Below are 57671 nucleotides of genomic sequence, written 5' to 3'. Positions count from 1 at the left end.
CAGGTGTAATCGTCCGCTCTATCTCGGACCATGCCGGGATCAGAGGCAAGAATCTGGCTTCATAGACGCCCTTTACTATCTTTTGATTAGTTACACGCGAGAGCCACGGATTGCCATTACTTAAATATCCTTCAGAAGCCGTCACAGATAATCGCTGAGGAACTCCTGCTTGTTGAGCGGCCTCGAACCTTATATTCCACCCATCTACGCCAAGGGCCCAGTTGATGAAAGTCCAGGCTGCCTCGGGATGTTTAGATGAAGAGGAAACACAGAGGGCGTTGGCGTTGAGCACGGGGACCCTGCCAGCCTTACCCTTAGGCAAAAGCTCCATACCCCACTCAAACCTCACATCCTTTAACCGGTACCAGAAGGAGCGCACAGTAACAAGGGTAGCGAGCCTGCCCATCATAAACATCTCAATGGGATTCTGTTCAGTTAGAGCCTCAACCGGAGGCGCCACCTTTTCCTTATGGATCAGGTCGGCGAGCCACTGGAGAGCTTCTACCGCAGGCGCCTGATCGAGAACGCATTCTTTATTATCATGGCTAAGAATGTCGCCCCCATTTGACCATACCCACTCAGCCCAATGTCCCCACTGGAACCCATATTGGGTAACGCGCCCGGAGGCATCACGTTTTGTGAGCTTTCTCGCGGCATTCAGAAGATCAGTCCAGGTCCAGCTATCTGTAGGAGGTTTCAAGCCGGCTGCCTTAAAGAGATCTTTGTTGAATGCAAGGAGACTTGGACCACCCTCTCTGGGAATCCCATAGATATCACCTTTATATTTGAATCCGGCGAGAGAATTGGGGAAGAAATCTCCCTCATCGAATCCTTTTGTCTTGTCCGCATATGGTTGAAGGTTTGAGAGACCTCCTTTTCTTACCAGACCTGCAAAGTACCAAGGATCTATCTGAAATATATCTGGAGCAGAACCACCGGCTATCATAGTCTGTAGCTTTGGCATATAATCTGCCCCTACAGTGACATGCTGGTAGTTCACCCTAATATCCGGGAAGCGCTTATTAAATTCATCCACAATCTTCTGGTGGGCCTTTTGCACAGTGAAGTCACCCGGACATAGCCAGGTTATCTGGGCCTTTGGCGCGGCTTCAGCTGTATAAAAACCTATAATGCCCAAGATCGTTGTCGCAAGTAGACAGGTGATGGCCAATACACGTATTCTCGTAAACCCATTGAAAATTCTTGAATTCTTCATATATTACTTCCCTCCACTCTCAGAAATCCTTAGCATTATCAGTTAAATATGCCAGACACGATAGGTATTAGCGGCAAGTTTGTACCCCGATCTATCCTATAGCCTAATCCTCTCGGCCGCAATCAATCCCCCCTTCCTCCTCCCGGAAAATACCATCCAAAGAGGCTCCAAAGCGAAATACTATAGAAGCTCTCTTAAGAGCCCCACGGCCCTGCGCACATCGCCGACAGGATCCGGCCCTGTTTCACGTTCTATGGTGAGGTATCCATCATAACCAATGGCACGTAGCTCCTTTATGTACCTTGGAAGATCCAGTGCTCCGGTGCCGAGAGCGACTTCAGAATACTTTCCACCAGGACTATAAACTGCATCCTTCATATGGGTATGAACCACGAACTCCCGCAGCGTCCGGAGGCCCTCTATCGGATCAAGGCCTGCCATTATTACATTCCCAGGATCATAATTGACCTTGAGATTGGGGCTTTTAACTCCTTCGGCAAGTTTCAGGAATTTATCTGGGGTATCGATCAAGCAACCCGGGCCGAGTTCTACTGCAAAGTAAGTCCCCGTCTTTTGCGCGTGGAGCGCGATCTCTCGTATTCCCCGCATAAAAAGATCCCAGGCCTCATCGATTGATACATTGGCAGGGGGCGATTTGCTTTCTGTCGTCACTATCCCGCTTCCAATATCCCGGCTCAGATCAAGGAATTCCTTAAAACGCTCTATATTTTCTCTATGCTTGTCGGGGACCATTAGGTTCAATCCCCCTCCAAGAGCGCATATCTCCATCTGATGGCCCTCTATCTTTGCTCTGAGAGATTTACGCGCATCTAAATCCAAGCCCTCTGGTGCAAGCTCCTTCACTGGCCAAACTTGAAGCCCCCGAATACCTAATCCTGGGCACTCAACCAAAGCCTGTTCAAGTGGTAGACCAAGACTCGGTAAACATACCCCTATTTTCAAGAAAATCTCTCCTCTCTGAGATGGCTGCGTCCAGCGCAATATTCTTCAGTAATCTTCTATGAAATCATGAGATCCTTTTGGCGACCTTTTCTTCAGAAGAAGCGAGGACGGCATCCAGAACCTTCTGGCATATGAGCCCGTCATAGAAATCGGGTTTAACCTGGACGCCTTCCCTTACCCCGTCGACGAAACACTTGATCTCGTTGAAGAACATTTCGGGCGAGTAACCCAACCTGTCCAGAAACGACTTCGGCACCTCCACTGGCCTAAATTCTTTGAAGTAATCACCAAAAGACTCTTCAAGCTTCACCAAAACCGTATTGGGCCTGGACGAGTCATAGATTAGAGACCCCTTGCTACCATCAATTTCAATATGGACCCGGCCTGGTGAAAATCTACTTACTTCAAATACCCCCATAACTCCCTTCTCATAGGAGGCAATGAAGGCAGCAGCATCATCGGCAGTCACTTCGCCCAACCCGGAGCCATCGAGCCTCTTGCGCTGCTTAATGAAAATGGTCGTCACACCCGAAACCTCCATAATGGGTCCAGAATAATTCCCCATCAAGAAGGTGGATAGATCTACCATATGAGACGCTAGATCACCCAAGGCGCCGCTGCCAGTTTGCTCGCGAATCAGCCGCCACTCCAGCCCGACCTCAGGGTTCATTATGCGTTCTACTGAGCAGAGCACTCTGAAATGATATAGCCTACCGAGTCTGCCTTCTTCTATGACCTCTCTTACAAAAGCCATCGTTGGGTTGAAGCGATGGGTGAAACTCACCATATTGACTACTCCTGTTCTTCTCGCCTCTTCCAACATGGCCTCAGCCTCTCCGGCATTCATGGCCATAGGCTTTTCGCATAGGACATGCTTCCTCTTTCTAAGCGCAGCCATCACTATGTCTTTATGGTAGACATTGGGCGTACAAACGCTTACTGCGTCTACGCCGCCTTTGTCAAGGAGATCTTGCGGCCTGGTAAAGATATTACTTACACCATATTGCCCTGCGACAGCGCTCAAAGCTCTTTCATCTGTATCGCACAGAGCGGCAATTTCCACCCCCTCCAGTCGCGCATAATTCGGAAGGTGCGCTCCTCTGGCGATTCTCCCGCATCCTATAACCCCAACTCTAACAGCCACCGCCTAGCCCTCCAATCAAAGAAAAATGATCGTTCGCCGCACAAATTAATACACTCAAAAACAAACATCTTTACATCATTGAAGTAAATAACTATTTAATTAAGTCGACGTATGAATTCATTTCTACATAACTTCAAAATCCCCTTCTTGATTTTGAGATTTTCTCGGGCGCAAATAAAAAAATGTTAAAACTCCTGCCATGCCTTTCTCAGTTAGAAGGATTCTGACGGGTTATGGAGAATAAATTCATATATCAAACTAATTAACCATTAAAACTTGATTTCACGGAGGGATTCCACTAATGAACCGAATTTATGAATTGCGCTGCAATGGCAAACACTGGCTCGGCACTGTACCTCTCTTCAATCCTAAAACAGGCATGCCAATCGCAGATCCTCCCGGCCAGGGAAATGGCTACTGGATCGGCGCTCCGAGCGCCATCTACGATGATGAGACGCGGAGATTCTATATCTACTGCAGACTGAGAAAACCCCGTGGTGAGGGACGGGGTTATGAGTGCCGCATTTACGAGAGTGAAGATGGAATTACGCTTAATCAGATCTGGAAAGCCACCAAACAAGACCTTAATACGGAATCTATGGAACGGGCTGCGTTGGTCAAGACTCCGGGAGGAATTTACCGGCTTTACATGAGCTACGTAGATCCCGCAGACGGCAGATGGCGAATTGATCTCTTGGAAGCCGAAAGCCCCTCAAAATTCGATATCCACAAACGCACCAAGATCCTCTGCGCGGCAGATATAGGAGTGGAAGGAGTCAAAGATCCATATATTCTGATTGTTGGCGGGAAGTACTACATGTTTTTGAGCTATGCTCCGCCAGCGCCAAACGCCGACCATGAGACCAGGAAAGCGATGCATGCGACATTTGATGTTTACAATACAGGTATAACCAAGTCATGCACCGGCCTCGCGGTAAGCCTGGATGGCGTGAATTTCTCATGGATTGGGGATGTGCTGTCCCCTGGAGACTCTGGATGGGACAAATACGCAACGCGCATATCGTCAATCGTCTACGCGCCACCGGTATTCACTGCGTTCTATGATGGAATACCCGATGTAAAAGATAATTATGAGGAGAAGACCGGCCTTGCCATAAGCTTTGACCTCGTCCATTTCGAAAGGCTGACGCCGGGTGGTCCCATACTCACTTCCCCCAACAGCCCCGGCACCCTCCGCTACATAGAGGTCGTGCCGCATGAGGACAAATTCTACTATTTCTATGAGTTCGCGCGACCAGACGGGTCACATGATCTCAGGGTGAGCATTGTCTAGATGCCTTGCGGGTTGCGGCTCTGTGAAAATGGAGCGGCAACCCGCAAACTGCGCTCGATATGATGTCACAGGGCCAGCAAATCATTGCTGTCGCGCCCGACGAATCCTGACGATCAGGAGGGCTCCCACTATCAAAAGCGCCGCCAGTATCGCTGGCAATAATAGCGGAGGAAAACCGCCCATGGCTCCGGGCCCTACAGGGTAAATGGTCGCGAAAGCGCCAGTCTTGGGATTGTAAGACCTCAGCATCTCTCCTTGAGAACGCGGACCCTCTGCAACGGCCAGGAGATCTATCACATTTGGGTCTGCATCAGAATCTCGCCCGCCGCCGAAAAACCAGCTATCAGCCTGTTCCATAACAGGGCGATAATCATCGTTTCCAAAGGCATCCTGGGAGCCCACCAGAACATAGTATCTCCACATCCGATCGGGCTTCCCGAGCAGAGTTATTGGCACGACCGCTCGTATGGTCTTTTTATCCGGCAGCAGGTGAACCCTCAGTCCGCTTCTTATCCCGTCGCTGTCTTTCTCATCCTTCGAAGAATAGAGACGGGTTCCTCCCCAGCCGATGATCTTGATTCTATAATCCCAGGCGTTCCGGCGGGAGAATGCCACATTTGGACCAGGACGAAGAGGTAGCGCAAGCCCCTCTCCCGGGATATTGTCAATGTAGAGGTCTACTAATTGGTGGCTAAAACCCTCAGGAGCGTTCCAGGGATTGACGATCTCTTTGAAAGTGAAATCAAAATAGATATTCTGAATGTCATAAGAGACGACGAATTTGAGAAGGTCAAAAAGCCCAGGATGCGCGAAAGCTTTATGTGTAGGATATGTATATGTGCCCGGTCCATAGTCGTCGCCGGCCGGGTCCTCCATCTCAAAGATCACTTCCGGACCTCTTTCAGGATTCGCCGTTTGGCTCACCTTGCTGCCTGATACTATCAGTAGGTGTGAAATGATCAAGCAGAAAACACAGAAAATCGCAAAAGCCCTAATACGGCTGGATAGGACCACCTGGCAGCCCTCCCGGTCGAAAATATCCCGGCCCGAGCGGGCCGGGCGTTCATCGGGATTTACCCGCGTTATAAGGATATTCGCGAGTCTTGCGCATATGCAGCCATTAGCGATTTAGCGCTGAATCGATGGCCAGAGCTGCGGCGCCTACCAGTCCAACATCCTGCCCAAGTGCCGAGGGCACTATGCGCACTACATCCACGGCGGCCTTTATAGCTCGCTTTGATACCACCTCTTGCACCTTGCCGAAAAGCCTGGCGCCGATTTGCGAGACACCGCCGCCTATGACGATCACCTCAGGATTTAGCAGATTGAGCAAGGTCACAATGCCCAGCCCCAAATAGGTAAATGCCTCATTCAATATAGAAATAGCCTCTTCGTCACCCTGGTCAGCAGCCTGGGCCACAATCTTGGCTGAAATCTTGTCGGGGTCTCCGCCCGCAAGGGAGAGTATCTTCTCTGCCATTCCCTCTTGGGCATGTTCTCTGGCGACTCGCGCAATAGCGGTCCCTGAAGCAACGGCCTCCAGGCAGCCATAATTGCCGCAACCGCACCTGGGCCCATCTGGCACGATAACTATATGGCCGACCTCGCCGGCTATGAAGCTTGTCCCCTCAAATACCTCGCCATTGATGATCAAACCGCCCCCGATACCAGTGCTCACAGTTATGTAGATCATATTACTGGAGCCCTTGCCTGCCCCGAATCGCATCTCCCCCAATGCTGCGAGATTGGCGTCGTTTCCCACCCAGACAGGTAGCTTTGTCGACGCCTCTATCATCGCCTTCAAGGGGACATTCTTCCACTTGAGGTTAGGGGCAAAGATCACGATGCCGGATCTTGGGTCAAGAGGTCCAGGGCTCCCAACTCCAATTCCCACGATCTTGTCGCGAGGCACCCCGGCCCGGCTTATAGCATCTTCTACGCTCCGACATATATTGCCGATTACATGTTCCGCGCCGTATTCCGGCTCAGTGGGGGCTATGATCCTTTGGATCACACGGCCCTCAAGATCGGTCACTCCGGTGGCTATCTTTGTTCCACCAAGATCAACCCCTACTGCAAATAGATCTCTGGACAAAAGGTCTCCCCTCCCACCATAATCCATATACCATGGCTCTTTCAGTTGATGTGCCCCGATAACGATTCATCTACGACCATCCTTTAGAAAGAAGCAAAGATGGCTTTGATTCACAAAATCTGGCGCAGGATGCCTCCCAATAATGTAGCATCCTCGTCGCCTTGTCCATCGGCTCAGATGCTGAGGCGGGTCAACCGTGAGACTGCGCCTAGATTTTACCGCAAGCCTCGGACTTCAGTCCGGGGGGTTGACGCCGGTTCTCATTTGGCAAGTTCGGATTTTAGAAATTCTATCACTTTGACTGGAGTCGGATCAACTCCATACAGAAGAGCCAGATAGAAACTAGCGAAGTCTCCGACATAGATCAAAGAAAGGAGCCTCGCCAGCTCTGAACGCCCAAGACTGTGGACATCATTGATGGAAGACGCGCCCTTAACTATGGACTTCGTGATTTCGAACCTTTTGGCTATACGAGGGTGCTCGCCCTTGTCTCTCAAGAAAATCACACACAAGGCCTTTTGAATCTCATCGGGGGCGCTCCAGCCGACAGTTTCATTGTGATTCATCTCCGGAATCTCGTTCCAGAATGCGTGGGTCTTGGAGTTTTCGTTGATTTGGCATTTCCATCTCAGCGCCGCGGCAGCAGGAAATCCTACGGCCGCATAGATCACCGGGATGCGCCCGAACATATGCATGGCTAGGCGCTTGCTCTGGTTGACCTCAGCGGGTGAGGATGGCCCCAAAACGCCTACCAATTGTTCGAGAACATCACATGCCTCCTCCACGTCTTCTGATTTATCCGTCACCAACCCCGCTTTTTGCACAATCGACAGGGCAGTAAGGAAGAGATAACCGAGAGCGGCGCGAGGCTGAAGACCTGATGGCACCAATACAAGAGGAACCCCGTCCTTGCGGGCCAATTCAGCAAGCCTTCCCCCGGACGTGATTGCGACGATCTTGGCTCCCCTCTTATTACATGACTCATAGGCTGTGAGAGTTTCCTCAGTATTTCCTGAATAGCTTGACAATATGGCCAGGGTCTTGTCACTCACGAAACCTGGAATATCATAGCCACGAATAACTGTCATAGGCTGATTCATTTCAGATGCAGTAAGGGTTCGAACTAGATCCCCGCCTATCGCAGAGCCGCCCATTCCTATGCTGATTACATTCTCGCGATTCCTATATTCAGCGGGAATCGTTACCGTAGAAGCAATCTCCCAGGCCTCCCTGCATTGCGAAGGTAATCCGGAAATGGCTGACAACATGCCTCCTGCATCCATAGAAGCAATGGAATCGGGGTTGTCCAGGTCAATCGGCAGTTCGCCAGTTTTGGCCTTAAAATCATGCTGCATAAAAATCGCCGCGAGTATACCGCCTGAGACGCAGGGGAAAAGACCGCGGCTTCGCTCCTTTCCTATGACTCTCTATGAATATGAATCGACTTCCTGCGCGATAAGGGGATAGTCAGAAATATCATTCCCGACTATCCCCTGCTTAATGTCCGAAACGAGTTGAGATATAAGATATATGGAACCTGGGACTACCTTATAGCGCGCTCAGTCTTGGGATCAAAGAGATGGCATCTGTCGGTATTCATAACAACCTGATGGGTCATGCCATCCCGGGCCCTCGTATGGGGATCTACTCTGGCGACAAATGAATTGTCCCCGCTTGACAGATAGAGATATACTTCAGATCCCATAGGCTCCATAACGTCGACTGATGCTGTTACGACCCGGTCCTCAGGGGGATTGGGGACCAGTTCTCTGTCGTCTATATCCTCGGGACGAATGCCGAAAATGACCTCTTTCCCCACATATGCACCTATATTCTCAAACCGGGTAGGTGGAACCTTGACCTTGAAACTCTTGGCATCCACATAGTAATCATCGCCCTCTTTGACAATTACAGCGTCTATGAAGTTCATTGCCGGGCTGCCGATAAACCCTGCGACGAATACATTATCTGGATGCTCATAGATTTCCATGGGGGCGCCGACCTGCTGTATGAATCCATCTCTCATGACGACGATTCTATCACCCATCGTCATAGCCTCGGTCTGATCGTGGGTTACATATATGATGGTGGTCTGGAGACGATTGTGAAGCTTGCTGAGCTCGGATCTCATTTGTACCCGCAACTTGGCGTCGAGGTTTGATAACGGCTCATCCATCAGGAAGACTTTCGGTTCACGCACAATGGCTCGTCCGAGTGCAACCCTTTGGCGCTGGCCGCCGGAGAGCTCCTTAGGTTTACGGTTCAGAAGGTTCTCGATGCCCAGCGTCCTTGCCGCTTCTTTGACCCTGCGGTCTATCTCCGCCCTTGGGAACCTCCTGAGCTTCAATCCGAATGCCATGTTGTTGTATACATCCATATGGGGATAGAGGGCGTAATTCTGGAAGACCATTGCGATATCGCGGTCTTTCGGCGGAACATCATTCACCAAGGTATCACCGATATAAATATTACCTGATGTTACTTCTTCAAGGCCCGCCACCATTCGGAGAGTGGTGGATTTGCCACAACCCGAAGGTCCTACAAGTACCAAAAACTCTTTATCCTTGATCTCCAGGGTGGCGTCATTGACTGCAATGACATTACCAAAGGCCTTGACTACATGCTCAAGATATACCCTTGCCATCCTCTTGCCTCCCCTAGTAATTTACGAGGTTCTGTAAAATCTGTAAAATATGAAACTAATGATATGAACACGCAAATCCATCTCAAATGATATCGATATTCTACCTGTTCACCCCCTAGATAGTGAACCCTCTAGATCTCTGGTGATCTGTGCGCAGGAGGATTTCAACATTTGAAAATCCGCTTGCGCACTGGGCAAGCCACCAGATCTTGCCCATAACCATTACGCCGTATCGGCTTGATAATTACGCCCATGAGAAGCCTTGTCCCCCGTCTGGCATTCTCATTGTAAACTATTCAACACAATCCGTCTATATCCTCCTTTTTCCCACCTCAAAAGGCATCTAAACAGCAAAATTTGTTGCAAAAGGCCCCGGGGAGGACCCGGGGCCTATTCTGCAAGGAAGGGATCTCCTTGCTAGAAGGGAGGAGGTTTCGTTGCTCTATTTTTGTAATGTAGTGATTGCTTCGAATCAGGTTATGATAGTTGCTATAGACCATGTTGCGTATTCTGCTTCGACTATCTCGCCCGACCACGTCGAGCGGCATGGCCGAAAGCGGTTATTGCCAGTCTCTCGTAAGCTACCTCGTCTATTGAGTCAACACATGCTCCGAATTATTGGCAGATATTCCGCTACTTTCCCTGCTTCATTCTCTGCTACTACTCTGCTGCATCTCATGCTGCGTCATTTGCCGCTTCTGCCCCCGGCCATGCATCTTCATCGGCAAAGCGCCCGAAGGCGCCTCGCCTACCACGTTCAGTCAGGTTTAGAACTCAACCTTGAGATCAGCACTCGCCGACAGACCTGCTTCATAGCTGTCGTCCCCGACTTCGTAGCCATTGCTGTAGTTGACAGCGAACTTTATTCCATTGGGAGCGACATAGCCTGCGCCAGCCACGTAGCTGAGTTGTTCACCATTGAGTCTAGCCTTGCCGCTTACCTCGACTGCGTTCAGCACGGGCACCGGCAACACTGTAGATGCCTGGACATCATGGATGGCAGGCTCGTTGCTGTTGAGGGTGAGTCCGTATTTAGCGTCGATAGCCAGCATGCCGACCGGGAATGTCCTTTCGGCGCCGAGCTCGATAGTGGTGACTTCAGGAGCTTCGGCTTTCTGGCCCTCTTCAAGCCCTCCATAATTCTGGGCATTATCGCCATTGGTCCATATCACGTTAGAAGTGGTAAGCTTATATGCGCCAGAGAGTTTAAAGCCCCGAAGCTCGGTATCAGCTCCGACTGTGAATATGCGTCTTTGACCGATGACATTCGCATCCTCTCTTTGCTCATGCTGATCGATCGAACCAGTCAGGTTGACGCCATGAAGAGCCGTGGAGACCTCGGCGTTGAATCCACGCTGACCTCTATTCTGGTCGACAACGTTAGTCCAATTGCCATCGTCATCCTCCGATCGGTCACGATACTTCGGATCGAATGCCCAATCGAAGTCCCTGTATCCAGCCTTCACGGTGACGCCAGACAGGACCGGAAGACCAGTGATGGTGCCTTCCACCTTGCGGGCGGCTGCGGAATGAGCCTCATCAGCGGCGTATGTGCCAGTTATGGTCATATTCTGCATCGGTGAGAAGGCTGCCTGGCCCACATAGGAGAGATTCTCTCCCGCCTTGACCATGCTACCAGAGAGGTCGACTCCCTGGATAGATGCGCCAGCGGAAGCCCCACGGACGACGATGGTATTGCTGACTGGATCATCAGGATTATCCGGGGCCCAGCCATAGAACCCGCTTATGGTCACAGGTCCTATGGGCATACCGGTCATCTGAGCGCCTTCAATTACCCCGTCTGTCGCGCTCTTAGCGGCAACATATGGCGAATAATCTACGGCAAGGTCACCGAGTCTGGTGACAACCTGCGGGCCACCTGGCCAGTAGGCGCCGGCCGTCTCGAGGTAAGCCTTGTCGATGGTCAGCCCGTTCTCAGGGCCGAGGATCTGGGCCGGCGTCAGTTTGCCGAGAGTACCCGGGTTTACGGTAACATCTGAGCCCAACGGCTTATCGTTGTTGAGCATCTGATTATTCTCGTCCGTGATCGCTCCAAGTGGAGCCCACTTGATTGGAGCGAACTCGATGACGGCCTTGATGGCGTCACCCGCTCCGAGTCCTATTCCAAGATTGAGCCTCAGGTCGCTCTCCCCAAACACTTTGCTTTCACCATTCACATTGGGATCCAATTTGATGCTGGTATCAAGCGATCCAGTTACATCAACCTTGGGTGCTGCAACTGCTGGAAGGGCTATTGCGCATGTCAGCAGTGCTACTAGTGCTACAGTTAGTTTCCGCATGTTCTGAAATCCCCCTTGGTTCATTGAACTGCTTTATCATCTGCTGCGATTGTTGGTGCGATGGGGGTGTTTAATGAGTCTCCATGTTTCCTCACCAATTCCCCCGGCTGCGTAATCTGCTGCGTATCTATCAACCTCCCGCTTCTCCGGTAACCAGGGGTTCACCTCCTTTCCTCCGGCCTGAACGGGAAGATGATATTCCATATTAAGTGCCCGATATCGCATGAGAAACAAGCTGTAATGATACTGCGATGATCAGTGCTGCGAAAATTGATTCAACGATTCTTCCAGCAAGATTCCAAACTATTTTGTTGTCAAGGTTCGTTTTCAGGTTTCTGTCATACTTATTCTCCGTGTACCTAACGATTCCTTCATGTTTCTCGTTCGCTCGCCCCTGAAACTAGTGGAACCACGGCACATTTCTACCAACAATGGTAAAATTCCCGGCGATACCTTACTAACCAGACTACCTTTTAACGGCCTGGCATAATCCATTAAAGAGCCGAAATCCCGCGTATTTCAACAATTTCGAAGAAGCGCGCCAATTTGGCAGCAACATCATTGAACCATGCCCTCTCATATGGACATTTATCCGAAAACGATGGATCAAGGGTCGGCCCTGGCTTGTATTGCTGAAGCACATACTTCCTGGCGCCTTCTATCCATCTAGCTATCTCGAGCAAATCCTCTTCTCCGATGAGGCCAGGAACGACTGTTGTCCTGAATTCATAATCTATGCCGCCTTCTCTTATCAGGCGAATCGCTTCACCAATGCCAGCCAGATCCAAACGAGAACGCGTAATCTCCGCATAGCGATCTCTAGGCCCTTTTATATCCATGGCAATATAATCCAATGCGCCCTGCTTTATCAGCTCGCCGAGAACCGCAGGGTTGGAGCCATTGGTGTCTAATTTTATCTTCAGTCCTAAGGCCCTTATGCGGTCTATGAATAGGGCAAGCTCGCTCTGCGAAGTCGGCTCGCCGCCGGTGATGCATATACCATCAAGGAGACCTTTTCGTTTCCGCAATATAGCTAATACCTCATCCTCCGAGATGGTGGGAAGTCCGTCGGTCTCCAGCACCAGATCCCTGTTGTGACAATAGGGACACCGCATATTACAGCCGCTTACGAATATCGTTGCTGCGACATTCCCAGGAAAATCTATTAGACTCGTCTTCTGAATGCCTCTTATTAGCGTATGGCATACCACCTTGCATCGTTGTGTCGGAAAGCACTTACGCTGGCCCAACATAACCTTCCCAGCCAGTGCATTTCATACTTCTGCCATATTACCCTATCGTATATTCCTTCCGATCGGCGAACTCGCTCTGTTTGCCCTTATTCCAGTTCTGAACCGGCCTGTAAAATCCCACCACCCTGCTCCATACCTCGGATTCACGCCCGCATGTGAGACAGGTTGAATGTTCGCCCGCCATATAACCATGTTCAGGGCAGATGCTGAAAGTGGGCGTTATGGTGAAATATGGCACCCTGTAATTGGACATTACTCTGTAGAGGAGTTTTTTCATCACGCCGATGTCATCGATTCGTTCCCCGATGAAACCATGAAACACCGTGCCCCCTGTATACTTTATTTGAAGCTCTTCCTGCAGGTCCAGAGCCTCAAAGATATCGTCGGTGAAGTCGACTGGAAGCTGGGTGGAATTCGTATAGTATGGCTCGCTTTCGCCCGCGGTGACGATATCGGGGTAAGCCTGCCGGTCCAGCCGGGCCAGCCTGTATGCTGTGCCTTCGGCTGGGGTAGCTTCAAGGTTGAACATCTGCCCGCTTTCTTCCTGGTATGCAACTAACACTTGCCGCATGAAATCTAGAACTTCTATAGCAAACTGGTGCCCTTCCGGGGTGGTGATATCTCGTCCCATGAAGTTGAGGAGCGCTTCATTCATCCCAACCAGGCCGATGGTGTTAAAATGATTATGCCAGTATTTGCCGAAGCGTTTCTTCACGGAATCCAAATAATGGCGCGAATATGGATAGAGACCCGTTTCCGTCATCCGCTCAAGGACTTCCCTCTTGATCAGCAGGCTTTGCTTCGCAAGATCCATAAGCTCTTTTACCCGGTTCAGGAAATCATCCTTTGACCGAGAGAGATAGCCAATTCGCGGCATATTCAACGTCACAACGCCAATGGATCCTGTGAGAGGGTTCGCCCCGAACAGCCCGCCGCCGCGTCTTCGGAGCTCGCGATTATCAATGCGGAGGCGACAGCACATACTCCGCACATCTTCCGGTGACAGGTCCGAATTGATGAAATTGGCGAAATAAGGGATTCCATATTTCGCTGTCATTTCCATGACCTTTGCGATCACCGGACTATCCCAATCGAATTCCGGAGATATATTGTAGGTCGGGATTGGAAAACTGAATATCCTTCCTCTAGCGTCTCCATCCATCATCACTTCACAAAAGGCCGTATTGAGCATGTCCATCTCGCGCTGGAATTCCCTATACTGCGCGCTTTGCGTCTTGCCGCCGATTATGACAGGCTCACCAGCCAGTATCCCGGGAACCACAACATCCATAGTTATATTGACGAATGGAGTTTGAAACCCGACACGGGTCGGCACGTTGAGATTGAAGATGAACTCTTGGATTGCTTGCTTGACTTCCTTGTAGTTCAGGCCATCGTAGGCGATAAAAGGCGCAAGGTAAGTGTCGAAATTGGCGAAAGCCTGAGCGCCGGCAGATTCTCCCTGGAGTGTATAAAAGAAATTGACTACCTGGCCGAGCGCCGTGCGAAAATGCCTGGCAGGAGCACTTTCGATCTTTTGGGCTACGCCGCCGAACCCCTGCAGCAGCAGGTCTGCCAGATTCCATCCGCAACAATATGGCGCAAGAAGGCTCAGGTCATGAATATGAATGCTTCCATCTTTATGGGCTTCTCGTATCTCTTCAGGGTAGACCTTTTCCAGCCAGTATCTTGATGTGAGAGCGGAAATTAGGTGATTATTCAAGCCCTGCAGCGAGTAATTCATGTTGCTATTTTCGTTTACTTGCCAGTCCCGGCCGCCTACGTAGTCTTCGACCATCTTTTCGGCATTGACGAGGAGATTATGGAAGTCTCGTAGTTCCTGGTGCTGCTTACGATAGAGAATGTACGCCTTGGCCGTCTTGACCTGACCATGTTCGATCAATACTCTCTCGACGACATCCTGAACATCTTCAACAGCGGGTATCTTGTCGGCGAATTCGCGCAGAAGGATATCGACAACCTCATTGGAGAGCTCGTAGGCGAGCCGCCGGTCATCAAAGCCGACCGCTTTTCCTGCCTTGAAGATGGCGTTGATTATCCTCTCCTGGTCAAAATCTACCACTCTCCCATCCCGTTTGATTATCTTCTTCAACATTGGACTTCATCTCCTTGCCTCTTCCCGCGAAGGCTTCGGAACACAACGGACAGGCAGGTCTCCTGACTTCCGGATCCAAGCGTCCTTCCCGCCTTCCCCACATGAGTGGCATTCAGGGAAGTTGCTCCCCGGTCACAGTGGCGCGTCCGTCCAGGCTTCGCACCTGGTTCCCTATTCTCCCCTTTCCGTAAAGGTAAAGGGGCACCTATCCGCATCGATGTGGACTTTCAGCTTAATGGCTCAAGCCAGGGCCTCGCAGGTGATTTTCTAAGAGATAGTTCGTCACTGTCGGGCCAATTCCTTCAAATCGTAATCCAATTCTTGCCATATACTCTTCATAGCCCTCGAGACCGGGCCTTGCCCATACTCAATCACAGACATGCCATTCATTATAGCCTTGACTGCATCCTCATCAAAGGGTATCTTACCTGCAACCTTTACCCCTTCATCCTGGCAGTACCGCTCGATTTCTGCCGCTTTTTCCACGTCAAGGTCATATTTGTTGATACATACCCTGGCCTCCACGCCGAAGTGCCTCGCCAACTCCAGAACCCTCTCTAGATCGTGTTTCCCTGAGACTGTTGGCTCGGTAACCGCAAGGATCAGGTCTACTCCTGAAATGGAGGATATAACAGGGCAGCCTATCCCTGGCGGCCCGTCGATGATGATATAGTTCGACCCCTGTTCTTCAGCCACGGCTCTGGCTGCCTGCCTCACTTGAGAGACCAGCTTGCCGGAATTCTCCTCAGCAATTCCGAGCCTGGCGTGAACCATAGGTCCATAGGGAGTGTCAGATATAAACCAGTGTCCGGAGACGCGTTCTTCCATTGTTATTGCATCCCGCGGACAGGCATGATAACAGACCTCACAGCCTTCACAATAGACTGGGTCAACCTTGTATAGGATCGTGCCGGGACCCGCCGCCCCAGCATGATCGTTGCCACGGGCGCTACTCTTATTCCTGGAATGATCGGTCTGCTGCATGTCGGTCCGAGACGTAGTTCGCCCATTCGTTGGGCCGGTGATGGCCTGAAAACGGCAGAGCTCGGCGCACCTGCCGCACCCAACGCATTTTTCCTGATCTATCACAGCTTTCTTGGAACCACGAAATTCGTGGGTCTCCCGTATTATAGGTTTCAATAGAAGATGGAGGTCAGCGGCATCCACATCGCAATCGGCAAGCACCTTATCCCTAGCCAGGACAGCAAACGCCCCTACAATTGAGGTCTTGCCCGTGCCGCCTTTGCCGCTAATAACGAGAAGCTCCTTTATCTCTTTCATCTTCGACTATCTCTCCAATCTTCAGCCAGAGCCCTTCAAATGCTTCCCTGAGCTCGGGGAATTCTTCCGCCAGGAGTCCTCCCCGCGCATAACAACCAGCATATTCTCGGCTAAATGGGATCTCCAGCAAGATTGGTATATCCTCCTGTTCGCAATATGACCTGATTATCCGAGATTCACCCAATCCTACGCGATTAACCACGACACCAAAGGGCACCTGAAGTTCTCTTACCATACCCACCGCCAGGGTAAGATCATTTAGTCCAAAAGGTGTAGGCTCGGTGACAAGCAGACAAAAATCGGCGCCTGCCACGGAATTCACCACAGGACATGAGGTGCCCGGCGGGGAATCGATTATGGTAACAGTATCTCCTTCCGGCCCCATCTCGCCGCATGTGCCGCCAATCGTGACATTCTGCTCTGCACCCTTGACAATCGCCATCTTTTGCTCTGAAGCCTTGGAAATCGCGGCCCTCTGCTTCGCAGCATTCCGTTTCACGGCCTTAATCACCGGCGGAGCGAGAGCCGAGCCTATCCGAAGTCGTCCCCGGACGAAATTGATCTCGCCGGCTTTCCCGCTTTCCACGACACCTATTGGGACGGGCATCTCCGAGATTGCGCCCGACGGGCAGAATAGACTGCACCCACCACATCCGTGGCAAAGCTCTGGAAAGGTGACGACTCTGCCTCCTAACACAAGAATGGCATGAAAAGCGCAGATTTCTGAGCACCTTCCGCACCCGTCACAGCGGGATTCGTCAATATCCGGGACGGAGATGGTCACAGCCTCTTCCCCATTCAAAACAGGCCGGAGAAAGAGGTGACAATCAGGCTCTTCCACATCGCAATCCAGGAGTTGAACGGGGAACATCTTTTCGAGAGTGATCGCCAGATTGACGGCAACAGTGGTCTTGCCTGTGCCACCCTTTCCGCTGGCTACCGCTAAAATCATTTTGTACCACCGCATCTCATTGCGCACTATCATGTATTCACATACTAGCGCGCTACTCACCCTTGTGGTGCCGGCCACATGAATGATGGCCGTCGCCATGAGGCTCATTGCCATGATCACATAGGCTTTCCCCACTCTCGAGATTTCCCGCCAGATAAGCCTTGATGACCTCATTTACGGGCCCCGATACACCTACTACTGTCTTGATACCCTTTTCACGGAAGAGCCCTTCTGCCCTCGGCCCCATGCCGCCTGCTATAATGCACGAAACCCCCAATTTAGCGAGATAGCCGGGCAAAAACCCCGGCTCGTGCCCGGGGTTAGGTATGACCACTGAGCTCTCGATATTATCACCATCTGTACTAACTATGGTATACTCAGGACAACGCCCGAAGTGGCCGGCGACCATTTCGCCATCTGTCGCTATAGCAATCTTCATCATGCTAATGATCCTCCTCGCTAATTCCTACCCAGGCCAGAATGTGACCCCACAGTCGCCTCTGAAAGTGGAGCAAGTTTGCCTTTTTTGTAACTTTCCAGCGCATCACGAACCGTTCCCGAAGCTGCCAAGTATACCTTAATTCCTGCTGCCTGGAGCGCCCGCATGGCATTCGGGCCCACATTCCCTGTGATCACAGCCCCCACATTGTTGTCGGCCAGGAATTGAGCGCCCTGGGGTCCTGCTCCACCTGACTCGGTGACAGCCTGGTTAGCGAGGGCTTTAGACTCGCCAGATTCGAGATCCACAAGAATGAAATATCTGCATCGTCCAAAACGAGGAACCAGAGAAGAATCGAGATCCGTCCCCTGAGCAGTTATGGCTAGAATCATATACTCTGCCTCCTAAGGTTATTCTTATTTGAGTCAACAGAATTTAGATATACCCTAGGCAACCGAGTAGGAGGGGGCGACTAGCCCCCGTCCTACTCGGTTGCAGCGGGCAGAGATTACTTTATTTACCATCTTCCGATTTGTCCTTCCCATGACTTCCAAGATCCTTCAGGCGCTCCTCGATTTCCTTGAGCGATTCACGAAGGTATTCCGCCTGTTCTTTAAGGATTTCCGTTTCCTGCTCAACGGCTGGTTGGGCTGTCTGACCCGCATATGGCGCTCCAGCGGCTGGAATCCTATAGGCGCCAGGATAACTTGGGGCGACCCAGCCCGGATGCCAGGACCAGGCAGGATATCCAAACCTTACCCACCCCGGCAGGCCGGTCGCGTAATACATATGCCTCCAACCCCGGGCCCTGCCAAGGCCTAAACCGCGTCCAAATCCCAACCAACGACCTCCCACTGGGTTCATGAACCCCGGAACAGGATAGCCTGCGCAGTATCCCGCCGCTCTTCCCGTCATAAGACCAAATCCCATTGGTCCAGTACCGTCACCTCTTGGCATAACCTACTCCTCCTTTTCCGTCTGTGTTGGTGCCAGGTCGAAAGTTACGACCCGGTCAACGATATTATCTATCAGTGAGCTGTTATATTTCTCAATTTTTCCTTTATCGCACAATTCCACCAGATTGACATCAATGGGCAAGGCCCCCAAAAATGGTATTCCTGCGGCCTTCGCAACTTCTTCCCCTTTGCTCGGACCGAAAATTCTTAGTATTTCATTGCATTTTGGGCATATAACATAACTCATATTTTCGATAAGACCGAGCACAGGCACTTTCATCATGGAGGCCATGTTGATAGCCTTTTTCACTACCATGATTGCAAGTTCTTGTGGTGAAGATACTATCAGCAATCCATCCAGTGGCAGGGATTGCATCACGGTAAGCGGGGCGTCACCCGTGCCTGGCGGGAGATCTAAAAGCAGGTAGTCCAGGTCGCCCCAGACGACATCTGTCCAGAATTGCTTGACTGCGCCAGCAATTAGAGGACCACGCCAGATGACAGGATCGTCCTCATGCTCCAGCAGAAGGTTCAAAGACATAACTTCTATTCCGAGCTTGGTCTTTGCAGGAAGTATTCCAAACTCAAAGCTTTCGGCACGTGAATGAATACCGAATAACTTGGGTATGCTCGGACCAGTTATATCGGCATCAAGGACGCCAACCTTATATCCCTTCCTCGCGAGGCTCGTGGCTAGAAGGGCTGTCACCGAAGATTTACCGACACCGCCCTTGCCACTCATTACCGCAACGACGTGCGCAATGTTACTCAGCTCGTTCTGTTTTTCCTTGGCCAACTCATTCTTTTCATCCATTTGATAGCCCCCAGGATTCCTGATGATTTGATATTGATCCTATGCTCGTTTATAGTATAACCTAATTTTGAGCATATGTCAATAATCGAGATAAAAATAACCCTGTATAAATGACAAATGGATGGGGTTTTATCTTCAAATTACCTACCTGTTGTTTCTCGAAAATAGGTAGCCCCAGTCGCAGTTCTCACAGACTCAATGAGCTTCTTCTCCGATAGTATTCCCAGGTATTTTGAAGCCTCATTGATGTTGAAGCCAAGGGCGTCCGCGACGTCCCTGGCCGTGCAGGGGCGCCGTCTCAAGAGTTCAAGAACCGCCTTTCGCCTCTCTTGCAGTAATATAGATTGGTCCGTTGTTAGGGTCTCCGAACCGCCATAGCTGTATCGCCCATCCATCACATGCCTGTCCACAAATGTCGTAATTATCTCCACGCGCTCATCAAAATAACTTTTCGCCCTTTCCATCTCATTCTCGGAAAGCGGCCTGGCAAATGATTCAGCAGGAGGTCTCTCCACAGTATTGAGCTGGATTTTTTCTGCTTTTATATTCGATAATGCTGAACCGATCGCTCCCAGCTCGTCCTTGGAATCATTCACGCCTCTGACCAGCATCACTTCTATCCACAGCCTTCCATGGAAGCCTTCAGAGAATGCCCTTAACCCATCGAGAATGACATCCATCTTTAGCCCTTGAAAAGGTCGATTTATTTTTTCAAACACTTCCTGTGTCGCCGCATCCACAGATGGTATTACCAAGTCAGCTCTCGACAGCGCTTCCTGAACAGAGGGATCGCCAAGCAGCGAACCATTGGTGAGAACTGCGACTGGTATTGAGCTCGACTCCTTGGCTTCCTTTATGAATAGACCAAGGTCAGAATTGAGTGTCGGCTCACCGGATCCTGAAAATGTGATATAGTTTGCCGTCACTCCGGGCAATGCCTTTTTCAGTTCTGAAATGACCTCGTATGTATCCACGAGCGAACCACGATGGATCGTCTTTTGCGTAGTCCTACCAAGTTGGCAATATATGCAATCAAATGAACAGACCTTAAATGGGATAATATCAATCCCGAGGGACAAGCCTAATCGCCTTGAGGGTACAGGGCCGAAAATATGTTTCAAAAATTGTCACCCCCGATTTATCCGAGGTGCTAGAGACCTAGAGGCGGAATCAGGAAAATCCCGCCTCTAGCTCATGGCATACGAAATGCCATCGACATTACGCAATTATACAGAAGGATCCATGGAGAAATTCGGTCTAAAGATATCAGGGTGCGCGATCACCGGTAGGTCGTGCTTCCCGATGTCTGCCGGCAATGACGCCAGACCCGTTGTGTGGTCATAATGGCAATGGGTCAACACGATCATATCTATATCTTCCGGGGTCAACCCCCAAAAAATCCATATTATACCTTAAGGCAATATGGTTTTGCCCCACATCCACAACTATTCGCTTTGAAATGTCACCGATCCGCGCCTCAATGAGGAATGAAATTCCGTGTTGCCCCAAAAGACCTCGCTCGTAACCAACAGTATCCTCTGCTAATACCAATATCCTCAAATGGTCTAGCTGTTTACCAGGCATTCTTTCGCTCCTTCACTTTCTCAATTTAAGATTTCATCCGCATAATAGCTACTTCTGCCGCGTTGACCAGTTGATATGCAATTGGCGAGGCTGTAAGGGCGGGATGAGTTCCTGTCTGGAAAGTGGCCATATCATCTGCGGTCATTTTCTGGTGTATGCATGCACTGATGGCATTGATGAGTTCTCCACCACTTTCGGCGCCTGAAACCTGACCTCCGAGAAGAATACCGGTTCCTCTCTCAAATACTAATTTGACTCTTAGGTTGGAAGCTCCCGGCATATATCCGGTTATAATCCCCATAGGGGGTATGTCAATATTACAGAACATGATGCGAGTCCGGGGACAGATTATATGATAATATGATGATTGACAGATGTATCCAGATAAAATATACTTTAGATATCTGTAATAGACATAGACAATTGATGTAATTTAACTCGGTTCTCAGCAAATGCTTCGATAGAGATGCTATACGCGGCATATCCCGCTAATACATAGGACAAGGGAACCTAGGGGAGGATGTAGGCCATATGCCCTATGGTGAATTAAACCTGGCCCGCATAAGGCAAAAAGTAGCCGACATCAAAGAGGCTCTAGTGATACTCCAAGATTACGCCTCATGGGATGACAAGGCATTTCTCACAAATGGTGAGGCTATTAGATCAGCTCGTTATGCATTTATCGTACTTATTGAGGCCGCTTCCAACATCGCAAATCATCTTTGTGCCAAGCTGCTTGCGAAGGCACCGACCAGCTACGCGGATGCCTTTATCCTTCTTTCCGAAAAAGGTATACTTGATAAGGGGCTTACAAGGCAGCTAGCTGCAATGACTGGCTTCCGAAATCTGCTAGTTCATCGCTATGGAGAGATTGATGACAGGCGCATGCTTGACATAATGAGAAAGGACCTTGGGGACCTAGACCGTTACCTTAGCGCTGTCGAAAAAGTAATTAGATCACATAACAAAGGAAAGGAGAAGGGGATTAGTGGATAACGCGGACAGATTCGCCAGGATATCCAACGAGGCCAACCGGCTCGAGGAGTCAATTCATTCGGTCTCCTCTGAAGGCAAGATACGCATAATATCGCAGATCCGCAATCACCTAGGATCATATCCCGAGATTGTCTTTGCTTACATACACGGTTCTTTCATAGAAGAGTCAGCGTTTCGGGACGTTGATATCGCCATCTATTTCACGGATTCCATATCCCCCCGTGATCAGCTTCAGCTATGCCTCACACTGGCCGCTGAGATAAGCCATCTGGTGGGGGTGCAGGCCGACGTTCATTCACTAAATACCGCGCCAGTAGAGTTTCGATACCATGCCACCCGTGGGCTTATCCTCTACTCTCGAGATGAAGAGACACGTTGCGATTTTCTCGAAGACACGTGGATGAGGTACTTCGACTTTCAGACATCTCTGGAGGAAAGCCTGGCGGATCTCCTTTCTTGATCTGGCTCTACCCTGCGTCCTTCGTGCTGCGACTAGCATTGGGCCATCTTTTTTCCCAAACCTGCCATAGCTGCTCGGCGGCTTCCACCAGCACTGCGTCAAACTGAACGCCCTTGTATGCGATAACTTCGTCCCAACACTCTCGCCAGCTAAGTGCTTTTCGGTAAGGACGCTCAGAGGTCATCGCGTCTATTGCGTCACATAGGGCAATAATCCGAGAACCCAAGGGAATTGCCTCTCCCTTTAATCCGGAGGGATATCCTTTGCCGTCCCAGCGTTCGTGGTGGTGTAATACCACCAGTGCCATTTGTTCTAGATGTCGGCATTTATGCAAGATATTGTACCCTATCTCCGGATGACGCTGGATGGCCGCCCATTCATGGGGGAACAGAGGGCCCTGTTTATGTAATACTTGATCCGGAACCCCAATCTTACCAATATCATGTATATGGGCGGCAATATGTATGACCTCTAAAGCTGAGCCCTTCAATCCAACCCTGCGGGCCAAATCTAAACTCATATCCGCCACCCGACGGGAATGGCCCCGGGTATATGGATCTTTCGCTTCCAGGGCGGTCACCAAACAATCAATGACGTCATGATATGTTCCGTGTAGTCTACGAAAATCTACCCAGGGCCACATGCTATTTTCTCTCCTATGGTACGCCTGTCACTCTCCATTTCCCGAGGCCAGCGCCTGGAATTGTGATCAGGGTACTGCTGAATTCATATCGACCCCAACTCACCAAGCCCCATCGGAAGTGTGTCAAGGTCCTTTCAGCTTGGCGGCTGGAAACCGGGGCTCAACCCAACCCCAGAAGCCGTCCTCCTTGGTATACTAGAGTTGCCATCATCCATCCCAGAATAAGACTGTAGCCGACAGCGAAGGCTGTCCAACCCCAGGAATTAGTTTCGCGCCGAATTGCGCCGATAGTGGCAACGCAGGGTATGTATATCAGGGTCATCACCATAAATGCATAAGCCGAAAGCGGTGTCCAGTGTCGTCTTATCGCATCGCCGAGCCCTGCTTCTTCCACCCCGTAAAGCACACCCAGCGTGCCCACTACAACTTCCTTAGCGAGAATCCCAAAGAATAGGGAAGCCGCGGCCTCCCAAGTGCCGAATCCAGCGGGCTTGAATATAGGAGCGACTAGGGTCCCGAGCCGCCCGATCAGGCTTTCCTTGCTTGCATATTCGACTCCAGGCGGGAGAATCGAAAGCGCCCATACTAAGATGACCACTACGAAAATCACGCTACCAGCCTTACGGATGAAGGCGCTGCCTCGTTCCCACATGTGAATGAAAATTCCCTTTAGCGTCGGTACCCGGTAAGGTGGGAGTTCCATGACAAATGCAGACGATTCCCCCTTGAATACAAAGGTTTTTAAAAGTTTGCCCACTATTATCGCGAGAACTATCCCCAGAACATAGAGGGAGAATATCACGAGCCCCTGCCTTGCAGAGAAGAATGCACCTGCAAAAAGCACATACACGGGAAGCCGCGCTGTGCATGACATGAGGGGCGTGATCAGGATCGTGATCAATCTGTCCCTCTTATTCTCCAGTGTCCGCGTGGCCATGATCCCGGGCACGCTACACCCGAAGCCTATGAGAAGGGGAATAAAGGATTTTCCATGGAGCCCCAGAGTATGCATCAAACGGTCCATCACATAAGCTGCGCGGGCCATATAGCCGCTATCCTCCAATATGGATATGGCGAAGAATAAGAGGAAAATCGGCGGGATGAATACCAAGACAGATCCCAGGCCTCCAATGATTCCATCGGATATGAACGATATGAGGAATCCCGGCATGCCCATTGCATCGAGGGCTCCGGTGAGAGTTCCCCCAATCCATTCGAAGATAGCCTCCACCCATCCGATCATGGGGTCACCCAGCTTAAAGGTGAATTGAAACATTGCCCACATAGCAGCTAGGAATATGGGGATGCCGAGGTAACGATTGGTAACCACCTTATCAATCTTATCGGATATAGTGAGCCGTTCTTCGAGAGTTTGACGCCTTTTGACGGTTTCCTTGGCAAGACCTGCAATGAACCCATAGCGCCTATCCGCGATAATAGATTCAGCATCTTCTCCGATGACTTCTATGAGGTGCTTTACGCTCTTGTCAGCCTGGGACAGGAGTTCCTCTATATCTGAATGTTTCTGATCCTCTAGAATGCGTGCATCATGCTCCAGGAGTTTGGTCGCAAGCCATCTGGATGAATAGCGTTTCGATAGACCCGGATGTGACGCCACGATTTTCTCAAGCCTCTCAAGTTCTTCTTCCACCTCACTGCCATAATCAACCCTTATGACCTTCTTGCTTGGGTTCCTTGCCGCGGCCAGGGCCTCAGCGAGAAGTTCTTTGACTCCCTGATTCCTGGTAGCGACAGTTGGAATCACGGGTACACCCAGGAGTTCTGATAGCTTCTCGACGTGAATCTCCATGTTTCGTGCACGGGCTTCATCGAACATATTGAGGGCCACTACCACATTTGCACCCATTTCCAATAACTGTATCGTCAAATAGAGATTTCTCTCTAGGTTTGTAGCATCGACGACATTAATTACCACATCGGATTCACCGCCGAGAATAAAGTTTCGGGCAATAACTTCATCCTCAGAATAAGCGCCCAGGCTGTAAGTGCCTGGCAAGTCTACCACCCGAATGGTTGCTCCATCATGGACTATTCTGCCTTCCTTCTTTTCAACGGTCACGCCGGGCCAATTGCCAACGTGTTGTCTTGCTCCTGTGAGATCGTTGAATAGGCTTGTCTTACCTGAATTAGGGTTGCCGGCCAGCGCGATAACTATTTCCCTTTCAGCCTTTGCGGCATATGAAGCTTCCATGAACAGCCTCTCCCTCCCATTCTTCTGTTAGGCCAACTTAACTTTTAGACCGAGAATAATAACTATCTACCATTGGACCGGGCATCATGCCCTATGGCAATTCCTCCACCATAACCTTCTGGGCCATCCCATAGCCGAGAGCCACGCGAGAATCTCCCAGGGCGACGATCAGGGGGCCTCTGTCATTTTGTATGACACGGACAACTGCGCCCCTGGCAAAACCCAGGTCCGCCAGCCTTCTACGCAATCCCGGACCGCCTGTTATTTCCTTTACTACGCCCTCACGACCAATAGGGAGAAACCCTAAAGGCAACATTCCATTCCCTCCATTACTTCCCATGGCACATCATTCTGTCTCCACGAATATATCATTGGCCTCGCTCTTTCGGAGGCTCAGGTGGTAACCCCGCACGGTGATCTCCATCGGGTCACCCAGAGGAGCCACCCCATTCACCCGGACCTCGGCGCCCGGGACTAGACCCATATCGAGTATCCGGCGGCGAAGCTCCCCCTGGGAGGCAACTCTGATTACTCTGCCGCTCATTCCCGGAGAGAGCTCACTCAGAGTTCTGGTTTTTGTTGAAGTCATATGCTCGCCCTCCTTTATATCGTTCTCCTGTCGCGGTGGTTTAGCAGGATCTCTGGTTCCAACTTTTGACTCGAGGAACTCAGTTAATCGCTCCATGGTAACAGCGCTTACTACATGTTCCAGCAGGCAGGCGTCTTTTTCAGCGACCTTAGGGGGCACGTTTAAGACCTCAATTAAAAACGCCTTCACGACCCGGTGTCGCTTGCGGACTCTCTCAGCATGTTCCCTGCCCAATTTGGTAAGTTCAACGGGTCCATAACGCTGCTGTCGGATCAGATTTAGGCCTGCAAGCGTGTTCATGGCCTGACTGACGCTGGCCTTGGCCACCTTAAGCTTGGCCGCCAGGTCCGTGACTCTGACCGTCCCTTCTTGTTCAGAAAGGTTTAGTATACACTCAAGGTAATCCTGTAAGGCTGGCGAAAGGGTGAGCGCTTCAGACATCGGGATTCCCCCCCCTTTGAATCATGCTCATTAAAGTTAGGGAATCCTAACTTTCCATATAAATAATACCATAAAGACTAGCGCGGGGCAAGGCCAAATTTCGCAAGTCCTTGCGAGTAATTCTTGACCGGTCCCTTTTTTATTGGTAGAATTAGGATATCAATAAATGTGTGAAATCGCATGATCGAGGTGATCTCCGTGAAGGACCGGGATGCGATGAAGAGCCCCCACGTGTCAAAGTCTCCGGATATGGTGAAGGAAACGGCAGTTCAATATTATACGGCTGATCTTCGTCTTACATACGAAGATTATTGCCGAATGCCGTCCGGTGAAAGATATGAGCTCGTGGAGGGGGATCTGAGGAAGATGACGCCGGCTCCATCTGTTTTTCACCAAAAAGTCTCCGGGAGGATTGAAAAGGCGCTGTGGCGCTGGGTTGAGGATCGCGATCTTGGAGAAGTGTATCATGCTCCCATTGACGTAGTATTGAGTGAACATAACGTATTCCAGCCTGATGTTTTGTATATTTCGCGGGAACGCCTTGGGATAATCAAGGAAGCCTATATTGGAGGCGCGCCGGACCTGGTGGTCGAAATCCTTTCACCCTCTACCGCGGAGTTGGATAGGGTGACTAAACGTCAGATTTACAGCCGCTATGGAGTTCGCGAATTCTGGATAGTGGATCCCGACGGTCGCAGCATTGAGGTTGCCGCTCATAATGGCAGGGAACTCGCCACGGTGCAGGTTTATCCGCTTGGCACGATACTGGAAAGCCCCCTGTTGAATGGCTTTAGATTGAAGATAGATGAGGTTTTCGAGCGCACAAAGTAGGCACGAAGCAAGACAATTCAAAAATTGCAGGTCTTCTTTTGTCGGCTTCGAGCAGAGTTGATGGATGAGGTGTTTTAAGAATTAACTCTCTAGCGACATCGACCAGATAAGCGACATTGTCATTGAGATACCTTGTCTTCAAACATCAAAATGGATACTCTCATAAAGGCTTGTCACCTCAAGGCTTATATCGACCGCGGGGGCCGAATGGGTAATGGCTCCAACGGAAATGAAATTCACCCCTGCCTCGGCCACCTGCCGGATATTTGTCTCGTTTATCCCGCCGCTGGCCTCCACCAAAGCGCGACCACCGATGAGTTTCACCATCTCCTTGATTTGGTGGGGTTCCATGTTATCCAGCATGATTATATCCACGCCTGAGGCCAGGGCTTCCTTAACCTCATTTTCGTTTTCGGCTTCAACCTCTATCTTTACCGTATGTCCGAGTTTTTGGCGCACCCTGGCCACTGCCGCCCCTACGCTTACCTGCAGCAACGATATGATTATCTTTTATCAAAACAGCATCGCTCAGATTGAAGCGATGATTATATCCCCCTCCGATTGATACTGCATATTTCTCAAGCAGACGCAACCCCGGCGTTGTCTTGCGCGTATCGGTAACTTTCGCTCCTGTCCCTTTAATCTCCTTCACGAGCCTGGCTGTGGCAGTCGCGATTCCCGACATCATCTGAAGAAAATTCAACGCAACCCTCTCGCCGGAGAGAATCGGTCTCACAGGGCCTCGAATCTCCCCTATGCGAGTGCCGGCCTCGATCCATTCACCTTCCCGTTCAAGCCAGGTTATCTGAATTTCGTCATTCAGTAACGCATAGGTCAAACTTACAACCGCCTGACCTGCAATGACCACCTTTTCGCGGGAAATGAAAACTCCTTCGGCCCAGGCATCTTTGTCAATAATGCTGCTGGTCGTGATATCTCCATATCCCAGGTCTTCCTCCAGCGCCCGTCGCACGATGGGCTCAATCAGAAACCTTTCAAGATGCAAATATGACACCACCTTTTCGCCCACCCGAACTTACATTGGCCTATTCTTATTTGTTTGCAAGTCTTTATTGACGCATCCCGAAAAATGCGCACCGCGGTTTTCATCATTCTGATGGTGCTGCCGCGGCAGAATGGAGGTCTACTTTGATCGCTGTATCTTCAATATTCCATTTAAGATGTTTCAACCACTTCCCGTCATCAGGCAGGGGGAAGTCCTCTCTAAAATGAGCGCCCCGGCTCTCAGTCCTTGCAAGGGCTGCGCTAACGATAATATCGGCTAATGTCATCATGTTCTGGAGCTCTAACCCGGATGTATCCCTGAACTCGAGATGATGTAAGGGTGCCAGCGCCTTAAGAAATCTTTGAAGAGCTGATAGCCCCTCTCCGGAACGCGCTATTCCGGCCCCACGCGTCATAGCTCGCCTCAGCAGGTCAACAAAAAACTCTACATCCGGCTTGCACCCTTCGAACGAGTCGAGGACTGAACTAATCATTTCATTGCAAGCATCACCACGAAGATTCCGAAGGTCGTCCATAACTTTGGCCATGAGGTTAGCTCTCCGCAATGGATCAGGGGACAATGAATCATATAGTGAGCAATAAATGCGATCCACGAAATTCATGAGGGCAGAAGTGTCAGCAAAAGGCTTACAAGAAGCGGTTTTCTCAACATACTCGGCGGCCTTTAACGCCGCACGTCTTCCAAACACAACACCCTCGAGGAGGGAATTACTCGCCAATCTATTTGCCCCGTGAGCTCCAGTGCAGGCAGCCTCTCCACAAGCGAAAAGGCCGGGCACGCGGGTGTGTCCCCATAGATCAGTATGTATGCCACCCATGCAATAGTGTGCAGCGGGAGAAACCGGAATAGGTTCACGTGGAATATCCAGACCGTATTCGAGGCAGGTATGATAAATATGCGGGAAGCGCTCTTTTATCAAGTGCTCGCCCAGAGGTCTCATGTCCAGGAAAAACTCCAGTCCACCCATCTTCCGCATCTCCGTTACCATGGCCCGCACAACCACATCCCGCGGAGCTAATTCCCCAAGGGGATGGTAGCGATGTACAAACCGCTCCCCGTGGCTATCAAGCAAAACCGCACCTTCCCCGCGGACGGCCTCTGATATGAGAAATCTCGGCGCCCCTTGAAGATCAAGGACGGTCGGATGGAATTGAATGAATTCCATATCGATGAGATCAGCGCCTGCCCGAAAGGCCATTGCCATGCCATCTCCCGTTGCCCCTTCGGGATTGGTGGTGTATTCAAAAAGCCTGCCCAATCCCCCTGTGGCAAGGATAACTGCGCAGCCGTAATAGATAATCAGACTGCCGCCAGGTTGCAAGGCGAGCACACCACAAGCGCGGCCTTCTATAGTCAGGACGTCAATTACGAAAGTATCTTCAACCCAGCTTATGTTCCCTTGGCGCCTTACCTGGCATTCAAGCACCTCAATGATTTCCCGCCCTGTCGCATCACCATCTGCATGAACGATCCGACTGCGGGAATGGGCACCCTCCCGGGTTAGAGCCAGCCTCCCCTCGTCTTGATCAAATTTCACGCCTAAAGCTATGAGCTCTCGGATCATCTCTGGCCCTTCCTCAACCATGACCCTGACCGCCTCAGGATCACACAGGCCGGCCCCTGCGGATATCGTGTCCTGAAAATGGAGTTCAGGAGAATCAAAATCGTCCAGAGCCGCGGCTATACCTCCCTGAGCATGATAAGTATTGCTATCGAAATCCCTGCCCTTTGTGAGAAGAATAACTCTATAACCACTCGTGGCCAGGGTTAGGGCAGCAAATAATCCGGCGATGCCGCCTCCGACGACTATAATCTCTGTTTCAGTGTGATCAAGCTCTGTCGCTCGGAAATTCACCAAATATCTGTAATTCATCTGCAATATCTCTGTCTTCTCTGTCTTCAGTATCCCCGTCATACCAGACTTGCACATGAATACACGGCTCGCATACATGCCTACCCCACAGCCAGCATTCTATCAAGGGCCCTCTTTGCCTTGATCCGTATCTCATCAGGCACGGTTATCCTGGGTTCGAGAGTAATAAGGGCATCCAGGACATGGCGCAGGCTGGTCCGCTTCATATTTGGACAGATGAGGCCCTGCGAGAGAAGATAAAATTTCTTCTCGGGATTATCCTTTTGGAGCTTGTAAATAAGTCCCATTTCCGTCCCAACCAAAAATTTATGAGCGGGTGACTCACGAGCATAGCGAGCCATCTGCTCCGTGCTGCACACAATGTCGGCAAGGTCCACAACCTCTGGTCGGCATTCAGGGTGTACCATCACAACCGCATCAGGATGGGCTGCTTTGGCTCTCTGGACCTCCTCCGGAGTCACTCGCTGGTGGGTCAAGCAATAACCTTCCCACAGGATCACCTTTTTATCAACCTGTTTCGCCACCCAACTACCCAAATTTCTATCAGGCACAAATAACACGGTATCTTCGGAGAGCGATTTCACGATTCGCACGGCATTTGATGAGGTGCAGCATATATCGCTTTCTGCCTTAACCTCAGCCGAAGAGTTTATATAGCAGACAACCGGCACACCCGGCAGATCCTTTTTCTTTTCCAGTAACGATTCGCGGGTGACCATGTCTGCCATTGGACATCCAGCGTCTATTGAAGGTAATATTACCACCTTATCAGGAGCCAATATTGCGGCACTCTCGGCCATGAAGCGGACTCCACAGAGGACAATAACCCCGGCATCCGTCTTTGCAGCTATCTGGCTCAATTTGAGGGAATCACCCACAAAATCCGCTACATCCTGGACCTCCCCGATTTGATAATTGTGCGCGAGAATGATGGCATTTCGTTCTTTCTTTAAGCGATGCACCTTCTCCATGAGACTCGCCGTTTCCTCTTCATGTGATATCTCTACGTTGCAAGGCAATCCTGCCTCGCCCCCTTAAACCATTTTCTTACTGACATGATACCTGACTTGACACCGGCTGTCAAGGAGATTCAGAGCGCTAGTATGTGTCAAGAAGACTAGGGCAGTCTTCTTGACACATACCCTTATCAGACGGGCATTGCAGACACCACAAGTATATGCTATGATAAAATAGAATTGAATATGGGGTCAAGCCTTCAGGGCAGGGTGAAATTCCCGATCGGCGGTATGACACGGTATGAATAACGCATGTGTCGAGCCCGCGAGCCGCGCAAGCGGTTGATTTGGTGGGAAGCCAAAGCCGACAGTAAAGTCTGGATGGAAGAGGGCGAAAAGCTGCATGCCGTTTTGAACGGCCGTTTTTCGGATAGACATTGATAAGCCCTGAGGGAGCCTCAGGGCTTTGACTTTTTGGCGGGCGGATTCTCTGCTGGACGAGTCTTCCCCGAGTCCCCCGGGGCGGGATTCTCATTGAGCCCGGCTGAGGCGAAGCCCCGATAAACGAATGGATTAAAGGCAGGAGGTAAACACCTCGATGAATCCAGGAGAGTTAGACGAGCATTATATGAGAATAGCCCTTAAGCTCGCGCGTCGCGGAATAGGCGCAACGTCCCCCAATCCCATGGTGGGGGCTTTGATTGTAAGAAACGACCAGATCGTGGGCCGGGGCTATCACCCGATGGCCGGAGAACCACACGCGGAGGTGTTCGCCTTGAGGCGCGCAGGGGAGCTTGCCAGGGGGGCTACGCTCTATGTTACGCTTGAACCCTGCTGTCACTATGGCAGAACGCCTCCCTGTACGGACGCTATCATCAAGGCAGGGATCGCCAGGGTAGTATGCTCTATGGAGGATCCGAACCCTCTCGTCTGCGGGAAGGGCTTTCAACGCTTGAGGGAAGCCGGGATCGAAGTTACCCTCGGCGTCCTGGAGGAGGACGCGAGGAAGCTAAACGAGGTATTCATCAAATACGTGAGAACCCGACTCCCTTTCGTCACCATCAAAGCCGCCATGAGCATCGACGGCAAGATCGCCACTTACACCGGAGATTCTCGCTGGATTACGGGGGAGAAGGCCCGACGCTACGCCCATATTCTTAGGGCGCATCACGACGCCATAATGGTGGGCATCGGGACCGTCCTGGCCGACAACCCTCGGCTCACCGTGAGACTCCAGCCGGGGCAGATGCGGGCGCCCCGGAATCCAGTGAGGGTTATTGTGGATACCCACGCCAGAATCCCCCTTGATGCCAATCTACTTGTGGAAAATCCTGGCGACACCATCATCGCTACGACCTCGTTCGCCCCTTCGGAGAAGCTTGAAAGCCTGAAAGATCTGGGAGCAAAGGTCATAGTAACAGATCCGAAGGAAGGGCGCGTGGACATCAAGGAGGTCTTAATTGAACTGGGGAGACAGGGGATAACCTCGGTCCTCGTTGAAGGGGGCGGGAGCCTCAACGCCTCCCTCCTCGGGGAGGGGCTGGTAGATAAAGTGCTGGTCTTCATAGCTCCCAAAATCATCGGCGGGAAGGATGCCATAACCTGGGTCGAAGGCACGGGGGCTCGTACGATAGGCGGGTGTGCTACATTGAGTATCTCCAGGGTAAGACGATTTCGCGGGGACATATTGCTCGAAGCCTATGTAAATACTGATGGCCGCGGATACTGATGGTCACGGATAGGAGGTGATTCTTGATGTTTACCGGGATCATTGAAGCCACTGGCACGGTCGAAGGTATCATCCGGAGGGGCGAAGCCTTAGAACTCCAGATAGCGATTATGGGTGACCCCGGGGGTTCTGACTTCGCAGAGCTAACGATAGGGGAGAGCATCGCTGTGAATGGTGTCTGCCTCACCGTAGCTCGGCTGACTAGAAACAGGAGCTTTCTTGCATATGCGATGCCCGAGACTTTGAGGAGAACTGCTCTCGCGGGGCTTGCACCGGGGGATAAAGTAAACCTCGAGCGCTCCCTCAGGGTGGGCGGACGTCTCGGCGGTCACCTGGTCACAGGGCACGTGGACGGGGTCGGATATCTCGAGAAGCGCGAGGAAGTAGAGGAGGGCTTCCTTTTCACTATAAAGGCTCCTCCCAACGTGATGCGCTACATTGTAGAAAAGGGTTCCATCGCCGTAGACGGGGTGAGCCTTACCGTCGCAAGCTGCAACGCAGAGGGGTTTACCGTTTCCATAATACCTCACACCGCAAGCGTTACCGCGTTGGGATCCAAACGCGTCGGCGAACCATGCAATCTCGAAGCCGACATAATAGGCAAATATGTGGAAAAACTCCTTGAGCCGTATCTCAATCTCAAGGAGCCGTATCTCAAGCAGCAGGTAGGCGCGTCTTCATCCCTTACGCTGGACCTCTTGCACGAACTTGGTTACTGAGTAGGAAGGTGATCCAATGATTTTCGATAGTATCCATGAAGCCCTAAGGGACATCCGCGATGGCAAGATGGTGATAGTGTGCGATGATAAAAACAGGGAGAATGAGGGCGACCTTGTAATGGCTGCCGAATGCGTCACCCCGACGGCCATCAATTTCATGGCCAAGTATGGCCGCGGACTCATCTGCGTCGCGATGATCCGGGAGCGGCTTCAAGAGCTCCGTATCCCGCCCATGGTCACGGAGACCTCCGAGAGAATGGGCACGGCCTTCATGGTCTCGGTGGATGCCAGGGAGGTCACTACTGGGATTTCAGCTCCTGAACGGGCCATGACAGTCAAGGCCCTCGTTGACCCCAAAACGCGGCCCGAAGATCTCACAAGACCCGGCCATATTTTCCCCCTGGAGGCGAGGGAGGGCGGAGTCCTCACAAGGCCCGGCCATACGGAGGCGGCCGTGGACCTGGCCCGGCTTGCAGGCCTTCCCCCCGCCGGCGTTATCTGCGAGATAATGAACGAGGACGGGACCATGGCCAGGCTTCCGGAGCTTGTTGCCTTTGCCGATCTTCACGGCCTGAGAATCATAACTATCGCGAGCCTGGTGAGATACCGAAAGATGCACGAAAAGCTTGTGAGGAAAGTAGCTGTAAGCTCGCTTCCCACGAGATTCGGGGATTTCAGGGTGATGGCTTATGAATCTCTACTGGACAGGGAATGCCATCTCGCCATTGTAAGAGGGGACGTCGAGGGCAAGAAGGGAGTCCTCGTGAGGATACATTCAGAGTGCCTTACGGGAGATGCCCTTGGCTCCTTGCGATGCGACTGCGGAGAACAGCTGGCGAGGGCTCTGGAACTAATCGAAAGGGAAGGCCTCGGCGTCCTGCTCTACCTCCGGCAGGAAGGCAGGGGAATCGGCCTCCTGAATAAACTGCGCGCCTACGAGCTCCAGGACCGGGGGAGAGATACCGTTGAGGCCAACGAGGAGCTGGGATTTGCTGCGGACGAGCGGTCGTACGAGACGGCCGCACAAATACTGAAGGATCTGGGCCTATCCGTTATTCGTCTTTTGACCAATAACCCCGATAAAATCAATGACCTTGAGGATTATGGGATCGGGGTAATCAAAAGGGTGCCGATCGAGATCCCGCCGAACGGGGTCAACACAGGCTATCTTGGGACGAAACGGGAGAAACTCGGCCATCTGATCGATTCAACTATTTTGGGAGGGAAGACCAGTGTTCAGAATCTATGAAGGGAAACTCATCGGCGAAGGGTTACGCATAGGGGTCGTCGCAAGCAGGTTCAACGAATTAGTAGTAAAAAAGCTCGTGGAAGGGGCCAGGGATGCTCTCACAAGACACGGCGTTGCAGACGAGGACATAGAACTTGCCTGGGTACCTGGGGCCTTCGAAATCCCCCTTGTGGCCCAAAGAATGGCCGAATCCAAGAAATATGACGCGGTCATTTGTCTCGGCGCCGTCATAAGGGGGGCCACCCCTCATTTCGAATATGTAGCGGCCGAGGCGGCAAAGGGGATAGCGCAGGTCGCGCTCAAGACCGGCATACCCGTCACCTTTGGGGTTCTGACCACCGATAATTTGGAGCAATCCCTAGAACGGGCAGGGACAAAGGCCGGCAACAAGGGATGGGATGCGGCCCTCTCGGCGATAGAGATGGCAAACCTCCTGCGGGAGCTGGGGTAGGAGGAGGGTGGAGCATGTTCGGTTGAGGCGGTGGAATGAAACCGGGGAAGGTCATATTCAAAGGAATTCCTACCTTGACGTCGAATAGAACTAACTAGAATTGAACAAGGTGAAGGAAAGAAGAGGGTCACGAAGATCTTCTAAGAGCCGTGTAGGCTTGAGGTTGGTTCTCCGCGGCCCTTTTGTTTTACAGGGTCCGGTTCGGAGGGCTAAACAAACGACACGCGGTGATTGGGGGGATAAATATGCACATACCAGATGGATTTCTGGATACAAAAACATGGCTTGGCGCGGCGGCTTTGAGTGCCGGAGTGATTGCATATAGCATAAGGATGCTTAGAAAAGGACCAGATGCCGAAGAGCATCTTGAATCCTCTGCTCCCATGATGGGGGTGATGGCCGCTTTCATATTTGCGGCCCAGATGCTTAATTTCCCCGTAGCGGGGGGAACATCAGGTCATCTAATAGGTGCGGTATTGGCAATGATTCTCCTCGGGCCCCATAGGGCACTCATTGTTATGACCTCGATCTTGATAGTGCAGAGCCTCATTTTCCAGGATGGGGGCATAACTGCCCTGGGCGCCAATGTGCTGAATATGGGGGTAGCGGCCACATTTTTGGGCTATGCTATAATCCGCTTTTCCTTGAAAACATTTGGTGAAAGGCGTGGATTGCTTTACGGGACTTTTGCGGCTTCATGGTGCTCTGCGGTAGCTGCCGCGGCGCTGGCAGCATTGGAATTGGCCTTCTCAAACACAGCGCCTCTGGGCATCGTATTTCCTGCCATGGTAGGTTGGCATGCGCTTATAGGAATTGGTGAAGGCTTGATCACCCTTGCCGTGGTTTCTTATGTGGCCGCAGTGAGGCCCGACCTCCTGCGGGGATTTCTCTTTGAGAGGATGAGAAGCTATGAAGCGTGACTATTTGATAGGCTTGCTTGTTGCGATATTCTTGGCCTGCGTCCTTTCGCCCCTGGCATCATCTTTCCCAGACGGACTCGAGCGGGTAGCGGAAGACCATGGATTCCTTGCAAAAACCGAGGGAGCAGCAACATTTCCTTCTCCGATCCCCGATTATTCTTTCCCTGGAGTGGGAAGCAGTGCGCTTGCTACTTCCATGGCGGGACTCTTGGGCACCATTGTGGTTTATCTTCTTGTTCATCTTGTTGGGCGGCTTACAGATATGAGAGGTAAACATAATGAGGGGACCAGGTCTTCAACTTGACCCGCGAGTGAAGCTCTTGAGCGCCGTAGGCTTCATTGTGGCTGTGGCAACAATGCCACAGGTTGCGCCATGGAGATTCGGACTCTTTCTGGTTCCCGTCGGATCGGCCCTATTCCTTTTCAAGGTCCCTCCAGGCAGAGTTCTGAGAAAGTCACTTGTGGTGATCCCCTTCATACTGACTGTGTCCTGCTCTATCTTTGTATCGACGCTGCTAGATCACTGGGGATACCGCGGAGGTTGGGGATCAGATGGGTTCCTGGTCACATGGAATGCAGGCATCAAGGCGTGGCTTTCCTCTATTATAGCGATATTACTCGGTCTTGCGGCGGATTTCGATGACCTCGTAAAGGGGATGAGACGCCTTGGCGTGCCAAGAATCATGACCCTTACGCTTTTGTTTCTTTATCGATATATGTCTGTGCTTGGGCTGGAGATCCAGCGGATGAAGACCGCATATGATCTAAGAGCCGGCAGCGGCAAGGGATCTTTTAATCTCAAAACTATGGGGTATCTCATTGGAGATCTTTTTATCAAGGCCTGGGAACGCTCGGAGAGGATCTCTCAGGCCATGCTTGCCCGTGGATTTACTGGAGAGATGCCGGGCAAAGATGGTCTAACCATGACTCTTGGGGATTGGGGCTTCCTGATACTATCTCTCATATGCATTTTAGCAATCAGGTTAGTTGCCCCCGGCATTGTGTCAAGATAATGCTAGAACATGGGGAGGGCTCCATAGAAGGTTGTGCGAAAATAGTGAGGCTGTATATGCCTCAACAGCGAAAATAGTCGAGATCAAGAACCTGAACTATACATACCCGGATGGGACGAGGGCATTGGAGGATATCAGCCTCGACATATATGAGGGGGAGTCTGTAGCTATTGTTGGCCCGAATGGCGCGGGAAAATCCACTTTACTCCTGACCCTTACCGGGATCCTACAAGCCGAGGGGGACATTAAGGTTTTGGGCCTCCCAGTCGAACCTAAAAATCTCCGGCAGATCAGGTCCAAAGTAGGCCAGGTATTTCAAAACCCTGACGACCAGCTCTTCTGTCCCAGGGTCTTTGATGATGTGGCCTTTGGCCCCCTAAATCAGGGATTGTCAGATACTGAGGTCGAAGCCAGAGTGAGGACTGCTCTCTCCCTCGTGGGTATGACGGGTTATGAGAAAAGACTTTCCCATCACCTGAGTCACGGCGAGAAAAAGCGCATCGCCCTGGCCTGTGTTCTCTCGATGAATCCTTCAATTATCTTCTTGGATGAGCCTTTTAGTGGACTTGACCTCAGGGGCAAGAGAGGACTTTTGGGAGTCCTGCGTTCACTATGCATTCCAAAGATAATAGTGACTCATGATCTGGACATAGTCTGTGACCTTTGTCACCGAATATTCATTCTGGATGGGGGGAGGCTCGTCGCAAGCGGGAGAACGTCAGAGATCCTAAAATCTCCGGATCTTTTGGAAGCCCATGGAATAGAACACAGGCAGATAATGGGTTACGACATGCGCGGAAGGGTGTGTGGTAGAGTTGACTTTGCTAGAGGATAAGCTCAGGAATCTACAAGAGAATCTTGCCGGGATGAAAAGCGTCCTTGTGGCGTTTTCGGGCGGCGTGGACAGCACCTTTCTTTTGAGTGCGGCCCACGAAGTGCTCGAATCTCGTGCTGTGGCTATCACCATCGCGTCAGAATTACATTCTCCAAATGAAATACAAGAAGCCAGGAAGATAGCGGCCATGCTTGGCTCGCCCCATGAGGTAGTGTACGCGAAGATCCTGGATCTGCCGGGATTAAAAGAGAATCCGCCCTCTCGCTGTTATCTATGTAAGCGACATCTTTTCTCTAAATTGAAAGAGATGGCCTCTCAGAGGGACCTTGCCTACGTTGTAGATGGATCTAACGCTGACGACCTGGGCGATTACCGGCCTGGCATGGCCGCCCTTACTGAGCTTGGCATCCGCAGCCCTCTTATGGAAGCAGGACTTACCAAGGAAGAGATCAGGCTCCTTTCAAAAGAAAGGGGCCTTCCCACATGGAACAAACCAACGATGGCATGTCTTGCCACGCGATTTCCTTATGGAATTGAATTCACGGAGGCAGATCTTGGCCGGGTAGAAGAGGCTGAGAGATTTCTGCGAACTATGGGCTTATATGATGTGCGTGTTCGACATCATGGTGATATGGCAAGGATCGAGACGGGAAGGAATGAGATGATGAGATGCATCGAGAATGCAGATGCCATAGTGACGAAACTCAAAGGTCTGGGGTATGTCTATATAGCCTTAGACCTGCAAGGATATCGCAGTGGCAGCATGAATGTAGGATTATCTCATTCTTTGCAAGACGTCCATGCTGCTGAGGCGACACCATCGGATGGATGAATAGGAAAGGGAAGTACTTATGGATGCAGAATATCTCAGGGGATTGCTTGAATCAGTAAAGGAAGGGCGCATATCCATCGATAAAGCGCTCGTTGAATTGCGCGATCTCCCTTTTGAAGATCTTGGCTTTGCAAAGGTGGACCATCACCGCGCCTTGCGAAAAGGGTTCCCCGAGGTTATATATTGCAAGGGCAAGAGCATCGAACAGATAAAGCAGATTGTGAAGGCGCTTACTGCCAGATCTGACAATATCATGGCGACACGGGCCGACCGGAATATATTTGACGCCATAAGGGAAATATCCGACGACGTAGTCTATTACGAACTCGCAAGGATAGTGGTGGTCAGGCCTGTGGCCCGGGCTACAACCAACGGCATCATCCTTGTGGTCGCCGCTGGTACAGCAGACCTTCCCGTAGCAGAAGAGGCGGCTGTGACTGCTGAGGTAATGGGCAATACAGTCAAGAGGCTTTACGATGTGGGGGTGGCCGGACTTCACCGCCTCCTCAGCCATAGAGAAGAATTGCTGTCCGCACGGGTGATTATCGTGGTAGCAGGAATGGAGGGAGCACTTGCAAGCGTCATAGGAGGAATGGTGGACAAGCCTATAATAGCTGTTCCTACAAGCACAGGGTATGGCGCCAGCTTTCATGGGCTTGCGGCGCTCCTTTCCATGCTAAATAGCTGTGCCTCCGGCGTAGGTGTGGTGAATATTGATAACGGTTTCGGCGCGGGGTACCTTGCAGCGCTCATCAACAAGATAGGGGAACCGGCCACCCGCGTTGATGATGAATAGGAGAGAGAGACATGAAAAGGATAGGCTACTTTGATTGCCAGAGCGGCATAAGCGGAGATATGGTGCTCGGCGCTTTGCTAGATGCAGGGTTCGATATTACCGAACTAAATGAGGGCTTGAGTAGGCTAAGAATCGGCGGGTTTGATCTCAAGGCCGAACGAGTGACCCGGCATGGAATCAGCGGAACAAGTGTCGAAGTGGTCTTGGACCCGGCAACTCCACAGGAATTTCGCCATCTTTCAGATATGGAAGCCATACTCAGAGAAAGCGACCTTAACGAAGGGATCAAAGAAAAAAGTCTCAAGATTCTCCAGCGACTTGCTTATGCTGAGGCTAAAGTGCACGGGATTCCAGTGGAACATGTTCATTTTCACGAAATCGGGGCTGTCGACACAATTGTCGATGTAGTTGGAAGTGTATTGGGAATCAATGCTATGGGCATAGAAGAGATCTATGCCTCTAAGCTTCATGTGGGAACCGGGACTGTGAAATGTGCCCATGGTGTGCTTCCTGTCCCTGCCCCCGCCACGCTGGAACTCCTCAAGGGGGTCCCAATCTATTCTACGGGAATTCAAGGAGAGCTTGTAACACCCACAGGTGCCGCAATCATTACGACATTAGCCCGGGCTTTCGGCGAATTTCCTCCCATGACTGTGGAACGGACGGGTTATGGCGCTGGAAAGCGAGAACTTGAGATCCCGAATCTCCTACGAGTGTGTATTGGGGGAAGCGCCCAAGAGTCGGTGGACAGGAACGAATCCCCTGGGAACGAAGTAGTTGTCGAGTGCAATATTGATGATATGAATCCCGAGATCTATGGTCATGTGATGGACCTCCTCTTTGAAAAAGGAGCCCTTGATGTCTTTCTCACCCCGGTCATCATGAAAAAACAGCGTCCGGGGACTATTCTCACTGTTATCACCCAAAATGAGATCTTGGATGAGATTATAAAGATCGTCTTTATGGAAACTACCACCCTGGGCGTAAGAATTCATCAGGTCAAGAGGGAAAAAGCAAATCGCGAATTGATATCTGTCAAAACCAGGTTTGGGGAAGTCAGGGTAAAGGTGGCCAGATTTAAGGATATGGTCACAAATATAGCCCCTGAATACGAGGACTGTAGAAGGCTGGCTAAAACGCACGGAGTTCCTCTCAAGGTCATCTATGATGAGGCCCGGAGGCACATCAGCGCTGAATGATAATTGCCTGCAGAAACTGGGGTAGGGCACCGGGAAACCCATCCATTATAGTGCCTTGCCCCGGCTTCGTTATATCCAGCCTCTCACTTCGGCGGGGCGAGGAAACCCTCCACCAATTTCATCGCGCAGTAGGGACCGCACATCGTGCAGCCCTCTCCAGTCTCCGGCAGTGCATCGCCTGCGAGGCAGCTCTTAACCCTTTGAGGGTCTATGGCTAACTCGATCTGGCGCCTCCAGTCAAGTGCCTTGCGGGCGCTTGACATCTCCCTGTCCCAATCCGCCGCCCCTCTGACCCCCTTCACGAGGTCGCCCGCATGGGCTGCGATCCGGGCGGCTATGACACCTTCTCGCACCTCCTCCAGGGTCGGCAGTCGCAGGTGCTCGGCGGGGGTCACATAGCAGAGGAAATCCGCCCCGGCGCTTGCAGCTATGGCCCCTCCAATAGCTGAGGTGATGTGATCAAATCCCGGCGCCACATCCGTAACCAGCGGCCCCAGGACATAAAATGGTGTTCCCTGGCAGAGTTGCTTCTCAAGGCGTATATTCGCCTCGATCTGGTCAAGCGGCATGTGACCGGGGCCCTCGATCATCACCTGGACCCCCGCATCCCGCGCCCTCTGGGCGAGCTCCCCCAGGATGACTAACTCCTGAACCTGCGCCCTATCGGTGGCATCCGCTATAGCGCCCGGCCGCAATCCGTCCCCGAGGCTCAGGGTGATATCATATCGCAGGGATATATCCAGGAGGCGATCGAACTGCTCATAGAGGGGATTTTCCCTCTCGTGATGCAGCATCCATCCAACGATAAACGAGCCACCTCTACTCACGATGTCGGTCACCCTCCCCTGCCTGCGCATCCTCTCCAGACTCTCCATCGTAAGGCCGCAGTGTACCGTCATGAAATCCACCCCGTCCCTGGCCTGCCTCTCGATGACCTCAAAAAGGCTGTCTGCCTTCATGGCCACGATCGCGCCGTCCCGGGCCCTTGCCTCCACAGCAGCCTGGTAGATCGGCACCGTGCCAAAGGGAGCCCGGCATCTCTCGAGCAAGCCTCGCCTCACGGCATCGATATCGCCACCGGTACTAAGGTCCATGATAGTATCCGCCCCTGCCGCGAGGGCCGCCTGGAGTTTGGTTACCTCCGATTCCATGGCCGGGTAACGCTCAGACGTACCGATGTTGGCATTAACCTTTGTACGGAGCCCCGATCCTATGCCGCAAGGGTCAAGCCCGGGGTGATTCGGGTTCGCGGGGATCACGATCGTCCCTCCGGCCACCCCTTTAAGTATCTCCTCCGGTGTCGTATGTTCCTTCGCGGCAACCGTCCGCATCTCCCGTGTTATGGTGCCGTCTCTCGCCATTTCAAGTTGCGTCAATGTTTCCACCTCCAGCAAAATGAAACCGCGGACCAGCTGCGGTTCGCGGTTTCGCATTTCTCTTTCCATTCCAACGAAATCACTTCCCTACGCTGGTATTACCCAGATACCGGATGCTGCGTCGCCTCACCTGCCGCCCTCCGCGTCCCTTGCGGGATTTCTCGCAGGGCACTTGCGGCGCATCACCCGGCGCAAATCAGGTTCAAGGGGTGAGCAGGTTGCCCCTGCATTCTCAGCCTCGCGGTAGAAGCTCCCCCAGTGATCCTTGTGCTATTCAGTTTTCCGGCGGTTACATCTAGGATAACTCACTATGCCGTATTTTGCAACACCAGGCGCCAGAGCGCCAGAGCCAGAGCATTGCGGTCAATATCATAGATAGGCTTACGAAACTATGGTATAATAATTATTGCCAGGATATCCCTCAGAAATCGGAATTCGACAGGCATTCGTGGCCGCTCATCAAGGCTATATCGACCTATAGCAGCTAGTAGCAAATATTGTGGCTATTTCAATAGATCTATACAGGAATAACAAAATTTTTCCATATGATCTCTGGCTGTCAGTAGCATGAATTCAAGAGCTACGGAATTGTTACGATGAATGGCTCACCATTCTGGGCCAAAACAAAGAGGAGCATGAGAACGAGCGTGATAATACCAGATGATGTCTTGCGGGCAGCTCGAATGTCTGCCGCCGAATTGATGCAGGAGATTGCGGTCTTGCTCTTCCAGAAAGAGAAACTAACCCTGGGGCAGGCTAGCCGCCTGGCAGGGATGAATCAATTGCAGTTTCAACATTTGCTGGCTAGTCGCCAGATCCCGATCCATTATGATGTGGCTGAGTTCGAGGCAGATCTAAAGACTCTGCGAGATCGGCTGGCAAATTCCCGCCACGGAGCCAGAAAAGGACCGAAGTAAGCAGAACACCTTAATCTCCCAGGTTACCGAACCCAATATGAATGTTCGCTAACATCGCCAGGCTGACGTTTCGCATCAATGCTACCTCTTATCCTGGATTGGCACCTTTATCGCCTTATTTGTCCCATGGGAATGACCGCTCTTCAGCTGACTCTTCTGAGATCTCACCTCACGTCCGCGGGGCGTGCCCCGGGGCTTGCTCATTTCCTCAGCTATAGCCTCACTCGCATTATCAACGTCGCGCGCGGGCCCGAGAGTGCGTAGCCTCCTGTCTCCTTTGGTCATTAGAAGCCCCCCAAGACTATTACTATCTTTATCATCGCCAAAAAGGACGTCTCTCTATTCCGGTGCCGATCTTCCAGGATCGCTCCGATCCAAGGTTGACCTATTCAAGGAGGAGCCGCCTGTCCCTTTCCCGGCGGCATTGATCCGAGAGATGCCACGCAAGCGTAGGTGGTATCGGACCATCGGCTTTGATCCGAGGCCTTATTGCCCGAGGGCCTCGGATCACAGAGCGACCTGCAGCAAGGTCGCGTCCGATGGGACGATACCACTATCGCTTGGTCACGCCGCGTCCGATGGCGAGGAGCACCCATTCCCCGACAGTGCTGCGTTTGCCAAGAATAGCGCCTATTATGCCGCCCTACACCACGCGCGAAAGGCCAAACTCCTGGAACAGCGCCCTGACCGCGCGTTCCGCATCCTTCTCCGCTATCAAGCAGGAGATGGTGATCTCAGAGTCTACGGTCTGCATGATACTTATATCTTCCCGGTAAAGCGCATCCACAACTCTTGCCATGATGCCTGGCACATGCTGCATTCCTGCACCCACAACCGACACCTTGGCGCAATGGGGCACAACACTTGCCGCAAATCCTTGTTTCGTGAGGGCACATTGGGCCTTCTCCTGCAGATCGCTCTTGATGGTGAATAAGACACTCTGAGGGGTCATGTTGACGAAATCGATGTTGATTCCCTCTTCACTGATGGCCTTGAATACTAACACCCGGGCCTGATGCTGATCAGGATGGCCAGTGAGATCAACCTCGATCCTTGAAAGTCCAGCTAAATGGGTAACCCCAGTTATTATCCTGCTTGTCTTGCCAGAGGTGATAAGAGTCCCGGGAGCATCGCTGAAGGTGTTCTTAACCTTCATGGGAATCCCGGCTTGACGGACTATCTCCACGGCCCGGGGATGCACAACCTTGGCGCCATTATTGGCAAGCTCCAATATCTCTTCATAGGTCATGCTCTCAAGTATCTGCGACCCACCTGATACACGAGGATCTGCGCTCATCACCCCATCAACATCCGTATAAATCTCCACAAGCTCAGCCTTGAGAGCGACTCCAAGAGCTGAAGCAGTAGTATCGCTTCCACCCCGTCCCAAGGTGGTAATATCTCCTGCTATGCTGCATCCCTGGAAACCAGCGACAACGGGAACATGGCCGTCCCTTATGGAAGCAAGGATTCTTTCTGGCCCTATCCCGATGATTCGGGCTTCTCCAAACCTATCATCCGTGATTATGCCTGACTGTGATCCGGTAAAGGCCTGGGCCTGAATGCCAACGGCTTTCAATGCCTGCACGAGTATGACCGCTGAGATGATCTCACCACAAGATATGAGAAGGTCCCGCTCCCTCGGCGCGACCTCGATTCCCGTGCTATTCACCATGTCAAGCAACGTATCCGTCGCATAAGGGTCCGGACGCCTTCCCATGGCGGACACCACAACTACGGGCTGAAATCCCTGCTTCTGCGCTTCTAACACTTTAGACGCAACTAGTTTCCGCGCTTCTGCCGTGGCAACGGATGTACCGCCAAATTTCTGGATTATTATACGATTAGCTTGACTTTGCCTAGAAGATGCTTCTAAGACGACCACTATTTACCGGCACCGGCTCATGGCGATTATCTAGGCCAGCGCCATGTCCCCTCCCTCTATCTCTCCTCCAGATTCCCGGCCATGTCCTGTGGGGTTTGGCCCGCCTGTGACGCCCGGTCTGATCTGATAGAGGAATCGATCAGTCGCTCATCCTCCAGCCTCGGGCCGGGAGCGGATAGAGTTCTTATTTCTTTCTATATACAAGATCTCCTTGGCTTTTGCAATAGCATTCGATACCTGTTCCGGCGCGGTGCCCCCGATGCAGGCGCGAGCCTTGATAGAGCTTTCGAGAGAGACAGAATCCCTTATATCTTCATCAAAGAGGTCACTGAAACTTTTCCACTGGTCCAATGTCAAATCTTCAAACAAGATTCCCTGCTCAACACAATAAAGAACTATCCTGCCCGCGACTCTGTGCGCATCCCTGAATGGCACGCCTCTTTTCACTAGGTAGTCAGCAATGTCTGTTGCCGTGATGTAGCTTTGACTTGCAGCTGCCCTCATCCTGTCTCTCTTTATTTTCATGCCCTTTACGATTAGCGTTAGAACCTCAAGGCATGGGATTATGGTATCTGCAGCGTCGAAAAGAGCCTCTTTGTCCTCCTGCATGTCTTTGTTGTAGGCGAGAGGCAAACCTTTCATCACCATCAAAAGGCCCATTAGATCACCCACAACCCGGCCTGATTTTCCTCTAATAAGCTCAGCCACATCAGGATTCTTTTTCTGGGGCATCATGCTGCTCCCGGTGGCATGCGCATCGTCCAACTCAATAAAGCCGAATTCTTCGCTGGACCAAAGAACTATTTCCTCACATAATCTGCTAAGATGAATCATCAAAATGGAAGCCGCCGCCAGGAACTCAAGGACAAAGTCTCTGTCTGACACGGCGTCCAGGCTATTTCGAGTAACCGTCGAAAAGCCCAGAGCCTCTGCCACCTTTTCTCTGGGAATGCTGAAAGATGTCCCTGCAGCTGCGCCTGATCCCAGCGGCATTTCATCCATCCTGGCGAGGCAGTCTGAAAATCTCCCCGCATCTCTCTGGAGCATTTCAAAATATGCCATGAGATGATGGCTGAAAAGCACAGGTTGGGCCCGCTGAAGATGGGTATAAGCAGGCATTATGGTAGACTTCTCCCCATCTGCCCTGTCCACAAGAACCTCTTGAAGTCCACGGATCGCTTCAATTATAGCCCTTATCTGCTTCTTAACAAACAGCCTCATATCAAGGGCTACCTGGTCATTGCGGCTCCGTCCGGTATGTAGTTTCCGTGCCAGAGACCCGATTTTCTTCTCCAGCAAGCCCTCTATATTGGTATGAATATCCTCCAATTCTATTTGAAATTCGACATTTCCCCTCTTCACTTCATCGAGGATTGAAAGAAGCGCTGATTTGATAGTCTCACATTCCTCTTGAGAAAGGATACCAGCCTCCGACAAACCATATGCCTGCGCAATGCTTCCTTCTATATCCTCTTCGGCCAACCTGTAATCGAAGGGGATCGAGGCCCCAAAACGGTCCACAATCCCCTCAGTCTCCTTTGTAAATCTGCCAGACCAGTATTTCAAGGCTTTCAATCCTCTCTACGCTGAAACTACGCCCGCCTTGGTCGCTTGAGCCACCTGAGACGCCACCTTGGTAGGAAGGCCCCAAATATCGATGAATCCCTTGGCAGCTGAATGGTTAAAGGCGTCACCTTTGTCGTAAGTTGCAAGGGAATGATCGTAGAGGGAATATGGTGACTTCCTCCCGACCACAGCAGCGACACCCTTGAAAAGCTTCATGCGAACTGATCCCGTCACCATCTCCTGAGTCTTCGCCACAAAGGCATCGAGGGCTTCCTTGAGAGGCGAGAACCAAAGTCCAAAATAGGTAAGTTCAGCATATTTCTGGTCTATGAGCTGCTTAAAATGATAGGTTTCTCTCGGAAGAGTCAGGCTTTCTAGATCTTTGTGCGCTGTATGGAGTACCACCGCAGCAGGCGCCTCATAAATCTCTCTCGATTTAATGCCGACCAGGCGATTTTCTACCTGATCTATCCGCCCTACCCCATTGGACCCGGCGATTGTATTGAGTCTTGTGACCAGTTCACATGGATCTAAAGCATGGCCATTGAGCGCGACTGGGACTCCTGCTTCAAAAGAGATCTCTACATAAGTCGGCTCATTTGGCGCAGATTCAGGGTCCTCAGTCCAAAGGAAAGCGTCGGCCGGAGGCTCAGCCCAGGGATCCTCCAGGGCACCACACTCTATGCTCCTGCCCCAGAGATTCTCATCGATGCTGTAAGGGCTCTTGACCGTGACCGGCACAGGAATCCCGCGCTGCCTCGCGTATTCGATCTCTTCCTCGCGGGACATATGCCAATCCCTCACAGGAGCCAGTATCTCGAGATCCGGCGCAAGAGCGGCACAGGAAACCTCGAATCTCACCTGGTCGTTGCCCTTGCCAGTGCAACCATGGGCTATGGCAAAAGCCCCCTCCTTCCTCGCTATTTCCACAAGCCACTTCGATATAAGGGGCCGCGAAAGCGCCGAATTTAGAGGATATTTCCCTTCATATAACGCATTGGCCTGGAGGCTTGGAAAAGCATAATCTCTGAGGAATTCCTCTTTGCCGTCGATTACGTAGCATTTAGAGGCGCCGATGTCAAGAGCCTTTTGTTTTATAAAACCTAGATCCTTAACTCCACCGACATCCAGTGCAACTGCCACAATCTCAGCCTCATATTTCTCAGCAAGCCATTTAATAGCAACAGATGTATCAAGTCCCCCCGAATAAGCAAGTATGATCTTCTTCACATCAAAAACCTCCTTTTCCCCTCCAAATGGCCCGAAAGGTGCATACTGGCGTCTTGGTGCCCTGGCCCCCTATCATTGCGATATCCTGGCACCCTATCACCGCAACATCGCGGCATCCTGGCATCACGACATCCCGGCACCCTGCCATCGCGGCCACCCGACGCAGGCGGCCATCGCACGGATCCCTTCCAGGCTCAAGCGAGGGATCTCCTCTCATAGACATATTTGTCTTATAGATCTCTCATTAAGAGAGCCATGATCGCCTTCTGCACGTGCAGCCTATTCTCGGCCTGATCAAAGACGATAGAATGCGGGCCGTCGATCACTTCATCCGTTATTTCCTCGCCCCTGTGAGCGGGAAGACAGTGCATGACGAGGACATCGGGCTTCGCCTCCTCCACAAGTCTCTGATTCACCTGATATGGCTTTAGAGCCTCGACTCGCTCATCATGCTCCTTCTCCTGCCCCATGCTGGTCCAGACGTCAGTATAGATCACATGGGCATTGGCTACTGCCTCAAATGGACTTCGCATGATCTCTATCTGGCTCCCGCTCTTCATCGCATCTTCTTTTGCGAGCCTGACTATCTCTTCAGAAGGTTCGTATCCAGCGGGTGTGGCAATGGATATATCCATCCCGACCTTGGCCGCGCCGAAGAGCAATGAATGGGCCATGTTATTTCCATCGCCTACATAGGCGATTTTGAGACCTTCTATCCTATCGAACTTCTCCAGGATGGTGAAATAGTCCGCAAGTGCCTGGCAAGGGTGTAAAAGATCCGTAAGCCCGTTTATCACTGGTATGGACGCATATTGCGCCAGTTCTTCCACATCCTTGTGGTCAAAAGTCCGGATCATGATTCCATCCAGGTACCTTGACAGGACCCGGGCTGTGTCGGCTATAGTTTCCCCTCTGCGAAGCTGCATGTCCTGAGCATTGAGGAAGAGGCCATATCCACCCAATTGGAATATCCCCACCTCAAAGGACACCCTTGTCCTCGTCGAAGGTTTTTGAAAGATCATCCCAAGGATCTTTCCCGGCAGAATATGGGTCTTCTTCCCCTCTTTAGAAAGCCTTTTCAACTCCGCAGCTACATCAAAGATGGTAAAAACCTCTCTGGTTGTAAGGTCATGTATCGAAAGTAGGTCCCGGCCTCTCAGCCCATAGGCCACATCGTTATTCATTGCCTCCAGATCCTCGGCGGAAACCACGATGGAATCCTTGGCCATTTGTCATATGTCCCCCTTATCCTGATTATTGAGATATCCTGGCCTGCCACGCTCTCTCCTGCCGCGCGTTCCGGTTGGTAGTCATGCTCATCCTTTTATCTCAGCGTAGTAGGAGACTACGGCCTGTTCTAGTATGGCCAAGGCTTTGTCTACTTCCTCTTCTGTCACAGTAAGCGGAGGCAGGAATCTGAGGGTTGAGTCCCCTATTGCATTGACTAGCAGCCCCAATTCCAGGCAATGCGACGCTATCTCCCTTGCACCTTTTGCAAGTCCAAGTCCGATCATGAGCCCCAAGCCCCGGACGTCTGTGATAAGGTCGTGCCTGAGCCCGAGATGAGAAAGGCCTGCCATGAAGTACCTCCCCATCTTGACGGCATTGGAAATGAGATCCTCTTCAAATATTGTCTTAAGCACGGCATTCGCTGCGGCTGCGCTGACAGGATTTCCCCCGAAGGTGGATGCGTGAGATCCAGGCACGAAATGCTGTGCGACATGCTCCTTGGCCAAAATGGCTCCCATGGGGAGCCCGCCTGCCAGGGCCTTAGCCAGAGACACTATATCCGGCACTATCCCGTAATGCTCAAAGGCAAAGAATTTGCCAGTCCGGCCGAGTCCGGTCTGGACCTCATCCAGAATCAGCAGCGCGCCAGTAGCGTCGCATAGACGCCTGGCCTCCACAAGAAATTCCCTTTTCGCGGGGTAGATCCCGCTTTCCCCTTGAATAGGTTCCAGCATGATGGCGCAGGTAGCGTCATTCACCGCCTGCCTGAGACTACTGGGATCATTGAAGGGGATATATTTGAACCCCGCCGGAAGAGGCTCGAACCCCTTTTGATATTTCGGTTGCCCTGTCGCTGTGATGGTGGCCAATGTCCTTCCATGGAATGAATTCAAGGCAGTTATGATCTCATAATGCCCCTCGCCGAGGACTTCCTTACCATATTTGCGCGCCAGCTTGATAGCGGCCTCATTGGCCTCGGCGCCGCTGTTACAGAAAAAGACCTTGTCGAATGGCGAATTCTCAACAAGAAGACTGGCCAACTCCGCCTGAGGTTCACTAAAATACAAATTGGAACAATGAAACAATTTCTGGACCTGCGAGGTGACAGCCCCGACTACCGCCGGGTGGCAGTGTCCCAGGGCGTTAACGGCGATTCCAGATACGAAATCAAGATATTCCTTACCCTTATCATCCCATACCCTCGTCCCACGGCCCCGGACTATAGTCACCGGCAACCTTGCATAGGTGTTCATAACATAATTTCTTATCTTACTCTCTGCATCTAGCACGGGAGACCCCCCTTACCATCCTCGTCCTCCGATCACCATGGTTCCTATCCCTTTATCCGTGAAGATCTCCAATAACAAAGCGTGCGGGACCCTACCATCGATGATATGTGCCCTCGGAACCCCACCATTTAGCGCCGCGATGCACCCTTCTAGTTTTGGAATCATTCCCCGGCTGGCTTTTTTCGTTTGCAGCATATGACGTGCTTCCTCCAAAGAGAGAGAGGAAATCAATGTGTTCACGTCACCCTCTGTCTCGAGGACGCCCTCAACATCAGTGAGGATGATCAGCTTGCTGGCTCCAAGCGCAGGCGCGAGATATCCTGCCACAATGTCAGCATTTATGTTGTATGCCACCCCTTCCGCATCCTGCGCAACCGGCGCTATGACCGGAATGAAACCATTTCCACAAAGCACCTGGACTATCTCAGGGTGCACCTCTTGTATCTCGCCAACCTGACCGAGTTCTCCATTCCCTTCTCTCCTCGCAAGGATCAGATTTCCATCCTTTCCGGAAAGCCCCACCGCCTTGGCCCCATGCTTGCTCAGGAGTGACACCAGCTCTTTATTCAGCCTTCCGCAGAGCACCATCTCAACGACATCCATAGTTGCCTGGTCGGTTACCCTGCGACCATTTACAAATTGGGGTTTCAGCCCGAGCTTCTCCATAACATCGCTGATTTCCGGGCCTCCCCCATGAATGACAACGGGATTGAGGCCGATATATCTCAGCAGGACTATATCTTGAGCGATGGTATTCCGCCTATTCGCATCACTCATAGCATTGCCGCCTAATTTTATGACCACGGTCTTCCCAAAAAACAGCCGCATGTAAGGAAGTGCCTCGGTGAGCACCTCTGCCTTCTCCAGCACATCGTGCATTCTTCATGCCCCCTAAGATCTATAGCTAGCATTGATCCGCACGTAATCATAACTGAGATCACAAGTCCACGCCGCAGCCCCAGCGCATCCTGAATTAAGATCGATGGTAATGGTTATATCCTTCTTCTCCAGGACTTCCCTGGCCTCTCCATCTGAAAACGGAAACCCGCAGCCTCCTTGGGCTACTTTGATTGCTCCAAGATAAATATCGACCTTATCTGGGTCAAAGGTGACCCCGGAACGACCCGCTGCGGCCAAAATCCTTCCCCAATTGGCGTCGGCTCCGAAAATGGCGGTTTTGACCAGATTGGAAGTTGCAACTGTCCTGGCGATTTTCCTGGCATCAGACTCACTGGGGGCAGATTTCACTCTGATCTCCACAAACTTGGTAGCTCCTTCGCCATCTCTGACTATCATATGAGAAAGCTCACGTGCCACAAGGGTGAGTCCCTGGACGAAAGCATCAAACGGGCCCAGGCCTGCACCCGGATTTCCAAGATCAGGATTTTTGAGATCTATTTTCTCATTGCCAGCCGCGCCCGACGCCATGACAAAGACGCTGTCATTGGTGCTTGTATCGCCATCTACAGTTATCATATTGAAGCTATCACGGCATGCCAGTTGAAGGGCCAAATCAAGGGCAGTTTTTGAGATATTTACATCAGTTGTGATAAATGCCAGCATGGTGGCCAGATTCGGGTGAATCATGCCCGACCCCTTGGCCATGCCGCCTATCCTCACTGGCACGCCATCGATATCTATCTCCACCGCGTACTTCTTTGCAAATGAATCTGTGGTCAGGATAGCCATAGACGCTTCTTTTTCACCTTGGCGTGAAAGAAGCCTTGCAGCCTCTGGTATACCTGCCATCACTTTATCCACGGGCAGCCTCACCCCGATAACCCCGGTTGAGGCGATGAGGACCTGTTCTTCTTCGATCTTGAGAACCCTGGCGACGGCCTTCACGACTTCCATTGCGTCACTCATGCCATCAGCCCCTGTGCAGGCATTTGCATTACCGCTATTTGCGATGATCGCTCTTGCGCTGCCACCGGATAGATGCTTCTGACTCACCAACACCGGGGCGGCCTTTACGATATTAGAGGTAAACAATCCTGAAGCTACACAATCATTCTCTGAGAAAATTAAGGCAAGATCTAACGCCTGCGACTTGATGCCGCAGCAGACACCTGATGCCAGAAACCCGGTCGGGGCAGTGACACCCCCGTCTATGGGGTGCATTTTATATCTATGTAAGAACTTCTCCTTGGTCGTATCGATTTTCATATTTTAAATATCCCCCCGGTTTCGTGATAAGAGTGTCATGGAAAGATAGGCGGCGAGAGAAGACCGACTCTTTCATCAAGGCCGAACATGACGTTCATATTCTGAACCGCCTGTCCAGCGGCGCCTTTGACAAGGTTGTCTATCGCGGCCATGGCGATTACTCGCTTGGTCCTTGTATCGACTCTCACGGTCACGTCACAGAAATTGGACCCATACACAGCCTTCGTATTTGGCAACATATCCTTCCCCAGGACTCTGACAAAGGGTTTGCCATGATAGAAATCCTGGTAGAGGGCGATCATGTCATCACTGTCCATCGCTTGCCGCGAATACCCCGCTGCATCGTATTCATTCAACTTTGCATAGCAGGTAACGAGTATGCCACGGGTCATTGGCACAAGATGCGGCGTAAATGAACATACAATGTTCACGCCAGCGATCGACGAGAGCTCCTGCTCGATCTCCGGCGTGTGCCTATGGCCCGGCACCCCGTAGGGTCTCATCCCATCGTTTATCTCAGGGAAATGATATCCCGGGCCAGGAGTCCTGCCCGCGCCGGAGACCCCGGATTTGGCGTCGATCACTATACTTGCCGGATCGATGAGGCCATGAGATAATAGCGGTGCAAGAGCCAAGATCGAACAGGTTGGGTAGCACCCGGGATTGCCTATGATCTTTGCCCTAGAGATGACTTCTTTGTGGAGTTCTACAAGCCCATAGGCAGAGTTCTTGAGCAACTCAGGCGCGGCGTGGGGTATCTTGTACCATGCCTCAAAGGTTGCGGGATCTCTGAACCGAAAGTCAGGTCCAAGATCTATCATCTTTGCGTCACCGAGGCCTGAGGCGAGATCCATTGCAGTTCCATGAGGCGCGCAGCAGAATACCACATCGGTATCATTTATGTATTCAGATATTTCTAGTGGGCAAAACTCTAGATCCACTAAGCCACGCAGGTTGGGGAACACATCGCTTACTTGCTTTCCGGCGTGTGTCCGCGATATCACATGAGCAATCCTGACCTCAGGATGAGACAGGAGTATCCGGATGACTTCTCCACCTGTGTAGCCTGATCCGCCCACTATGGTCGCCTTTATCAATTTGAATCCCTCCACCTGTTCGTCACCTGTCGATTGCAATAATTATACTATCGACCTGTATATCTATGCAATACCCAAGGAGAGATTTTCTTGGCTATGACCTGTAAGATGCGAATATATTTCATTGAAGGCTCAATCCATCAAAGTACTTCTAGGAGGTGATGGTTTGGAAATCAAGAATACTCGCAACAATATTGGAAAAGGAACTCTAGCCGCGATATTGCTCAGCATGGCGGCTGCCCTTATCATACTGCGACTCACCGCAGGTCCAGATTTCATGCCAAGTCTTTTCCGGATTCGCCCTGCTTACCTGGCAATCGCAGGAGCCATAATGATCCTCGGTTGGATAACTGATGCCATACGCATCGGACTTTTGGTGCGAGCTTTAAAGGGCAAACTGAGTTTCATGCAATCACTGCGGATCTCCTTGATCGGCGCCTTTGTCTCGGCCGTCACTCCGTTTGATACCGGAGGCGAACCAGTCCAAGTCTACATGCTGCAGCAAGCTGGCATCACCATCGGTGAATCAACAGCCGTGATCGCCGTCAAGACCATCCTTTCCGCCCTGGCCCGATTTGTCCTCGGATCCGCCTTCCCGGTATGGCTCATAATGAGCAAGAGGACATGGGATATTCCAAGGGGCATGAATATCGCCATCTCCATCGGCCTGGCACTATACTTCATCGCGATGTTTCTAGGCGTCTTCTTCATGGTCCGCCCCCATACGGCTATCGGAATCACAAGGACGATCCTCGGCAATCGTCTCGTTAAGAGAGTCATCTCAGATAAGCTAGCTCAGACTATGATCACCCGAATCAGCGATGAAGTGATTGCGTTCCGTTCGGCGCTCAAGAAATTCATGATCGAACACCGGCCTGTTCTGATCCTCGTTGCCCTGCTTGGATTCCTGGGATGGATTTTCTTATTTCTCATCCCCATTCTCATTTTGGTGGGTATGGGGGTAAGCCCACCCTATGCGGGGGCAATGGGAATAATCAGCATATTCTATCTGGCGGCGGCATATGCTCCCACTCCGGGCGCCAGTGGAGCAGCTGAGGCTTCTTTTGCCATTCTTTTTGGTCAAATCGTTCCATTTCATCTGCTGGGGGTCTTCGTGATAATATGGCGCTTCGTGACTTACCATCTTACACTGATAGTGGGCGGAGCCCTTATGGCCACAAGTTTCTTTAAGAGAAGAACAAAAAGAGATAAGTCAAATGGGGCTGGCAGCAATTAGCCTATTACGTGTATCTTGGCGCCGCAGAATGCGCAATGTCCATTGACAAGGTTGATATCAGTGACAGAAAACCCCCTTCTCTGTATTACCGTCTTTCCGCACTGATAGCATATGGTATCGTCCCACTCTGAATGAGGGATATTGCCCACATAGACATACTTTAACCTCTCTTTTGCAGCTTTCCATGCCATTTCGAGAGTGTCCACAGGCGTAGGCGGCAGGTCCATCTGGTAGTTGGGGAAATAGCGGGAAAAATGCAGGGGAATAGCGTCATTTATGCCTGCGACCCAGTCTATCAGTTGGGAGATTTCCTCTGGCGAATCGTTGAGCCCCGGGATCACGAGATTCGTAAGCTCCACATGACATTTCTGACTGGCCAGTTCCACTGTCTCCTTTACCGGGGCGAGACTGCCACCGCATATCTTCTTATAGAAGCCCTCTGTGAATGCCTTTACATCTATGTTCATTGCATCTATATACGGAAGGATCGCCTCCAGAGGTTCGGGCCTTATTTCGCCGTTAGTTACAAGCACATTCTTCAATCCTTCCTCTTGCGCAATCTTCGCAGTATCCAGGACGAACTCATACCATACCACCGGCTCTGAATATGTATACGCGATCCCTATGCAATCGGCTCTATCTCGATATTTCTTGGCAAGTGCTACAACCTCATCCGGCTCGATATGTTCGGTCTCTACATCGCCCTGGCTTATCTCCCAGTTTTGGCAGAACTTACAAAGAAGATTGCATCCTCGCGTTCCAAGGGATAGGATCGTCCTACCTGGATAGAAATGATAGAGCGGCTTCTTTTCGACAGGGTCGATAGCGATGCTGGTGTATTCGCCATAAACAGTAGAATACAGCTTTCCCTCTATATTCTTCCGCGCGCGGCAAACCCCTGAAGCGCCTGGACGAATGGAGCATTCCCTTGGGCACAGGAGGCATTTTACAGCATCCTCTTGATCAATCTTAGTATAATATGCAGCTTCCTTCATAAATACCTCACGACCTCAAATCTCTCCAGCGAGACCTCCTCCTCAGGCCTTATTCCTGCCTTGCGTTTCGCAATAGCCACCTGCTCCGCAGGGTCCGATATGCCCTCCAAGTCAGGCAGAAGTAAACCGCTCCTCCCGCCCTTTCTGACAATCACGCCATATCTCTTGGGGTCAAGCTGTTCTAGGCCCCTGATTGGTTCCGGCTCGGAGAGGACATCTACCGAATACACCAGGTCATCCAGTTCCTCACTCCTTACTGGCATGAAACGGGGATCCTCGGTAGCCGCCGCAATAGCATTCCTTATCACCTCAGTCGCTACATTCCTGGAAACTGGGGATATGGTCCCAATGCACCCTCTGAGCTGCCCGTGCTTCTTTATGGAGCAAAAGACACCAGCTCTCTTTCTCATCTCCGGGGTAAGGTTTTCTGGGGGATCTATGACCCTCCTATGTATGACATACTCCTCGACAGCCTGCCTTGCCAGCGTCACCAAAGGACTCTCGGATCTCCGCCGTTCAAGGACGAAACGTCTTCGGAAGTCCATAAGCTTTGTCAGAAATTCACGTCTTGGATTCTCCTCTCCCGGCCAAACCTCCACAACGCCATATCCGACTCCGAATGGCCCCTCATAGGAGAGCACCTTGGCGGACAAATCAAATCCGTCGAGGGCGCCAAGCATGGCTATAATGGGCCTGTAGCCACACTCTCCTGCGCTTTCCACGAGGTCAGGATCCATATGTATTATGTCTTCCACATTTGTTTCTTCCAGAAGCCTCAGGATGAGTCTATCGAATTCTATACCCCTCTCGCTATATCCAGCCGGGGCATCATAAGTAAGTCTGTGTGAGAGATCCCCGCTGGCAATGAATGCCGCCCTCCTCCCGAGGTGCCGGGCGGCTTGGCTTACAGCCATTCCGAAAGCATATATCTCCTCGAGAGGCAAAAATGATGCGCCGGCCAGCATTATTGGGACATCCACACCAGCTTCTTCAATATAGTACAGAGGAACCATTATCCCGTGATCTAGCTTCCGATACAAGGAAAGGCGGGATCTGTCCTTACCATCGATGACTACGGTTAAGATTCCCAAATCCTGGGCCATTTCCTGGGTCTTCTGGATCATTTCCTGGTCACACTTCACATCAAATGAGACATCACGCGCGCCAAAATCACCGAAATTGCCGCGTAACGAATCGCCACCCATGATAGCCACAGAATCACCCAGCACCACTGAATGAGGGCTCACAAAAACAAGGACATCTGGCGAAAGTTTCTTTATATCGCTTCCGAGAGTTCTCATAGCATCCTGGGTCATCCTGACAATTTCGATCTGATCTCGCCCCACTTGGGGGATAAGAAGCGGCGGGTGAGGCGATACCGCGGCAAATACGATACCGGATCTGCCATTATCCATTTCAATCAAGCACCTCCTTTTCTACATATGGGGAGGTCACGGGCTGAAGAAGAGCACTATGCGTCAAATCGAAGACGATCTCCGTTTAGTCTTGTCGGATTCTGAATTCGAGAATCACAAAGCAATCTCGCTCCCCGTCGACCATGGCATGATTTCCCCTCGTCTCTTATTTTGATTCAACAATAGCCGAATTCATCTCAAAAGGCTCGTCCAACATAATATGGCCAGCGATGGTGGCGACTCTCTTATCTGCAATGAGCAATCTCACTCTCTTGACCCCAGGAATTCCGCATAGGGTATTGACAATCGAGTAAACGGTAAGCTCTTCGCACCTGCTGCCACCCCAGTGATGCCTGGACAGCTCTGGTCCAAAGCTGAGACTGAGAGTGCCGTCATGGCTGAAGCTGATCCACTCCGTAGCAGTACCCGGCGGAATTGTACGGCAG

Annotated in this window: 56 protein-coding genes, 1 pseudogene and 3 riboswitches (2 of these 60 running past the window's edge); of the genes and pseudogenes, 17 read left to right on the top strand and 40 right to left on the bottom strand. The window is 51.5% G+C overall.

Annotated elements, in window-relative coordinates; genetic code table 11:
- The 3 genes from HPY52_05540 to HPY52_05530 form a co-directional block, all read right to left on the bottom strand.
- Window positions 1–1216, bottom strand: partial view of a sugar ABC transporter substrate-binding protein gene (locus HPY52_05540; protein NPV79724.1) — the 5' portion only. The gene continues 92 nt to the left of window position 1, outside the view; 1216 of the gene's 1308 nt are visible here — the first part of the coding sequence; it begins with the start codon at window positions 1214–1216; its stop codon lies off the left edge, out of view.
- A gap of 180 nt (window positions 1217–1396) precedes the next feature.
- A complete protein-coding gene (locus HPY52_05535; protein ID NPV79723.1) occupies window positions 1397–2179 on the bottom strand; it encodes a sugar phosphate isomerase/epimerase in 783 nt (260 codons plus the stop codon).
- 64 nt (window positions 2180–2243) lie between these two features.
- A complete protein-coding gene (locus HPY52_05530) occupies window positions 2244–3323 on the bottom strand; it encodes a Gfo/Idh/MocA family oxidoreductase (protein NPV79722.1) in 1080 nt (359 codons plus the stop codon).
- Between the two features lie 301 nt (window positions 3324–3624).
- Here HPY52_05530 and HPY52_05525 point away from each other — a divergent pair, with 301 nt between their 5' ends.
- Window positions 3625–4617, top strand: a complete 993-nt coding sequence (locus HPY52_05525; protein ID NPV79721.1) for a hypothetical protein — start codon at window positions 3625–3627, stop codon at window positions 4615–4617.
- Window positions 4618–4698: 81 nt separating this feature from the next.
- On the opposite strand, the gene HPY52_05520 is transcribed toward HPY52_05525, so the two are convergent.
- From HPY52_05520 to HPY52_05440, 17 genes are all read right to left on the bottom strand, one after another.
- Window positions 4699–5631: a hypothetical protein gene (locus HPY52_05520; protein NPV79720.1), complete on the bottom strand. Its 933-nt coding sequence runs from the start codon at window positions 5629–5631 to the stop codon at window positions 4699–4701.
- A 106-nt stretch (window positions 5632–5737) separates the two neighbouring features.
- Entirely contained in the window at window positions 5738–6739 is a 1002-nt protein-coding gene (locus HPY52_05515) for an ROK family protein (protein ID NPV79719.1), read from the bottom strand.
- A gap of 233 nt (window positions 6740–6972) precedes the next feature.
- Window positions 6973–8067 carry a bifunctional phosphoglucose/phosphomannose isomerase gene (locus HPY52_05510; GenBank protein NPV79718.1) on the bottom strand — a complete coding sequence of 365 codons (1095 nt, stop codon included), beginning with the start codon at window positions 8065–8067 and terminating at the stop codon, window positions 6973–6975.
- Window positions 8068–8255: 188 nt separating this feature from the next.
- Complete coding sequence (locus tag HPY52_05505) at window positions 8256–9356, bottom strand: ABC transporter ATP-binding protein (GenBank protein ID NPV79717.1); 1101 nt, start codon at window positions 9354–9356, stop codon at window positions 8256–8258.
- Window positions 9357–10123: 767 nt separating this feature from the next.
- Entirely contained in the window at window positions 10124–11656 is a 1533-nt protein-coding gene (locus tag HPY52_05500) for a hypothetical protein (protein NPV79716.1), read from the bottom strand.
- 494 nt (window positions 11657–12150) lie between these two features.
- Window positions 12151–12867 carry an anaerobic ribonucleoside-triphosphate reductase activating protein gene (locus tag HPY52_05495; GenBank protein ID NPV79715.1) on the bottom strand — a complete coding sequence of 239 codons (717 nt, stop codon included), beginning with the start codon at window positions 12865–12867 and terminating at the stop codon, window positions 12151–12153.
- Between the two features lie 79 nt (window positions 12868–12946).
- Window positions 12947–15025 (bottom strand): ribonucleoside triphosphate reductase, encoded by a 2079-nt coding sequence (locus HPY52_05490; protein NPV79714.1) that lies wholly within the window; start codon window positions 15023–15025, stop codon window positions 12947–12949.
- Between the two features lie 34 nt (window positions 15026–15059).
- Window positions 15060–15249: riboswitch (cobalamin riboswitch) on the bottom strand.
- 58 nt (window positions 15250–15307) lie between these two features.
- Complete coding sequence (locus tag HPY52_05485) at window positions 15308–16297, bottom strand: 4Fe-4S binding protein (protein ID NPV79713.1); 990 nt, start codon at window positions 16295–16297, stop codon at window positions 15308–15310.
- Window positions 16275–17258: a P-loop NTPase gene (locus tag HPY52_05480; GenBank protein ID NPV79712.1), complete on the bottom strand. Its 984-nt coding sequence runs from the start codon at window positions 17256–17258 to the stop codon at window positions 16275–16277. The genes HPY52_05485 and HPY52_05480 overlap by 23 nt, the downstream gene beginning before the upstream one ends.
- A 52-nt stretch (window positions 17259–17310) precedes the next feature.
- A complete protein-coding gene (locus tag HPY52_05475) occupies window positions 17311–17697 on the bottom strand; it encodes a dinitrogenase iron-molybdenum cofactor (GenBank protein ID NPV79711.1) in 387 nt (128 codons plus the stop codon).
- 20 nt (window positions 17698–17717) lie between these two features.
- A complete protein-coding gene (locus tag HPY52_05470; protein ID NPV79710.1) occupies window positions 17718–18089 on the bottom strand; it encodes a NifB/NifX family molybdenum-iron cluster-binding protein in 372 nt (123 codons plus the stop codon).
- Window positions 18090–18210: 121 nt separating this feature from the next.
- Window positions 18211–18654 (bottom strand): DUF5320 domain-containing protein, encoded by a 444-nt coding sequence (locus HPY52_05465; GenBank protein ID NPV79709.1) that lies wholly within the window; start codon window positions 18652–18654, stop codon window positions 18211–18213.
- A gap of 3 nt (window positions 18655–18657) precedes the next feature.
- Window positions 18658–19467, bottom strand: a complete 810-nt coding sequence (locus HPY52_05460) for an Mrp/NBP35 family ATP-binding protein (GenBank protein NPV79708.1) — start codon at window positions 19465–19467, stop codon at window positions 18658–18660.
- 140 nt (window positions 19468–19607) lie between these two features.
- Window positions 19608–20588, bottom strand: coding sequence for a radical SAM protein (locus HPY52_05455; GenBank protein ID NPV79707.1), 981 nt, complete (start codon window positions 20586–20588; stop codon window positions 19608–19610).
- A 105-nt stretch (window positions 20589–20693) separates the two neighbouring features.
- The gene (locus HPY52_05450; protein NPV79706.1) at window positions 20694–20834 is read right to left on the bottom strand and encodes a hypothetical protein; all 141 of its coding nucleotides are present in this window, start codon (window positions 20832–20834) and stop codon (window positions 20694–20696) included.
- Window positions 20806–21051 carry a hypothetical protein gene (locus HPY52_05445; GenBank protein NPV79705.1) on the bottom strand — a complete coding sequence of 82 codons (246 nt, stop codon included), beginning with the start codon at window positions 21049–21051 and terminating at the stop codon, window positions 20806–20808. Before HPY52_05445 ends, HPY52_05450 begins: the two co-directional genes overlap by 29 nt.
- Before the next feature lie 25 nt (window positions 21052–21076).
- Window positions 21077–21379, bottom strand: coding sequence for a hypothetical protein (locus HPY52_05440; GenBank protein ID NPV79704.1), 303 nt, complete (start codon window positions 21377–21379; stop codon window positions 21077–21079).
- 203 nt (window positions 21380–21582) lie between these two features.
- Between HPY52_05440 and HPY52_05435 the strand changes: the two genes are divergently transcribed.
- Both HPY52_05435 and HPY52_05430 read left to right on the top strand, forming a co-directional pair.
- On the top strand, window positions 21583–22047 hold the full coding sequence (locus tag HPY52_05435; protein NPV79703.1) for a DUF86 domain-containing protein: 465 nt from the start codon (window positions 21583–21585) through the stop codon (window positions 22045–22047).
- Window positions 22040–22507, top strand: coding sequence for a nucleotidyltransferase domain-containing protein (locus tag HPY52_05430; protein NPV79702.1), 468 nt, complete (start codon window positions 22040–22042; stop codon window positions 22505–22507). The genes HPY52_05435 and HPY52_05430 overlap by 8 nt, the downstream gene beginning before the upstream one ends.
- A gap of 7 nt (window positions 22508–22514) precedes the next feature.
- On the opposite strand, the gene HPY52_05425 is transcribed toward HPY52_05430, so the two are convergent.
- The 4 genes from HPY52_05425 to HPY52_05410 form a co-directional block, all read right to left on the bottom strand.
- A complete protein-coding gene (locus tag HPY52_05425) occupies window positions 22515–23150 on the bottom strand; it encodes an HD-GYP domain-containing protein (GenBank protein ID NPV79701.1) in 636 nt (211 codons plus the stop codon).
- A gap of 160 nt (window positions 23151–23310) precedes the next feature.
- A complete protein-coding gene (gene feoB, locus HPY52_05420; protein ID NPV79700.1) occupies window positions 23311–25362 on the bottom strand; it encodes a ferrous iron transport protein B in 2052 nt (683 codons plus the stop codon).
- Between the two features lie 91 nt (window positions 25363–25453).
- Complete coding sequence (locus HPY52_05415) at window positions 25454–25702, bottom strand: ferrous iron transport protein A (GenBank protein ID NPV79699.1); 249 nt, start codon at window positions 25700–25702, stop codon at window positions 25454–25456.
- Window positions 25703–25708: 6 nt separating this feature from the next.
- The gene (locus tag HPY52_05410; protein NPV79698.1) at window positions 25709–26392 is read right to left on the bottom strand and encodes a metal-dependent transcriptional regulator; all 684 of its coding nucleotides are present in this window, start codon (window positions 26390–26392) and stop codon (window positions 25709–25711) included.
- A 249-nt stretch (window positions 26393–26641) separates the two neighbouring features.
- On the opposite strand from HPY52_05410, the gene HPY52_05405 reads away from it, so the two are divergent.
- Window positions 26642–27223, top strand: a complete 582-nt coding sequence (locus tag HPY52_05405; protein NPV79697.1) for a Uma2 family endonuclease — start codon at window positions 26642–26644, stop codon at window positions 27221–27223.
- 138 nt (window positions 27224–27361) lie between these two features.
- Here the strand turns inward: HPY52_05405 and nadC are convergent.
- The 3 genes and pseudogenes from nadC to nadA all read right to left on the bottom strand — a co-directional run bounded on the left by nadC (window position 27362) and on the right by nadA (window position 31124).
- Window positions 27362–28229 (bottom strand): annotated as a pseudogene (gene nadC / locus HPY52_05400) (carboxylating nicotinate-nucleotide diphosphorylase).
- Between the two features lie 103 nt (window positions 28230–28332).
- A complete protein-coding gene (gene nadB / locus HPY52_05395; GenBank protein ID NPV79696.1) occupies window positions 28333–30180 on the bottom strand; it encodes an L-aspartate oxidase in 1848 nt (615 codons plus the stop codon).
- A gap of 23 nt (window positions 30181–30203) precedes the next feature.
- Window positions 30204–31124, bottom strand: coding sequence for a quinolinate synthase NadA (gene nadA, locus HPY52_05390; GenBank protein NPV79695.1), 921 nt, complete (start codon window positions 31122–31124; stop codon window positions 30204–30206).
- Window positions 31125–31331: 207 nt separating this feature from the next.
- A riboswitch (FMN riboswitch) is annotated at window positions 31332–31476 on the top strand.
- Window positions 31477–31707: 231 nt separating this feature from the next.
- Between nadA and ribD the strand changes: the two genes are divergently transcribed.
- The 11 genes from ribD (at window position 31708) to larC (ending at window position 40822) form a co-directional block, all read left to right on the top strand.
- Entirely contained in the window at window positions 31708–32808 is a 1101-nt protein-coding gene (gene ribD / locus HPY52_05385) for a bifunctional diaminohydroxyphosphoribosylaminopyrimidine deaminase/5-amino-6-(5-phosphoribosylamino)uracil reductase RibD (GenBank protein ID NPV79694.1), read from the top strand.
- Window positions 32809–32834: 26 nt separating this feature from the next.
- Window positions 32835–33527 (top strand): riboflavin synthase, encoded by a 693-nt coding sequence (locus tag HPY52_05380; GenBank protein NPV79693.1) that lies wholly within the window; start codon window positions 32835–32837, stop codon window positions 33525–33527.
- A 16-nt stretch (window positions 33528–33543) separates the two neighbouring features.
- Window positions 33544–34776 carry a bifunctional 3,4-dihydroxy-2-butanone-4-phosphate synthase/GTP cyclohydrolase II gene (locus tag HPY52_05375; protein ID NPV79692.1) on the top strand — a complete coding sequence of 411 codons (1233 nt, stop codon included), beginning with the start codon at window positions 33544–33546 and terminating at the stop codon, window positions 34774–34776.
- On the top strand, window positions 34760–35227 hold the full coding sequence (locus HPY52_05370; GenBank protein ID NPV79691.1) for a 6,7-dimethyl-8-ribityllumazine synthase: 468 nt from the start codon (window positions 34760–34762) through the stop codon (window positions 35225–35227). Before HPY52_05375 ends, HPY52_05370 begins: the two co-directional genes overlap by 17 nt.
- 245 nt (window positions 35228–35472) lie before the next feature.
- The gene (locus HPY52_05365; GenBank protein ID NPV79690.1) at window positions 35473–36147 is read left to right on the top strand and encodes an energy-coupling factor ABC transporter permease; all 675 of its coding nucleotides are present in this window, start codon (window positions 35473–35475) and stop codon (window positions 36145–36147) included.
- Window positions 36137–36451, top strand: coding sequence for a hypothetical protein (locus tag HPY52_05360; GenBank protein ID NPV79689.1), 315 nt, complete (start codon window positions 36137–36139; stop codon window positions 36449–36451). Before HPY52_05365 ends, HPY52_05360 begins: the two co-directional genes overlap by 11 nt.
- Complete coding sequence (gene cbiQ / locus HPY52_05355; protein ID NPV79688.1) at window positions 36426–37160, top strand: cobalt ECF transporter T component CbiQ; 735 nt, start codon at window positions 36426–36428, stop codon at window positions 37158–37160. Before HPY52_05360 ends, cbiQ begins: the two co-directional genes overlap by 26 nt.
- Window positions 37161–37233: 73 nt before the next feature.
- On the top strand, window positions 37234–37995 hold the full coding sequence (locus HPY52_05350) for an ABC transporter ATP-binding protein (GenBank protein ID NPV79687.1): 762 nt from the start codon (window positions 37234–37236) through the stop codon (window positions 37993–37995).
- Entirely contained in the window at window positions 37976–38827 is an 852-nt protein-coding gene (gene larE, locus HPY52_05345) for an ATP-dependent sacrificial sulfur transferase LarE (GenBank protein NPV79686.1), read from the top strand. Before HPY52_05350 ends, larE begins: the two co-directional genes overlap by 20 nt.
- A gap of 19 nt (window positions 38828–38846) precedes the next feature.
- On the top strand, window positions 38847–39623 hold the full coding sequence (gene larB / locus HPY52_05340) for a nickel pincer cofactor biosynthesis protein LarB (protein NPV79685.1): 777 nt from the start codon (window positions 38847–38849) through the stop codon (window positions 39621–39623).
- A gap of 11 nt (window positions 39624–39634) precedes the next feature.
- Complete coding sequence (gene larC, locus HPY52_05335) at window positions 39635–40822, top strand: nickel pincer cofactor biosynthesis protein LarC (protein ID NPV79684.1); 1188 nt, start codon at window positions 39635–39637, stop codon at window positions 40820–40822.
- Window positions 40823–40905: 83 nt separating this feature from the next.
- On the opposite strand, the gene thiC is transcribed toward larC, so the two are convergent.
- The gene (gene thiC / locus HPY52_05330) at window positions 40906–42255 is read right to left on the bottom strand and encodes a phosphomethylpyrimidine synthase ThiC (GenBank protein ID NPV79683.1); all 1350 of its coding nucleotides are present in this window, start codon (window positions 42253–42255) and stop codon (window positions 40906–40908) included.
- Window positions 42256–42265: 10 nt separating this feature from the next.
- Window positions 42266–42465: riboswitch (TPP riboswitch) on the bottom strand.
- Window positions 42466–42833: 368 nt separating this feature from the next.
- On the opposite strand from thiC, the gene HPY52_05325 reads away from it, so the two are divergent.
- Entirely contained in the window at window positions 42834–43115 is a 282-nt protein-coding gene (locus HPY52_05325) for a UPF0175 family protein (GenBank protein NPV79682.1), read from the top strand.
- A gap of 81 nt (window positions 43116–43196) precedes the next feature.
- Here the strand turns inward: HPY52_05325 and HPY52_05320 are convergent, their stop codons facing one another.
- The 9 genes from HPY52_05320 to HPY52_05280 form a co-directional block, all read right to left on the bottom strand.
- On the bottom strand, window positions 43197–43400 hold the full coding sequence (locus tag HPY52_05320) for a hypothetical protein (GenBank protein ID NPV79681.1): 204 nt from the start codon (window positions 43398–43400) through the stop codon (window positions 43197–43199).
- A 358-nt stretch (window positions 43401–43758) separates the two neighbouring features.
- On the bottom strand, window positions 43759–45000 hold the full coding sequence (gene dapG, locus HPY52_05315) for an aspartate kinase (GenBank protein ID NPV79680.1): 1242 nt from the start codon (window positions 44998–45000) through the stop codon (window positions 43759–43761).
- A 147-nt stretch (window positions 45001–45147) separates the two neighbouring features.
- Window positions 45148–46566, bottom strand: coding sequence for an argininosuccinate lyase (argH, locus tag HPY52_05310; protein NPV79679.1), 1419 nt, complete (start codon window positions 46564–46566; stop codon window positions 45148–45150).
- A 15-nt stretch (window positions 46567–46581) separates the two neighbouring features.
- A complete protein-coding gene (locus HPY52_05305; protein ID NPV79678.1) occupies window positions 46582–47796 on the bottom strand; it encodes an argininosuccinate synthase in 1215 nt (404 codons plus the stop codon).
- A 230-nt stretch (window positions 47797–48026) separates the two neighbouring features.
- Window positions 48027–48968: an ornithine carbamoyltransferase gene (argF, locus tag HPY52_05300; GenBank protein NPV79677.1), complete on the bottom strand. Its 942-nt coding sequence runs from the start codon at window positions 48966–48968 to the stop codon at window positions 48027–48029.
- A 144-nt stretch (window positions 48969–49112) separates the two neighbouring features.
- The gene (locus HPY52_05295) at window positions 49113–50279 is read right to left on the bottom strand and encodes an acetylornithine transaminase (GenBank protein ID NPV79676.1); all 1167 of its coding nucleotides are present in this window, start codon (window positions 50277–50279) and stop codon (window positions 49113–49115) included.
- Between the two features lie 48 nt (window positions 50280–50327).
- Entirely contained in the window at window positions 50328–51194 is an 867-nt protein-coding gene (argB, locus tag HPY52_05290) for an acetylglutamate kinase (GenBank protein ID NPV79675.1), read from the bottom strand.
- Window positions 51195–51206: 12 nt separating this feature from the next.
- Window positions 51207–52436 carry a bifunctional glutamate N-acetyltransferase/amino-acid acetyltransferase ArgJ gene (gene argJ, locus HPY52_05285; GenBank protein NPV79674.1) on the bottom strand — a complete coding sequence of 410 codons (1230 nt, stop codon included), beginning with the start codon at window positions 52434–52436 and terminating at the stop codon, window positions 51207–51209.
- An 80-nt stretch (window positions 52437–52516) separates the two neighbouring features.
- Window positions 52517–53578 carry an N-acetyl-gamma-glutamyl-phosphate reductase gene (locus HPY52_05280; protein NPV79673.1) on the bottom strand — a complete coding sequence of 354 codons (1062 nt, stop codon included), beginning with the start codon at window positions 53576–53578 and terminating at the stop codon, window positions 52517–52519.
- A 166-nt stretch (window positions 53579–53744) separates the two neighbouring features.
- On the opposite strand from HPY52_05280, the gene HPY52_05275 reads away from it, so the two are divergent.
- Window positions 53745–54815 carry a flippase-like domain-containing protein gene (locus HPY52_05275; protein ID NPV79672.1) on the top strand — a complete coding sequence of 357 codons (1071 nt, stop codon included), beginning with the start codon at window positions 53745–53747 and terminating at the stop codon, window positions 54813–54815.
- On the opposite strand, the gene amrS is transcribed toward HPY52_05275, so the two are convergent.
- The 3 genes from amrS to HPY52_05260 form a co-directional block, all read right to left on the bottom strand.
- Window positions 54812–55810, bottom strand: coding sequence for an AmmeMemoRadiSam system radical SAM enzyme (gene amrS, locus HPY52_05270; GenBank protein NPV79671.1), 999 nt, complete (start codon window positions 55808–55810; stop codon window positions 54812–54814). The two genes, HPY52_05275 and amrS, sit on opposite strands and share 4 nt — an antisense overlap.
- A complete protein-coding gene (amrA, locus tag HPY52_05265) occupies window positions 55807–57225 on the bottom strand; it encodes an AmmeMemoRadiSam system protein A (protein ID NPV79670.1) in 1419 nt (472 codons plus the stop codon). Before amrA ends, amrS begins: the two co-directional genes overlap by 4 nt.
- 166 nt (window positions 57226–57391) lie before the next feature.
- Window positions 57392–57671, bottom strand: partial view of a hypothetical protein gene (locus HPY52_05260; GenBank protein ID NPV79669.1) — the 3' end only. The gene runs 1028 nt beyond the window's last position; 280 of the gene's 1308 nt are visible here — the last part of the coding sequence; the start codon falls outside the window, past its right edge; its stop codon occupies window positions 57392–57394.

It is taken from the genome of Bacillota bacterium, assembly GCA_013178415.1.
Lineage (GTDB): Bacteria > Bacillota > SHA-98 > Ch115 > Ch115 > Ch115.
The sequence above is the reverse complement of the archived record's forward strand: the minus strand, read 5'-3'. Positions and strand labels throughout refer to the sequence as shown.

Coding starts and splice junctions, on each gene's coding strand:
- HPY52_05525 (NPV79721.1), top strand. CDS start 3,625: ATGAACCGAATTTATGAATTGCGCTGCAATGGCAAACACTGGCTCGGC.
- HPY52_05515 (NPV79719.1), bottom strand. CDS start 6,739: ATGGATTATGGTGGGAGGGGAGACCTTTTGTCCAGAGATCTATTTGCA.
- HPY52_05510 (NPV79718.1), bottom strand. CDS start 8,067: ATGCAGCATGATTTTAAGGCCAAAACTGGCGAACTGCCGATTGACCTG.
- HPY52_05505 (NPV79717.1), bottom strand. CDS start 9,356: ATGGCAAGGGTATATCTTGAGCATGTAGTCAAGGCCTTTGGTAATGTC.
- HPY52_05500 (NPV79716.1), bottom strand. CDS start 11,656: ATGCGGAAACTAACTGTAGCACTAGTAGCACTGCTGACATGCGCAATA.
- HPY52_05490 (NPV79714.1), bottom strand. CDS start 15,025: ATGTTGAAGAAGATAATCAAACGGGATGGGAGAGTGGTAGATTTTGAC.
- HPY52_05480 (NPV79712.1), bottom strand. CDS start 17,258: ATGATTTTAGCGGTAGCCAGCGGAAAGGGTGGCACAGGCAAGACCACT.
- HPY52_05475 (NPV79711.1), bottom strand. CDS start 17,697: ATGAAGATTGCTATAGCGACAGATGGCGAAATGGTCGCCGGCCACTTC.
- HPY52_05470 (NPV79710.1), bottom strand. CDS start 18,089: ATGATTCTAGCCATAACTGCTCAGGGGACGGATCTCGATTCTTCTCTG.
- HPY52_05465 (NPV79709.1), bottom strand. CDS start 18,654: ATGCCAAGAGGTGACGGTACTGGACCAATGGGATTTGGTCTTATGACG.
- HPY52_05460 (NPV79708.1), bottom strand. CDS start 19,467: ATGGATGAAAAGAATGAGTTGGCCAAGGAAAAACAGAACGAGCTGAGT.
- HPY52_05450 (NPV79706.1), bottom strand. CDS start 20,834: ATGATCGTGTTGACCCATTGCCATTATGACCACACAACGGGTCTGGCG.
- HPY52_05445 (NPV79705.1), bottom strand. CDS start 21,051: ATGCCTGGTAAACAGCTAGACCATTTGAGGATATTGGTATTAGCAGAG.
- HPY52_05440 (NPV79704.1), bottom strand. CDS start 21,379: ATGTTCTGTAATATTGACATACCCCCTATGGGGATTATAACCGGATAT.
- HPY52_05435 (NPV79703.1), top strand. CDS start 21,583: ATGCCCTATGGTGAATTAAACCTGGCCCGCATAAGGCAAAAAGTAGCC.
- HPY52_05425 (NPV79701.1), bottom strand. CDS start 23,150: ATGTGGCCCTGGGTAGATTTTCGTAGACTACACGGAACATATCATGAC.
- feoB (NPV79700.1), bottom strand. CDS start 25,362: ATGGAAGCTTCATATGCCGCAAAGGCTGAAAGGGAAATAGTTATCGCG.
- HPY52_05415 (NPV79699.1), bottom strand. CDS start 25,702: ATGGGAAGTAATGGAGGGAATGGAATGTTGCCTTTAGGGTTTCTCCCT.
- HPY52_05410 (NPV79698.1), bottom strand. CDS start 26,392: ATGTCTGAAGCGCTCACCCTTTCGCCAGCCTTACAGGATTACCTTGAG.
- HPY52_05405 (NPV79697.1), top strand. CDS start 26,642: ATGGTGAAGGAAACGGCAGTTCAATATTATACGGCTGATCTTCGTCTT.
- nadB (NPV79696.1), bottom strand. CDS start 30,180: ATGTGCAAGTCTGGTATGACGGGGATACTGAAGACAGAGAAGACAGAG.
- ribD (NPV79694.1), top strand. CDS start 31,708: ATGAGAATAGCCCTTAAGCTCGCGCGTCGCGGAATAGGCGCAACGTCC.
- HPY52_05380 (NPV79693.1), top strand. CDS start 32,835: ATGTTTACCGGGATCATTGAAGCCACTGGCACGGTCGAAGGTATCATC.
- HPY52_05375 (NPV79692.1), top strand. CDS start 33,544: ATGATTTTCGATAGTATCCATGAAGCCCTAAGGGACATCCGCGATGGC.
- HPY52_05365 (NPV79690.1), top strand. CDS start 35,473: ATGCACATACCAGATGGATTTCTGGATACAAAAACATGGCTTGGCGCG.
- HPY52_05360 (NPV79689.1), top strand. CDS start 36,137: ATGAAGCGTGACTATTTGATAGGCTTGCTTGTTGCGATATTCTTGGCC.
- cbiQ (NPV79688.1), top strand. CDS start 36,426: ATGAGGGGACCAGGTCTTCAACTTGACCCGCGAGTGAAGCTCTTGAGC.
- larB (NPV79685.1), top strand. CDS start 38,847: ATGGATGCAGAATATCTCAGGGGATTGCTTGAATCAGTAAAGGAAGGG.
- larC (NPV79684.1), top strand. CDS start 39,635: ATGAAAAGGATAGGCTACTTTGATTGCCAGAGCGGCATAAGCGGAGAT.
- thiC (NPV79683.1), bottom strand. CDS start 42,255: ATGCGAAACCGCGAACCGCAGCTGGTCCGCGGTTTCATTTTGCTGGAG.
- HPY52_05325 (NPV79682.1), top strand. CDS start 42,834: ATGAGAACGAGCGTGATAATACCAGATGATGTCTTGCGGGCAGCTCGA.
- HPY52_05320 (NPV79681.1), bottom strand. CDS start 43,400: ATGACCAAAGGAGACAGGAGGCTACGCACTCTCGGGCCCGCGCGCGAC.
- HPY52_05295 (NPV79676.1), bottom strand. CDS start 50,279: ATGAACACCTATGCAAGGTTGCCGGTGACTATAGTCCGGGGCCGTGGG.
- argB (NPV79675.1), bottom strand. CDS start 51,194: ATGCACGATGTGCTGGAGAAGGCAGAGGTGCTCACCGAGGCACTTCCT.
- argJ (NPV79674.1), bottom strand. CDS start 52,436: ATGCACCCCATAGACGGGGGTGTCACTGCCCCGACCGGGTTTCTGGCA.
- amrS (NPV79671.1), bottom strand. CDS start 55,810: ATGAAGGAAGCTGCATATTATACTAAGATTGATCAAGAGGATGCTGTA.
- amrA (NPV79670.1), bottom strand. CDS start 57,225: ATGGATAATGGCAGATCCGGTATCGTATTTGCCGCGGTATCGCCTCAC.